The organism is Streptomyces sp. CB01635, from assembly GCF_002803065.1.
Classification (GTDB): domain Bacteria; phylum Actinomycetota; class Actinomycetes; order Streptomycetales; family Streptomycetaceae; genus Streptomyces.
In genome coordinates this window covers 1-55,349 of the sequence record NZ_NNBL01000022.1, presented here as the reverse complement: position 1 = coordinate 55,349, position 55,349 = coordinate 1, and the positions used below count along the sequence as shown (strand labels likewise).

Genomic DNA, 55,349 nt, shown 5'->3' with positions numbered 1-55,349 from the left:
CACCCCGGAGCAGACGATGATCCGCTCCGGATCGGCGACCACGCCCCGCCGCCGCGCGAGGAGTTCCGCCAGCGCGGTACGCAGCCGGGGGATGCCCCGCGGATCCGGGTAGCCCAGCATGTGGTGCGGCAGTTCGGCCAGCACCCCGCGCTGCGCCGCCGCCCACGCGGCCCGCGGGAACAACGACAGATCGGGGCTGCCCGCCACGAAGTCGGCGCGCGTGCCCGGCGGACGGGGCGCCAGGTCCCGCACTCCGGCCGCCGCCGCGGCGCGCACCGCCCCGCCCACCCAGGTCCCCGCGCCGCGCCCGCTGCGCAGATACCCCTCGGCGGTCAACTGCTCGTACGCCTCGGTGATCAGCCCGCGCGAGACGCCCAGATCCGCCGCGAGATCGCGGCTCGACGGCATCCGTGTCCCGGGCGCGAGCCGCCCCGACCTGACGGCGTCCCGCAGTGCGGCCTGGAGACCGCGGCCACGCGCGCGTGCGGGCGCCGATACCGCGGGAAGCAGTAACTCCCAGGCGGCGGACGATGCTTGGCCGCCACCGTCCGCCGCACGCGGATTGGTCCCCGATGACGTCATGAACGTGGACCTTAATCCGGGCCGCCGCCCTCCCTAGCGTCAGGGCCATGAACGCGCACTCGATCCGAGGGGCCCTGCCGGCCGCCCTCGCCTGCGTCCTCGTCGGCGCCTCCTTCACCGCCAACAGCGTCCTCGGGGACTACCCCTACGCAGGCGGCCAGTTCCTCCGGTACGCCCTCGCCTGCCTGCTTCTGCTGCCGCTCCTCGGCCGGGGCGGCGCGGCGCCGCTGCGCCACCTCACCGGGCGCCGATGGGGGCGTCTCGCCCTGCTTGCGGCCGTCGGGATGGTCGGCTTCAACCTCGCGGTGCTCGCCGCCGAGCGCAGCGCCGAACCAGCCGTACCCGGGGTCTTCGTCGGATGCGCCCCGGTCGTCGTGGCAGTGCTCGTACCCCTGCTCGCGGGCCGGCGGCCCCAACGGGCCGTCCTCTACGGGGCGTTGCTGGTCGCCGTCGGCGCGTTCACCGTCCAGGGCTGGGGGCGCACGGACACGGCCGGTCTCCTGTTCTCCGTAGGAGCACTCATCGGGGAGGTCGGTTTCGCCGTCCTCGCGGTGCCGGTGCTGCGGCCCCTCGGCCCGAAGCTGCTGTCCTGCACGGTCTGCGGCGTCGCCGCCCTGGAGTCGGCCCTCGTCGGCGCGGTGTTCGACGGCACGCACATGCTCCGCGTACCCGACGCCACCGAGGCGACGGCCCTGCTGTGGCAGGCCGCCGTCGTCACGGTGATCGGCTTCGTGTGCTGGTACATCGGCATGCAGCGCATCGGCGCCGAGCGCGCCACCCTGTTCTCCGGGCTCATCCCTGTGGCGGCGGCGTGCACCGCGCCGGTCGTCGGCACCGGGACGTACGGCGCCGCGCAGGCCGTCGGCAGCGCGCTCGTCGGCGCCGGAGTGGCGCTGGGCTCCGGCGTGTTCGGCGCGCGGTCAGCGGCTGGTGTCCAGGATGACGCGGGAGACGAGCGCCGGGTCGTCGCTCATGGGGACGTGACCGCAGCCGGGCAGCCGCACGAGGCGGGCTCCGGGAACGGCGTGCTTGGCCCTGATGCCCTGGCGGCGCAGGAGCAGCCGGTCGCGGGTGCCCCAGGCGACGGTCACCGGGATGTCCGGCACGTCGTCCGTGAACTGCACGTCCAGGCCCGCGGCGAGGGTCTGCGCGAACCCGGGGGCGTGGCGCAGGGCGAGGGTCTCCGCGACGACCGCATCGGGTGAACGGCGGCCGGGGCGGGCGTAGATGGTGCTCGTCAGGGCCGCTCGGCCCGCGGCCGACCGGGACAGCCGCTCGATCGCGGGAACGGGCAGCGTCCGCGCCCCCTGTCGCATCGCGCGCAGCGTGCCGAACGCGTAACGGCGCTCGGCCTGCGACCAGAACCCGCCGGGCGACAGCGCGGTGACCGACCGTACGAGCTTCTCGCGGCCGAGCTCCAGGGCCAGCAGACCGCCCAGGGAGTTGCCCGCCACGTGCGGCCGCTCGATGCCGAGGGCCGCGCAGAGCGAGCCGAGCGTCGCCGCCACCGTCGGCAGGTCGTAGGGGACGCCGTCGGGCAGCGCGGGAGAGGCGCCGAAGCCCGGCAGGTCGATGGCGATCACGTCGCGTTCGGCGGCCAGGACCGGGATCACGGGGGCCCAGGCCTGCCAGTGGTGGCCGATCCCGTGCAGGAGAAGCAGGGGCTCCCCGGTGCCCACGCGTTCGTACGCGACGGTCACCTCGCGGGGGCCATCGGGGGTTTCGATGCTGAAGGACACCTCTGTGGCCATGTCGCTCCCTGTCCCCGACGCCGGCGCGACGGTTCCTTAGACTGCTTGTCAGCAACAATTACCGCTCAGTAGCTCCCAGTTCAAGGGGGACGGGGAGCGAAGCCCGGCGCGTAGCCGTTTGTGGTCACCGACGCACCGATTCCACCTGGACACGTGCCGCCGCGTCCGTTGGGATGGAGGGGTGGCAACCGACACCGTGATTGAGGTCTTCGAAGAACACCGGCCGGTCCTGATGGGGGTCGCCTATCGCATGCTGGGCCGCGTGGCCGACGCCGAGGACGTCGTCCAGGACGCCTGGCTGCGCTGGGCGCAGGCCGACCGCGACGAGGTGCGCGAACCACGCGCCTATCTCGTCCGCGTCGCCACCCGCCTGGCCATCGACCGGCTGCGGCAGGCGCAGACCCGGCGCGAGGCATACGTGGGTCCCTGGCTGCCGGAGCCGCTGGTCACCGACTTCGGGCCGACCGCGCCCGACACTGCGGAGGCGGCCGTACTCGCCGAGTCGGTGTCGCTCGCCGTCCTCGTCGTCCTGGAGTCCCTCTCGCCGCTGGAGCGCGCCGTGTTCGTGCTCCGCGAGGCGTTCGGGTTCCCGTTCGCCGAGATCGCCACCACGCTCGAACGCAGCGAGTCCGCCGTGCGCCAGCTCGCGGGACGTGCCCGCAAGCACGTGGACGAGCGCCGGCCGCGCTTCGACGTCGACCCCGTCGAGCAGCGCGACCTCACCGAGCGCTTCCTCGCTGCCGCGACGGGCGGGGACCTGGAGGGCCTGATGACGCTCCTCGCGCCCGACGCCCGCCTCGTCGGCGACAGCGGCGGCAAGTCCAAGGCGCCGCTGCGCGTCATCGAGTCCGCCGACAAGGTGGGCCGCTTCCTGCTCGGCGTCGCCAAGGGCGGCGGCACCGGATTCACCTTCCGGACCGTGGAGGTCAACGGAGGGCCGGCCGTGCTCGTCCTCGTCGACGGCAAGCCGGACAGTGTCTTCCAGGTCGATGTCGCCGACGGCCAGGTGCAGTGCGTCTACATCGTGCGCAACCCGGACAAGCTCGTGTCGCTCGCCTGACGTCCGCTCCGCGGCGCCCGCCGTCACCGAGAGCCCCCGCCCCGACCGGGCGGGGGCTCTCGTCGTTTCGCGAACGTGGTGTGAACGCTCTGCGGACCGCCATGAACGCTCTGTGGCGGAGCCCCCGCGGATCCCGGAGCGGACCGAGGATTGGTCTTGACCAAGTCGGAGGGCGGGCCTACCCTCGCAGAGATAGTGCAGGAACCTTTAATAAACAAAGGCGCTAAACGCAGCGGGGACACGGCGATTGCGGAGGACAGGGTGGGGACCACGCAGTTGGAAACGGCGCCGGAGCCGAAGTACTGGCACCTCAAGACCGTGCTGACCGAGGCACTCGACTCCGAGTTCGTCGTGGGAGAGATCCTGCCGAACGAGCGGGACCTCGCGGCCCGCTTCGGAGTCGCCCGTGCCACGCTCCGGCAGGCGCTCGAACAGCTCGAACTCGAAGGCAGGCTCCAGCGCCGCCGTGGCGTGGGCACCACCGTCGCGCCGCCCCGTGTGGGCGTGGCGGTCGACTCGTCCGACGACCAGGAGTGGCCCGGCGACGCCGACGGCGATGCCTGGCAGGCTGTCGACAGTGAGCTCGCGGTGCCGCCGGCGGCCGTGGCCCGCATCCTCGGCACCGCGCCCGACGAGCGCGTCCACCGGGTGCGCCGTACGCGCGTGTCGCACGGCCAGCCCGTTGCCGCCGAGCTGCTGTACGTACCGTCGTCGTCCGTGCCCGAACTCTCCGCCATAGACGCCCCGTCGGGGCCCTCACGCGCGCGTTCCGTGCTGCGTGAGCTGCGGCGGCTCGGGCTCGAAGGCCAGGACCGCGCCGTCGAGCTGGGCTCGGCCCGTGCCGACGACGCGAAGGAGCTCGACCGGCTGCCGGGCGCGCCCGTCCTCGTCGTCACGACCCGCTTCTTCAGCGAGGGCGAGACGGCCGCGGTCTCCGTGGCCACCTACCGCGCCGACACCTGCCGCCTCACCTTCGGCGACTCGGGCGGTGTCGAGATCCACCACGGCCCGGACCGCCGCGCCTCCTGACTCGCGCACGCCGCAATCCGGGCGCGGCACTCCGCGCACGCCGAGCGCGCCACAATCCGTAAAGGCCCACCGTGATCCTTCACGGTGGGCCTTCGGTGTCTGGTGCGTTTCCGGCTAGCGGCGCGCCGTGACCGTTCCCTCGACGGCGAACAGCTGCTCCTCGACATGATCCAGCGCGAGCCGCAGCGCCCCGGTCGCGACCGCCGCCTCGCCCAGAACGGACAGGGCCACGCGCGGCGGCCGAAGGCAGTAGCGGGCCAACTCCCGGCGCAGCGGCTCCAGTACGCCGTCCAGGCCGGCCGCCCAGCCGCCCACGACGACCAGTTCCGGATCGAGGGCGAGCACCAGCGCCGCCACGTCGTGCACCAGCCGCTGGAGGAACCGGTCGACGGCCGCGCCCGCCCGCTCGTCGCCCTGGCGCGCGAGAGCGAAGACCTGCGCCACGGCCTGCTCGTCGAGCGGGTGCAGAGGCTCGTCCGTCGTCGAGAGCAACGTCTCGGGACGCACCTCGCGCCCCAGGAGATGCAGCGCCCCGATCTCCCCGGCCGCGCCGCCGTACCCGCGGTGCAGCCGGCCGCCGATCAGTGCGCCCGCGCCCGGGCTGAGCCCCGCCAGCACGAACACGATGTCGTCGGACTCGGTCGCCGCGCCCTTCCAGTGCTCGGCCACCGCCGCCGCGTTCGCGTCGTTCTCCACCAGGACCGGGCACTTGAAGGAGCGCCGCAGCCGCTCGCCCAGCTGAAGCCCCGTCCACTCCGGCAGGGCGGTGCCGAGGCGCACGGTGCCGTCGGCCTCCACGATGCCGGGGCTGCCCACGCCGACCGCCCGCAGCGAGTTCCGGGCGACCCCCGCGCGGCGCAGCAGGTCCGCCACCGCGGTCCGCAGCCGCTCGATGCGCTCGTCGGCCGGAGCGGTCTCGTCGACGTCCTTCGCGGCCGTGCCGAGCACCTTGCCGTCCAGGTCCGACAGGACCGCGGCCACGCGGTGCGGGCCGATCTCCAGACCGAGCAGATGCCCCGCCTCGGCCCGGAAGCGGAACCGGCGCGCGGGCCGCCCCTGGCGCCGCGTCCCGCTGTCGTCGACGGCCGTCTCCACGACGAGCCCCGCCGCGATGAGCCCCTCGACGACGCCCTCGACCGTGGGCCGGGACAGCCCGGTGACCCGGGTGATCTCGGTGAGCGTCGCGAGATCCGTGGCGCGCAGGGCATGCAGCACCACCGCGGAGTTGATCCGCCGTAGCAGAGAGGGGTCCCCGCCGGTCAGCCGCCCCAACGTCCGTCCTCCCAGCTCGCGCGCGTGTTGGGCGGATCGTACTCGCCGCGGCGGACACCGGCGAGCGCGGGTGCACTTCTGTGTCCCGGGACGCTCAGCCGGGCGAGACGAAACCGGATTCGTAGGCGGCGATGACGGCCTGCGTCCGGTCCCGCGCCCCGAGCTTGGCGAGGACGGCGCTCACATGCGACTTGACCGTCTCCGTGCCCACGACGAGGTGGCCGGCGATCTCTGAGTTGGACAGGCCCCGAGTCATGAGGCGCAGTACGTCCGCCTCCCGCTCCGTGAGCGCCGCGCGGTCCATCGCTTCCCGCGCCGACGTGTTGCCGTACTCGGCCGCGAGGCGCCGCACGGCCGCGGGGAACAGCAGCGAATCGCCCTCGGCCACGAGTCGGACCGCGTTCACGATCTCGGCCGGCCGCGAACGCTTCAACAGGAACCCGTCGGCGCCCGCCCGCAGCGCCCCGTACACGTACTCGTCGTTCTCGAACGTCGTGATCACCAGGATTTTGGGCGGCTCGGTCACACTGCGCAGCACTGCGCGCGTGGCCTCGATGCCGTCCAGGAGAGGCATGCGCACATCCATGGCGACCACGTCCGGACGCAGCTGCCGGACGAGCGGGATCACGGCGGCGCCGTCGGCCGCCTCACCCACGACCTCGATGTCCGGCTGCGCCGAAAGCACGGCGCGCAACCCCGCGCGGACCAGCGGTTCATCGTCGACAAGGAGCACGGTGAGCGGCATCCGGACAGCCTAGGGGAGCGGTCGGGGCGTACGTGGGGACGGGTTCAGCCGAGCGGTAGCTCGACGTGCACCCGCCACTGCCCCTCGTCGGGACCCGTCCGCGCCCGTCCGCCGAGAAGCGCCGCCCTCTCGCGGATCCCCCGCAAACCGCTGCCGGTCCCGCTGCTCTGACCGTTCACCGGCGCGCCCACGGGAAGCGGATTGCGTACGTCGAGCCACAGGCGGGCATCGTCGACCGTGACGGCGACCCGGATCGGGACGGTCCCCGAGTGGCGCAGCACGTTCGTCAGCGCCTCCTGAAGGATGCGGTAGCCCTCTCTGGAGACGGGACCGGGCACCGTGTCCAGCGCGCCGAGCACCTCCGCGTCGACCTCGGCTCCCGAGGCGCGCGCCGAGTCCAGAAGACGGTCCGCCTCCGTGAGCGTGGGACGGCGGCTCGCGGGCTGCTCCGACTCGCGCAGCACCAACAGGACCCGCTCCAGGTCCTCCAGGGCCGCCCTGCCCGTCTCCTCGATGGCGTCCAGGGCGCGGTCGGTGAACGCCGGATCGGCGGCCGCCCGCGCCGCGCCGGCCTGCACGACGGCGACGGTCAGCGCGTGCCCGATGGAGTCGTGGAGTTCGCGGGCGATGCGATTGCGTTCGAGCAACTGCTCGGTGCGCTCCTCCAAGGCGGCCAGGCGCTCCGCCGCGGACGGCCCGAGCAGACCGAGGGCGGCCGAGGCCATCAGGCGCCCGGCGAGCGCGACCACCCCCACAAGCACCAGCGGCGGCACCGGCACGAGCAGCGCGTACGCCCAGCCGTGCCCCGGTACGGGGATGAGGGACTCTGCCTCGGCGGGGCCGCCCGACGTGGCGTCGACCAGTTCCAGGGCGAGAGCCATGAACTGGCCGGTCACGAACGCGACCGCGCAGCCGGCCCACAGACGCAGCACCAACCACACTGCGGTCCTGCCCCGGTCGCGCCACGACGCCGACGGCGCCACGGACACCCCCGCATCCCGTGGACCCGAACCGTCCTCCACGCGCGCGTGCGCACCGGGAAACAGCATCAGGCGGGCCTGAAGACCCTCGGCCCTGCGCACCACGGGGATCACGGCGGCCGCCATGAGGAGCGGGACCGGAATCAACAGCATCAGGGCCCACTGCCCGTACCCCGGCCGGGTGAGCCCCGGGTACACCGACCCGCACACAAGGGCGATGATCGCGCCGACGAGCAGATGCAGCCAGCGGGTGTACGTGACCGCGCGGGTCAGCGGCGCGAGGAAGCGGGACATGCCGCCATCGTGCCAGCGGTGCGGGCGCGAACGGCTCCCCCTCATGGGGGAGACGCTCTCCACGCCCGGGGGAGGACCCGGCGGGGGCGAGGCCGCAAGGCTGGAGCCATGACCAGCATCGACGTCCAAGAGCTCACCAAGGAGTACGGCACGACCCGGGCGGTGGACCGCCTGACGTTCAGCGTCGGGCCCGGCCGGGTGACCGGATTCCTCGGCCCGAACGGCGCCGGGAAGTCCACCACCATGCGCCTTGTCCTCGGCCTCGACCGGCCGACCTCAGGCACCGCCACCGTCGGCGGCCGCCCCTACAGGGCGCTCGACGAACCCCTGCGAGAGGTCGGCGCCCTCCTCGACGCACAGGCCGCACACGGCTCACGTACCGCCCTCGATCACCTCCGCGTCCTTGCCGCCGCCAACCGCATCCCGGTGCGCCGGGTCGACGAGGTCATGGAGCTCGCCGGGATCGCGGCCGTCGCCGGGCGCCGGATCAGGACGTTCTCGCTGGGCATGCGCCAGCGCCTCGGCATCGCAGCCGCACTCCTCGGCGACCCGCAGGTCGTGATGCTCGACGAACCGTCCAACGGCCTGGACCCCGAAGGCATCATCTGGATCCGCGAACTGATGCGCGGCCTCGCCCGCGAGGGCCGCACGGTCCTCGTCTCCAGCCACCTCATGAACGAGACCGCCACGTTCGCCGACCACCTCGTCGTCCTCGGGCGGGGCAGGCTGCTCGCCGACACCCCGATGCAGGACTTCATCGACGCGCACAGCGAACGGCGCGCCCGTGTCCGCACCACCGACCCCGCGAGCCTGCACGCCGCACTGCGCAGCAAGGGACTCGAAGCCGTGGCCACCGGCGACGGCCGCTGGACCGTCGCAGGGGCGCGCGCAGAGGAGATCGGCGCGCTCGCCGCCACCGACGGCATCCCCGTCCTCGAACTCGCCGACGAATCAGCCTCCTTGGAGCAGGCCTACCTCGCCCTCACCGCGGACGCCACCGAGTTCGCGTCCGCCACAACCCCCCTCCAGGAGGCCTGACGATGTCGACCACCGCCGTACTGCGTTCCGAATGGATCAAGGTGAGGTCGGTGCGCGCCAGCGCCGGCTCACTCCTCGCGGTCTTCGTCGTGACCGTATCCATCAACGTCCTGGCCACCGCGGCGGTCGGCCAGGCGGAGGCGGACAACGAAGGAGCCGACCTCCTCCTCGGGGCCTTCTACGCGCTCAACTTCGGCCAGATCGCGGCCATCGCCTTCGGCACCACCGCCGTGTCCTCGGAGTACCTCAACGGCGCCCTGCGCGTCTCCCTCGCCGCGGTCCCCAACAGGAATCTGCTCTACGCGGCGAAGATGACGGTCGTCGGTGTCCTCGCCGTCGTCGCGGGCCAGCTCACCTCGTTCGTCACGTTCCTCTCCGGGCAGGCGTTCATGGGGTCCTACGCCCTCGGGCTCGGCGATCCGGGCGCGCTGCGCGCCTGCGTCGGAGGCGGCCTCTATCTTGCGCTGATGGCCCTGTTCGCGGCCGGTCTCACCGTCGTCCTGCGCAGCGCGGTCGCGGTCCTGAGCCTGCTCATCCCCTTCATCCTGATCGTGTCCTTCGTCGTGGGAGACATGGCCGGCTCCGTCGCCGATTTCCTGCCGGACCACGCCGGACAACAGGTCCTGCACCAGGACCCGGCCGGCACGCTCGGGCCGTGGACGGGGCTCGCCGTCACCGCCGCGTGGGCGGCGGCCACGCTCCTCGCCGGCTGGTGGGCGCTGCGCCGCAGGGACGCGTAACGGCAGGGACTCGTAACCGCCGTACGCCCCGCCAAATGTCAGTGGTGGCCGCTTTACTGGACGTCATGAGCACCGCACAGCATCTCGCGACGATCGACCTGCTGCGCTCCCGTGAGTTCCCCGCGGAGCACGGCAGATCGGTCGCGGGCTCCGGCGGACCGGGTTACCACATCGCGGAGTTGGCGACGTGCGACGAACTCCGGGAGCAGGCTCCCGAGGGCGCCGCTCAGGACCAGTGGGTCGCCGACCGGGACGGGCTCTCCTCGGTGCTCACCGAGCGCTGGGGGGAGCCGCAGTGGTTCAGCCTGTGGAGCGTCAGCCTGCGCGCGGTCGAGGGCGGGGAGGACATACCGGAGCCCTGGGCCGCGCTCAGCGCGTATGTTCCGGACGTCCAGTTGTGGCAGGCCGACGGGCGGTGGATCGTGCTGGGCATCCCGCTCGGGGCGGAGGACCTGCCCTTCCGGCTCGTCGCCGCCGTCACGGACGTGGACCCGCCCTGACGACGCGCCTGGTCCCCGTGCGCGGGAACTCCCGTGCCACCATGGGATCTTGGCAGCGGATCATGGCACGACCGAGGCGAGGGAGAGCACGTGAGCGAGCAGAGCGGGCAGGAGCCGGGGGAGCGGACCACGAGCCACATCGCGCACAACGCCCGCGTGTGGAACTACTGGCTCGGCGGCAAGGACCACTACGAGGTGGACCAGCAGGTCGGCGACCAGGTCACCTCCATGTACCCCAGCATCGGCGAAGTGGCGCGCGCCGACCGGGCCTTCCTCGGCCGCGCCGTGACCTACCTCGCCGGCCGGGCAGGCATCCGCCAGTACCTCGACATCGGCACGGGCCTGCCCACCGCCGAGAACACCCACGAGGTCGCCCAGCGCATCGCCCCCGACTCCCGCGTCGTCTACGTCGACAACGACCCGATCGTGCTCACGCACGCCCGCGCGCTCCTCACCAGCACGGACGAGGGCGCCACCAGCTATGTGGACGCGGACGCGCATGACCCCGCGGCCATCCTCCGCGCCGCGTCCGGCACCCTCGACCTGGGCCGGCCGGTCGCGGTCATGATGCTCGGCATCCTGAACTTCATCCTCGACACCGCCGAGGCCACGTCCATCGTGCGCCACCTCGTGGACGCGGTCCCCTCCGGCAGTTATCTCGTGGTCACGCACCCCACGCTGGAACTGGGCGGGGAGGGGAACGAGGAGGCGATGCGCTTCTGGAACGAGAACGCGACGCCGCCGATCACCGCCCGCGGCCGGGCCGAGGTCGAGGGCTTCCTCGACGGACTCGACGTCCTGGAGCCAGGCCTCGTCTCCTGCGCGCGCTGGCGGACGGACGGCGCCGACGAGGGGCCGATCGTCGCCCAGTTCGGCGTCTTGGCCCGCAAGCCCTGACGCACGCCACCGCGCAACCCGTCACGCGCCGCGTCAGCCGCCGAGCCCCGCGCCGTCGTCCCCCGAGGCGGCGGCGCGCAGCCGCCCGTACTCCTCGGCCATCGTCGCCGCCGTCCAATGCGCGTTCAGACCACTGGGGTTGGGCAGCGCCCACACCCGGGTCCCGCCGATCATCCGCTCCTGCGGGCCGATCCTCGCCTTCGGCTCCCCGAAGGCGGACCGGTACGCCGTCACGCCCACGACCGCGAGCCAGCGCGGCCGCAGCCGCTCCACCTTGGCGGTGAGCAGACGGCCGCCGTCGCGGTACTCCTGACCGCTCAGCTCGTCCGCCCGCGCCGTGGCCCGCGCGACGACGTTCGTGATCCCGAGCCCGTACGACAGGAGTTCCTCCTGCTCGGCGGGGGCCAGCTGCCGGGGCGTGAACCCGGACAGGTGGAGGACCGGCCAGAAGCGGTTGCCCGGGCGCGCGAAGTGGTGGCCCGTCGCAGCCGTCATCAGGCCCGGGTTGATCCCGCAGAAAAGCACGGAGAGGCCGCTCGCGATCACATCGGGGACGATGCGGTCGCGAGCGGCCTCCAGGTCCGCGGGGGTCAGCCGGGTCAGAGGATCGCTCCGGGCGCGTAACCGGCGGCCTCCGGGTGCTGCTTGACGATCTCCTCGATGCGCGCGACGACGGTCGCCACCTGGTCGCTCGCCGCGCCCGTGAACGACAGCTTGTCGGCCATCAGCTCGTCGAGCCCGGCGCGGTCCAGCGGGATCCGCGAGTCCGCGGCGAGCTTGTCGAGCAGCTCGTTGCGCTCGGCGCCCTGCTCGCGCATGGCCAGCGCCGACGCGACGGCGTTCTCCTTGATGGCCTCGTGGGCCTCCTCGCGGCCGACGCCCGCGCGCACCGACGCCATCAGGACCTTCGTCGTGGCGAGGAACGGCAGGTAGCGGTCCAGCTCGCGGGCGACGACGGCCGGGAACGCGCCGAACTCGTCGAGCACCGTCAGGAACGTCTCCAGGAGACCGTCGAGCGCGAAGAACGCGTCCGGCAGCGCGACGCGGCGCACCACGGAACAGGACACGTCGCCCTCGTTCCACTGGTCGCCCGCCAGCTCACCGGTCATCGACGCGTAGCCGCGCAGGATGACCATGAGGCCGTTGACGCGCTCGCAGGAGCGGGTGTTCATCTTGTGCGGCATCGCGGACGAGCCGACCTGGCCCGGCTTGAAGCCCTCGGTGACGAGCTCGTGCCCGGCCATCAGACGGATCGTCTTGGCGGTCGAGGACGGCGCGGCCGCGAGCTGCACGAGCGCGGTGACGACCTCGTAGTCGAGGGAGCGCGGGTAGACCTGGCCGACCGAGGTGAACGCCTGCGAGAAGCCCAGGTGGCCCGCGATGCGCTGCTCCAGCTCGTCGAGCTTCGCCGCGTCGCCGCCGAGCAGGTCCAGCATGTCCTGCGCGGTGCCGACGGGGCCCTTGATGCCGCGCAGCGGGTAGCGGGCGAGCAGCTCCTCGACCCGGGCGTACGCGACGAGCAGCTCGTCGGCGGCGGTCGCGAAACGCTTGCCGAGGGTCGTGGCCTGCGCCGCGACGTTGTGCGAGCGGCCGGCGATCACCAGCTCGCCGTACTCACCGGCCAGCTTGCCGAGGCGCGCGAGGACGGCGACGGCGCGGTCGCGGACCAGTTCGAGGGAGAGCCGGATCTGGAGCTGCTCGACGTTCTCCGTCAGGTCGCGGGACGTCATGCCCTTGTGGACCTGCTCGTGGCCGGCGAGGGCGTTGAACTCCTCGATGCGGGCCTTCACGTCGTGGCGCGTGACCTTCTCGCGCTCGGCGATGGAGGCCAGGTCGACCTGGTCGAGGACGCGCTCGTAGTCGGCGAGAGCGGCGTCCGGCACCTCGATCCCGAGGTCCTTCTGCGCGCGCAGCACGGCGAGCCAGAGCTGACGCTCCAGCTTCACCTTCTGCTCGGGGGACCAGAGAGTGGCGAGCTCGGCGGAGGCGTAGCGTCCGGCGAGAACATTCGGGATACGGGGCTTTGCAGGCGCAGCAGTCACGTGTACGGATTCTACTGGCGATTCGTGCAGGCCAGCGCCAGGGTCCCGTTCGTCGGAAGCTACGAGGGCGGGGCGCCCGGCGCGCGCCGCCCCCGTCTCGGCAGGTCAGCCCCGCGGAGCCTCGTACGGCACCAGCTCAGGCCGCTTCGCCGGGCGGCCGTCGCCGGAGGAGCGGCCCGTCAGGCGGCGGCCGATCCAGGGGACCAGGTGCTGCTTGGCGAAGCGGGCGTCGGCGACGCGGCGTGCGCCCCAGCCCGGCGGTGCGGTCGGCCCGAGCACGGCCTGCCAGTCGTCCTCGGGCTCGTGGCCGAGCGCCTGCCAGACGGCCTCGGCGACCCGGCGGTGCCCTTCGGGTGTCAGGTGCAGCCGGTCCACGTCCCACATGCGGGGGTCACCGAGGACGGGCGGCCCGTACAGGTCGACGACCACCGCGCCGTGGCGCGCCGCGAGGTCGTCGATGCAGGCGAACAGCTCCTCCATGCGGGGTCGGAAGCGCTCCATCACGGGCCCGTTGCGGCCGGGGCTGCGCATCAGGACGAGCCGCTCGCAGGCCGGCGCCAGCTTCTCGACGGCCTCTTCGAGGAGCCCGCGCACCCGGCCCATGTCGACCTTGGGGCGCAGGGTGTCGTTGAGCCCGCCGACCAGCGTGATGACGTCGGCGCCCATCGCGGCCGCGACGTCCACCTGCTCGTCGACGATCTGGCCGATGAGCTTGCCGCGCACGGCGAGGTTCGCGTAGCGGAAGCCGGGGGTGCGGGCCGCCATCCGGCCGGCCAGTACGTCGGCCCAGCCTCGGTAGGAGCCGTCGGGCAGCAGGTCGGACATGCCCTCGGTGAACGAGTCACCGACCGTGACGAGGCTGCTGTAACTGATGTGGTTGGCATTTTTCTGCATGGCGGAAGCGATGGTAACCCGGGCCAGGGAACGCCCGACGAGGCGCCGTGTGCCCGACGTCGGGCACACGGCGCCGAGATCACGCGGGCTGGCCGAACAGCTCCCGCAGGACGTCCTCCATCGTCACCAGACCCGCGAGCCGCCCGTCCGAGCCGAGGACCGCCGCCACATGTGTACGGCTGCTGCGCATCGCCGAAAGGACGTCGTCGAGCGGCGTCGTCTCGCGGACGCGCGCGATCGACCGCATGTCCGGAATCCGGAACGGCAGATCACGCGGCGACGCGTCCAGGGCGTCCTTCACATGCAGATAGGCGACGATGCGGCGGTTGTCGTCGACCACCGGGAAGCGCGAGAACCCTGACTGGGCCGACAGCTGCTCGAGCTGCTCGGGCGTGACGCCCACATGCGCGTAGACCACCCGCTCCAGCGGCAGGACGACGTCCCTGACCGGGCGGCGGCCCAGTTCGAGCGCGTCGCGCAGGCGCTCCTGGGCGCGGTCGTCGATCAGTCCCGCGTCGCCCGAGTCCTTGACGAGACGGGCCAGCTCGTCGTCCGAGAACGTCGCGGACACCTCGTCCTTGACGTCGACACGCAACAGCTTGAGCAGCCCGTTCGCGAAGGCGTTGACCGTGAAGATCACCGGACGCAGCGCCCTCGCGAGGGTCACGAGCGGCGGGCCGAGCAGCAGCGCGCTGCGCACCGGCTCGGCGAGCGCGACGTTCTTCGGGATCATCTCGCCGAGCAGCATGTGCAGATACGTGGCTACCGTCAGCGCGATCACGAACGAGATCGGGTGGACCAGGCCGTGCGGCACGCCGACCGCGTCGAACAGCGGCTCAAGGAGATGGGCGATGGCGGGTTCGGCGACGATGCCGAGCACCAGGGTGCACAGCGTGATGCCGAGCTGCGCCGCGGCCAGCAGCGCCGACACGTGCTGAAGGCCCCACATGACGCTCTTCGCCCGCCGGTCGCCCTCGTCGGCGTGCGGTTCGATCTGGCTGCGGCGCACGGAGATCAGGGCGAACTCGGCGCCCACGAAGAAGGCGTTGACGACCAGCGTCGCCAGACCGATCAGGAGCTGGATCGCGGTCATCGGTCCCCCTCCGGGGCGTCGTCGGACTGCCCGGTCATGGGCGCGTGCAGCAGGACGCGGGCCGCGCGGTGACCCGCGGCGTCCACGACGTCGAGCCGCCATCCGGCCACCTCGACGCTGTCGCCGACGGCCGGGATGCGGCCGAGCTCGGTCGCGACCAGGCCGGCGAGCGTCTCGTAGGGGCCGTGGGGAACGCGCAGTCCGACCCGCTGGAGCTGGTCGGTGCGGGCGGCGCCGTCGGCCGAGTAGAGGCCGCGGCCCTCGCCGTCGTTGCCGGCCGGCGCGAGGTCCGGCGTTTCGTGCGGATCGTGCTCGTCCCGCACCTCGCCGACGACCTCCTCGACGATGTCCTCGACGGTCGCGACGCCCGCGGTGCCGCCGTACTCGTCGATGACGACGGCCATCGTGCGCTTCCCGGAGAGCCGGTCGAGGAGCCGGTCGACGGTCAGCGTCTCGGGTACGAGGAGCGGCTCGCGCATGAGATCGGACACGGAACGGCGGCCGCGGAGTTCGGCGGGCACGGCCAGGACGTCCTTGATGTGTGCGACGCCGACGACCGAGTCGAGATTGCCGCGGTAGACGGGGAACCGGGACAGGCCCGTGGCCCGCGTCGCGTTCGCCACGTCCTCGCAGGTGGCCTGCGCGTCGAGCGCCACGACCTGGACGCGCGGCGTCATCACGTTCTCGGCGGTCAGGTCCGCGAGGTTCAGGGTCCGCATGAACAGCTCGGCGGTGTCCGCCTCGAGGGCGCCCTCCTTGGCGGAGTGGCGGGCCAGGGCCACCAGTTCCTGCGGTCCGCGCGCGGAGGCCAGCTCCTCGGCGGGCTCGATGCCGAAGCGGCGCACAGCCCGGTTCGCGGTGTTGTTCAGGTGCGTGATGAAGGGGCGGAACGCGGCGCTGAACAAGCGCTGCGGCGTCGCGACGCGCTTGGCGACGGCCAGCGGCGACGAGATCGCCCAGTTCTTCGGGACGAGTTCGCCGACGACCATCAGGAAGACCGTGGACAGTGCCGTGCCGATGACCAGGGCCAGGGAGGATGCGGTGGAGCGGGAGAGCCCCAGACTCTCCAGGGGGCCCGCGATCAGCTTGGCGACGGACGGCTGGGCGAGCATGCCGACGACCAGATTGGTCACGGTGATGCCGAGCTGGGCGCCGGAGAGCTGGAAGGTGAGGTTCCGTACGGCCTTGAGGGCGCCGGCGGCGCCGCGCTCGCCGCGCTCGACCGCGCGCTCGAGGCCGGAACGCTCGACCGTGGTGAGGGAGAACTCGGCCGCGACGAACGCACCGCAGGCCAGCGAGAGCAGCACCGCCACGGCGAGCAGAAGCACTTCGGTCATCGGGTCACCTCCGTCCCATGATCGGGCAGGGCGGTGGGTATCGCGCGATGTCGCAGGCGCCGGGTACTGGGAGGCTCGCCCATGGGCGGACGCTCACACCTTTCAGGAGAGGAAGCAGAACAACAAGCAGGACAAGTGGAGCAACCATGGTAAAGGATCGGCAAAGCCGATGCGGCCGGGACGCCGTCGCCCCGGCCGCGGACGGTGTCCGTCCGGAGTGTGAGCCCGGTATGGATCAGTCCGTGAGGTGCTTGACCCAGCGGGTCCACTGCGGCTCCGGCGCGTAACCCCCGGCACGCCACGCGTGCTGCGCGCGCTCGTTGCGGTCCAGGACCATCGCGTCGCCCCGCCGCCCACCGAGCCGTACGAACCTCTCCTCCGCGGCCGCCAGCAGCGCCGACCCCACGCCCTGCCGCCGCGCGTCCGGATGCACCGCGAGGCGGTACAGATGGCAGCGCCACCCGTCGAAGCCGGCGATGACGGTACCCACCAGCTCCCCGTCACGCTCGGCGAGCAGCAGCGACTCGGGGTCGCGGACGACGAGCCGCTCCACGCCCGCGCGGTCGTCACTGATGCTCGTGCCCTCGGCGGCCACCTTCCAGAAGATGAGGGCGGCATCGAGGTCGTCGGGCGTCGCGGCCCGTATCCGAAGATCACTCATGAGTCCGATCCCACCACCGAGCGGCCGGGCCCGTGCGCCATTTCAGGATGCGGACCGCCTCATCCCTTTCGCAGCTCCTCGATGACCGGACCGAACGCCTCCATGTACGGCTCCAGGACCGTGAGGTACGTGAACCCGTAGCGGTCGCGCTGCGCGCGCACCTGGTCGGCGATCTCGCGGACCGTGCCGACGAGCAGCAGCGGAAGTTCCAGCGCCTCGTCCTGCGTGAACTGCGGGATGTGTTCGAGGACCGGTCGGATCGCGGCCCGCCGGTCGTCGGTCACCGTGACCATCTGGATCAGCAGATTGAGCTCGGCGGGCTCCGCGCGACCCGCGGCGAAACGGTGGTAGGCGGCGACGCGCTCGTCCAGTTCCCCGGGGGCGAGGTGCTGGAGCTTCCCGCTCGGGTCGCCGGGGACGGAGCGCGCCCCGGTGAACGCCGCGATCTCCGCGTGCTCGGCCGTCAGCTTCAGGAGCCGGTCGCCGTTGCCGCCGATCAGCAGCGGCGGGCGGGGGCGCTGCGCGGGCCGCGGCTGATGCTCGTCCGACCCGAGCAACCGGTCCAGCTCCTCGACGACGCGCCGCAGCCGGTCCACGCGCTCACCGGGCGAACCCCACGGCAGCCCGGCGGCCTCGTGCTCCGCCTGTACGTAGCCTGCGCCCAGGCCGAGTTCGAGCCTGCCGCCGGTGAGCGCGTCCGTGGTCGCCACCTCCCGGGCGAGGAGCACCGGGTTCCAGAAGCCGGCGTTGAGGACGAACGTGCCCACACGCGGGCGCTCGGTCGCCTCGGCGGCGGCGACCAGGGAGGGGAACGGCGAGGGCACGCCCAGATGGTCGGCGACGAGGATCACGTCGTAGCCGAGTTCCTCGGCTCTGCGGCAGCGCTTGCGCCACTCGTCGCCGGTCGCGGGCGTGACCATGTTGACGCCGAACCTGAACGCGCGACTCATGAACTCTCCTCACTCTCGGGCGAGTTGAACCAGCGGGAGTCGAACTCGGGCGAGATGGCGACGGACGAGGTGAACGGCCGGGAGACCGCATGGCGAGTACATCATTCGTGCGCGATGGCCGCCAGCACGTTCATGCGCGAGGCGCGCAGCGCGGGAAGGAGCGCCGCCGCGAGTCCCACGACGACCGAGCCGACCACGACCGCGACGATCGTCCCCCACGGGATGGCGAGCGCCTCCATGCCCTGGAGAGCCAGGACCTCGTGGATCGCGAGGCCCCACACGACGCCGAGCGTGAGCCCGAGCACCGCGCCGAACACGGCGATCACCACGGACTCCAGGCGGATCATCCTCCGCAGCTGGCGCCGGGACAGCCCGATGGCGCGGAGCAGACCGATCTCCCGTGTCCGCTCCACGACCGACAGGGCAAGGGTGTTGACGACGCCCAGGACGGCGATCACGATCGCGAGCCCGACCAGCGCGTACACCAGGTACAGCAGCACCGCGATCTGGTCGTGCACGAGCTTCTTGTAGTCGGCCAGGTCGCGCACCTGTACCTGTGGGTACGGATCGAGGACCTTCTCCAGACGGGCGCGCAGCACGTCCGCGCCCGTGCCGGGGGAGGCGTTCACGTACACCGCCGAGTCCTGGCCGTCGGGCAGGAACTTCTCCAGCGTCCCCATCCCCATGAACAGGCCGCCGGACATGCCGAATCCGTCCCCGCTGCCTTGGTCGGTGAGGGCCGCGACGGTGAGCCGGTCCGTGCGCCCGCCGGGCAGGTCCACCGGCACCACCGTGCCCACGCGCGCGTGGTGCTCCTTCGCGAACTCCGCGTCCATCGCGACCTTCCCGGGTGCGAGCGCGGCCGCCGAGTCGCCCTGGGAGTACGTGACGTGCGCGACGTCGTCGAGCTGTGCCTCGTAGCCGGCTGCGGTCGTCTTCACGCGTGTGCCGTCCGGCAGGCGCACCGCGAGCGGCACGAACCGCTGGCGCACCACGAGCCCCGCACCTTCCGTTGCGCGGATTCTGTCGGTCACTTCATTGGGGAAGGGCATGAAGTTGGAATTCTGGACTGTGAAGTCGGCGCCGAGAGTCTTGTCGATCTGCTCGTCGAACGACTTGCTCATCGACGCGCTCGCCACGGACATGCTCGCCACGAGGGCGAGCCCCACCATCAGTGCGGCAGCCGTGGCCCCGGTGCGCCGCGGGTTGCGCAGCGCGTTGCGCTGGCTCAGCCGTCCCACCGAGCCGAACACGGCGGGGAAGGCGCCTCCCAGGACGCGGATCACGGGACGTACGAGCAAAGGGCCCGCGATCACGGTTGCCAGCAGCGTCAGGACGATGCCGACGACGAGGAGCAGCGAGGCGCTCGCCGTCTTCGTGGCCGCGGCGCACCCCACGAGAGCGGCCGCCCCCGCCACACCGACCACGGTCCCCGCCACGGCGCGCACCCGCAGCGGCCGCCCCGCACCCGCGATCTCGGCGTCCGCGAGCGCCGCCATGGGGGAGACCCGGGACGCCCGCTGCGACGGCAGATACGCGGCCACGAACGTGACCCCGACCCCGACCGCGAAGGCCGCGACGGGTGTCCCCCAGCCGATCACCATCTCGGTCGACTTCAGGTTCATCCCGAACGCGCTCATGAGTTTGATGAGGCCGAGCGCCAGCCCGATGCCCGCCGCCAGGCCGAGCACCGAGCCCACCAGGCCGAGCAGCACCGCCTCCGTCAGGACGGAGCGGCGCACCTGCCGCCGGTCGGCGCCGAGCGCACGAAGGAGTCCCAGCTCGCGGGTGCGCTGCGCGATCAGCATCGAGAACGTGTTCACGATCAGGAAGATCCCGACCAGGACCGCGATCCCGGCGAAGCCGAGCATCACGTACTTGATCACGTCGAGGAACGAGCCGAGGTCCGCCGCGTCCGACGTGGCCTGTTCGCCGGCGGTCTTCAAGTCGTAGCCGGAGCCGAGCTGTTGGGCGATCCGTTGCTTCAGGGCGGCGTCGCTCACCCCGGGGGCCGCGTCCACGGAGATGCTCGTCGCGCGGTCCGTACTGCCGAGCAGCTTCACCTGCGCCGCCGCCGTGTCGAGGAAGACGAGCGCGGCGCCGGGGTTGGTGGTGCGGAAGGTCGCGATGCCGACGATCCGCACGGTGAAGGAGCCCGGCTGTGCGAGGACGGTGAGCGAGTCGCCGATGCGGATGCGCTTCTTGTCGGCGGTGTCGGCGTCGAGCAGCGCCTCGCCACTGCCGCGCGGGGCGTGCCCCGAGGTCAGGCGTACCGGACTGCGGTCCGTCACATACCAGTTGGTGGCGATGGTGGGCGCGCCGCTGGTCGGGCCGACCGATTTGTTCTTGTCGTCCACGACGGTGATGTTCTCGGCTGCGGCGTCGATCCTCGCCGCGGCGACGCCGTCGATGGACCTGATCTGCCGGGCGAGGCGGGCCGGGACGGTCTCGACCGCCCCGGTCGGCACCGACTCGCCGAGGGAGTCCTGCTTCGGATTCACCTGGACGTCGGCAGACGTGGACGCGAACAGCCGGTCGAAGGTGCGGGTCACCGTGTCCGAGAAGACCAGACTGCCCGCCACGAACGCCACCGAGAGGACGATGGCAAGCCCCGACAGGACCAGTCGGCCCTTGTGCGCGAGGAAACTCCTGAGCGTCGCCTTCAGCACAACGGCCTCTCTACGGCTGGGAGTTGTGGGGGTTTCCCCCGGTGAACAGGCGCATGCGCTCCAGGACCGCCTCCGCCGTGGGCTGCGGCATCTCGTCCACGAGGCGGCCGTCACCGAGGAAGAGCACCAGGTCGGAGTGGCCCGCCGCGCCGGGGTCGTGCGTCACCATCACGACGGTCTGCCCGAGGTCGTCCACCGCCTCGCGCAGGAACCCGAGGACCTCCAGGCCCGCGCGCGAGTCCAGGTTCCCCGTCGGCTCGTCCGCGAAGATCAGTTCCGGCCGCGACGCGAGGGCCCTGGCGCAGGCCACCCGCTGCTGCTGCCCTCCGGAGAGCTGCGCGGGACGGTGCTTGAGCCGGTCGCCGAGGCCCAGCGTGTCGATGACCTGTTTCAGCCACTCCGCGTCCGGGGTGCGGCCCGCGATGTCCATCGGCAGCGTGATGTTCTCCGCCGCGTTCAGCGTCGGAATGAGGTTGAACGACTGGAACATGAAGCCGATCCGGTCGCGCCGCAGCTGCGTCAGCTCCTTGTCGCGCAGGCCCGTGATCTCGGTGCCCCCGAGCCACACCTGACCCGCGGAGACCGAGTCGAGCCCGGCCAGGCAGTGCATCAGCGTGGACTTGCCCGACCCCGAGGGGCCCATGACCGCGGTGAACCGGCCGCGCGCGATGTCCACGTCGACCGAGTCGAGCGCGAGGACCGCGGTCTCTCCGGACCCGTACGCCTTGGTCAGGCCGCGGGCGCGCGCGGCGACGTCGCCCGCCTCCGCCAGGCCGTAGGGCTGTTCTGCTGCCGCTGTGGACAAGGCCGCCTCCTGGATCCCGCCGTCGTCCTGGCCGTCACGACTCCCGTGTCGCGTACGAGGGTAGTGGGGTGCGTCACACCCGCGGTATCCCTCCGAGGTCGGGCTCCCGATACGCGTGTAAGGGGCACCTTCGCCGTCTCCTTGCCGGTGCTAGCACGTCGGCGCTAGCGTGAAGTCATGGCGAAGACTCAGCTGAACGTACGGGTGGACGAGGACACCGCCCGAGCCGCGCGTGAGCGTGCGCTCGCACGCGGCGTGAGTGTGAACAGGTACATCGAGGAGCTGGTCAGACAGGACGCGGGCGAGCTCGGCCGGACGTTCGTCGAGGCAGCCGCCGACTTCATGAAGCAGTACGAATCCGTGTTTGCCGAGGAATTCGGCGCGGAGCGCGAAGGCCGACGCTGAGCCCTTGAGCGAATCGAAGAACGTGCGTATCGACCTGGCCTGGCTTCTCATGATCGCCGAACAGAAGACCCCCGGAGACCCTCAGGTGACCGACTGGGGCGCGCTCGTCGCCGCCGTCAGCCGGCACGAGGCGGAGATCTTCGGGACCGCCGTCTACGACAGCCCGCACGCGCGGGCCGCGTCACTGCTCCAGCTGCTTCTCCACGTCCCGGCCCTCGAACGCTCGAACGCCATGTTCGCGTCGGCCGTCGCGTACGCCTATCTCGTCGCCAGCGGCCTCAAGGTCGCCACGTCGCCCGACCAGGTCAGGGAACTGGCCCGCCTGGTCAAGGACGGCGGGGCGACCGTGCACGACATCGCGGAGGAACTCCGCAGATGGACCCTGTGAGCCGCTAGGGCTACCCGGCGACGCTCGCGGCGAAGGCCGTCGCGTCCCACGTTCCGCCCAGCTCCGGTGCCAGCCAACTCGGCGCGGATGTACGGAAGCTGGGGTGTGTGCCTGCCCCTTCTGGAATCGCGCCGAGGAGCTTCGTCCCCGAGACCTCAGGGAAGTCCGCGAGATTGCAGCGGGCCGCGAGGTCGGGGTGCTCCGGCCAGCTGCCGACGACGACGCCGAGCGGCGTCAGGTCACGGGCGCGCAGTGCCTCCGTCGTCAGGGCCGTCGAGTTGAGCGTGCCGAGCCCCGCCGCCGCGACGACGAGAACCGGCGCTCCGAGCTGCCTGGCGGCGTCGGCGAGGGTGCCCCCGTCCGCGTCGAAGCGCACGAGCAGACCGCCCGCGCCCTCGACCAGGACGAGGTCGTGCTCCGTGGCCAGCTTCGCCGCCGCCTCGGCCACCTCGTGCGGGCGGACCGGGGGGAGGCCGGCGCGCAGCGCGGCCGTCGCCGGCGCCAACGGCTCGGGGTACCGCGCCAGTTCGACGGCCGTCACTCCGCCGCCCACCAGGCGCTTCACCTCGTCCGCGTCCCCGCACTCGCCGGGACCGACCCCGGTCTGAGCCGGCTTCAGGACGGCTACCGACCGCCCCGCGGCCAGCGCGGCGGCCGCCACGGCCGCCGTCGTGACCGTCTTGCCGATCTCGGTTCCGGTCCCCGTGACCACCAGTACCGTCATGCTGTTCAGCCCTCCCGTGCCGCCGCGCACACCGCGCGGCCGATCCGTGCCAGATCCTCGTCCCCCGTGATGTACGGGGGCATCGTGTACACGAGGTCGCGGAACGGCCGCAGCCACACGCCCTCGCGCACCGCCGCCCGAGTGGCGGCCGCCATGTCGATCTCGTGGTCCAGCTGTACGACACCGATCGCGCCGAGCACGCGCACGTCGCGCACCCCGGGCAGCTCCGAGGCCGCGGCGAGCGACTCCCGCAGACCCGACTCGATCCGCTTGACCTCCGTGGCCCAGTCCTGCCCGAGCAGGAGGTCGATCGAGGCACAGGCCACCGCGGCGGCGAGGGGGTTCCCCATGAACGTGGGCCCGTGCGCGAGCACCGGCACCTCGCCGCGCGAGATCCCGTCCGCCACGCGCGCCGTGCACAGCGTCGCCGCCATTGTCATATAGCCGCCGGTCAGCGCCTTGCCGACACACATCACATCGGGCGTCACCGACGCGTGCTCCGCGGCGAACAGCGTCCCGGTCCGCCCGAACCCGGTGGCGATCTCGTCGAACACGAGGAGCACGTCGTGCGCGTCGCAGGCCTCGCGCAGGACCCGCAGATAAGCGGGGGAGTGGAACCGCATCCCGCCCGCGCCCTGCACCACGGGTTCCACGATCACGGCCGCCAGCTCATGGGCGTGACGCGCGATCAGCTCGTGCAGATGATCCGCGTAGGCCTCCTCGTACGCGGCCGGCGGGGCGTCGGCGAACACGTGCTGCGGCAGCGCGCCCGACCACAGCTCGTGCATGCCGCCCTCGGGGTCGCAGACCGCCATCGGCTGCCAGGTGTCGCCGTGGTAGCCACCGCGCCAGGTCAGCAGGCGGCGCTTCTCCGGCTTCCCGAGGGAACGCCAGTGCTGGAGGCACATCTTGATCGCGACCTCGACGGACACGGAGCCCGAGTCGGCGAGGAACACATGCTCCAGACCTTCGGGTGACATGTCGACAAGGCGCTTCGCGAGTCCGACGGCGGGCTCGTGCGTGAGCCCGCCGAACATGACGTGGCTCATCCTGCCGAGCTGGTCGCGCACCGCCTCGTTGAGCACGGGGTGGTTGTAGCCGTGGACAGCCGACCACCAGGACGACATCCCGTCGACCAGCTCGGCACCTTCACCGACCCCACCGCCCCGGCCGGCGAGCCGGAGTCGCACCCCGGCCGCCGACTCGACGACGAGCGGCTCCTGCCGCCCCGGCATCGGACCGTACGGATGCCAGACGTGCCGCCGGTCGAGGTCGAGCAGCTCCGCCACGGGCAGCCCCGACACCGGCAGCCCCGACACCTCAGGCATTGGGCGCGAGATCCGTACCGGCACCCCGGCGGCGTACGGCGACGAGGTCCGTACGCGCCTCGGGGACCTCGGCGACCGGGGACTCCGCAGCGTCTTCGTGCGAGCCGCAGCCCCCTTCCTCATGGGAGCCGCAGCCCCCGCCGGAACCGCAGGCCGAACCCGCGCCGGAACCGCGGGTCGCCGCAGCCTCGGAACCGCACGGTCCGCCCCGGTGCTCGGGCAGCGTCACCTGATCGGTGCCCTCGACCTCGAACCCGGCGTCCGTGATCATGTCCAGGTCCGCCTTGCCCGCCTGGCCCTCACTCGTCAAGTAGTCGCCGAGGAAGATGGAGTTGGCGAGGTGGAGCGCCAGCGGCTGCATCGAGCGCAGGTGCACCTCGCGCCCGCCCGCGATCCGCACCTCGACGTCGGGGCAGACGAAGCGGACCATCGCGAGGATCCGCAGGCAGCGCTGCGGCGTCAGGTTCCACTCCTTGGCGAGGGGCGTGCCCTCGAAGGGGATGAGGAAGTTGACCGGCACCGAGTCCGGGTCGAGTTCGCGCAGGGAGTAGACGACGTCGACCAGGTCCTCGTCGCTCTCGCCCATGCCGGCGATGAGACCGGAGCAGGCGGACAGACCGGCCGCGTGGGCCTTCTGCACCGTGTCGACGCGGTCCGCATAGGTGTGCGTCGTCGTGATGTCGCCGTACGTGCCCTCGGAGGTGTTGAGGTTGTGGTTGTACGCGTCGGCCCCCGCGCCGCGCAGCCGCTCGGCCTGGCCCTCGGACAGCAGACCGAGGCAGGCGCACACCTCGACGCCCTCGTTCTGCTCCTTGATCGCGCCGATGGTCTCCGACACGCGGTCGACGTCCCGGTCCGTCGGGCCGCGCCCGGACGCCACCAGGCAGACCCGCTTCGCGCCGCCCGCGACACCTGCGGCCGCGGCCTTCGACGCCTCGTCGGGCTTCAGCCACGTGTACTTGAGGATCTCCGCCTTGGACCCGAGCCGCTGCGAGCAGTACGAGCAGTCCTCGGGGCACAGGCCCGACTTGAGGTTGACCAGATAGTTGAGTTTCACCCGCCGGCCGAACCACTGCCGCCGCACCTTGCCGGCCGCGGCCACCACATCGAGCAGTTCGTCGTCGGAAGTCGCCAGAACGGCGAGCGCTTCTTCGCGGCTCGGCAGCTCGCGCCGCAGCCCCTTGTCCACCAGCGTGTTCAGCAGGTCCATGGCCCGATCCTGACCTACGTCCCCTGCTCAGGCCAAGGAGGCTTCGGACAACTCTGCCGGTTCGGCGTGTGGGTATTGCCACATCCTGGGTGGCTGGATGTCCCGCTAGTGTCTGTGCACTGCCTACAAAGACGCAGCGGGCACGGGACAGCACACCCCGCTCGAGAACCGGCCGCGACACGGCCGTCGGAGGGACTCATATGGCGGGATCGCCGTTCGGCTGGATCGACGAGCAGGAGCGCGTGCGCCGCAGCGCCGGACTCGTCCGCACGCTGCGTCCCCGGCCCGCCGAGAACCCGCTCCTCGATCTCGCGAGCAACGACTACCTCGGCCTCACCCGCCACCCCGAGATCACCAGGGGAGCGGCGGACGCGGCGCTGCGCTGGGGCGGCGGCGCCACCGGCTCCCGGCTCGTCACGGGCACCACGGAGCTGCACACCGAACTCGAGCGCGAACTGGCCGCGTTCTGCGGCTTCGAGGCGGCACTCGTCCTGTCGTCCGGCTACGCGGCCAACCTCGCCGCCGTGACCGGGCTCGCCCCGCACGGCTCCCTGATCGTCTCGGACGCGAGCAATCACGCCTCCCTCATCGACGGATGCCGGCTCGCCCGTGGCGCTACGCAGGTCGTCCCGCACGCCGACCCGGACGCCGTCCGTAAGGCCCTCGACACGCATCAGGGGCAGGCGGTCGTCGTCTCCGACTCCGTCTTCTCGGTGGACGGCGACGCGGCTCCCCTGGCTGAACTGGCAGGAGTGGCAAGGGAGTTCGAGGCCGGCCTGATCGTCGACGACGCACACGGACTCGGCGTGCTCGGCGACGGCGGCAGGGGCGCGCCGCAGGCGGCGGGGCTCTCGGGCGCCGACGACACCGTCGTCACCGTCACCCTCTCCAAGTCGTTCGGCAGCCAGGGCGGCGCCGTCCTCGGTCCCGCCCGGGTGATCGACCATCTCGTCAACACCGCACGGACGTTCATCTTCGACACGGGCCTCGCGCCCGCGGCGGCCGGCGCCGCACTCGCGGCCCTGCGCCTGCTGCGCCGCGAGCCCGAGCGCGCCGACCGGGCGCGCGCCGTGGCCTCCTCGCTGCACGAACTCCTCACTGCCGAGGGGCTCCAGGCCGTTCGGCCGGACGCCGCCGTCGTCTCCGTGCGCGCGCCGTCCCCCGAAGAGGCCGTGCGCTGGGCGGCCGACTGCCGCGAAGCCGGCCTCGTCGTCGGCTGCTTCCGACCGCCGTCCGTGCCGGACGGCATTTCACGGCTGCGGCTGACCGCCCGCGCCGACCTGACGGACGATCAAATCGCCCAGGCCGTACGGGTGATCAGCCGCAACGCTCCCGACTCGGCGTTCACCGCAAGGAGCTGAGGAACCCCTCCCAGGCGGAGGGCGAGAACAGCAGAGCGGGTCCGGCCGTGCGCTTGGAATCGCGCACCGCGAGGAGTCCGGCCGAAGGGCCGCGGTGCAGCGGAGCCGTCTCGACGCAGTTGTTCATTCCGGTGCTTCGGCTGCTTCGCCGCCATGGCGCGCCGTGCAGAGAGGTGCTGGGAACGGCGGCGGATGGTACGTACCGAGGCAGAGCTGACATGGTGCCTCCTTACGTGCGTTCACTGTCCGGTGGGGGGTGCGCTCCGGCGATCCCGGCGATGAAATCCAGTGAGTCCCCGGGCGAAAGGGCGTGGATCCGAAGGGCGTCAAAGGCGTCCGTGTACGCCTTGAGGTCTTCTTTCCGCTCGAGGTAGAGGCTACTCGTCAAATGGTCGAGAACTACTACGTCCAGATCAGAAGTGTTCGGAAATGAGAACACAACGAAAGGGCCGGTCAGTCCGACATGCTCCCCCGCGGTGAACGGCAATACCTGTAGCCGCACATGGGGAAGCTTCGCCACGGCGGCGAGATGACGCAGCTGCTCCGCCATCACCCGGGGACCGCCCACCGGCCGCCGCAGCACCGCCTCGTCGAGTACCGCGCTGAGCCGCAGCGGCGACGCCGAACGCAGCACGTCCTGTCGGGCGATCCGCACCTCGACCAGGGCGTCGACCTGCCCGTCCGGCAGCCCGTCGAGCGCGGCCCTGGTTACCGCACGCGCGTAGTCGGGCGTCTGGAGAAGGCCCGGCACGACGGACGTCTCGACCGTCCTGACCCGGCACGCCTGCGACTCCAGGCTGATGAAGTCCCGGTAGGCGGGCGGCAGAAGACCCCGGTAGGCGTGCCACCAGTGCTGGCCGCCGTCGTCCCCCGACCCGGCCAGCGCGACCAGCAGGTCCCGTATGCCGGGGTCCGTGACCTCGAACGCGTCGAGCAGGAGGCGTACGTCCGACGCTTTCACGCCGCTGCGGCCGGTCTCGATACGGCTCACTTTCGACTGGTGCCAGCCGACGAGCCGGGCCGTCTCGCCACTGGTGAACCCCGCGCGGGCGCGCAGCGCGCGCAGCTCCGCGCCGAGCCTGCGGCGGCGCACCGCCGGACCGTGTTTCATTCTGTCTCCTCGGACCTGTGGCCCGGCTCCTTCCGGCCCGGCGGATCGTGTTCCGAGCCGACGGTAGAGGAAGCCGGCGGCATACGCCCAAATGCGGTCCACCGACGCAGAGTTCACCGCTTCGAGCGACAGATATATGCATATCTCGGGGGATCGGCTCCACTGGCGGAGCGGGAGTGGCAGTCTGGCGCGAAGCACCAGTCCGGGGGTCGCCTCGAGTCATCCGCCATGTGTCGGATTCAGGCCCCGGCGAAAAAAGGGACGACGTCGCCATGGCAGATCACCAGGAAGCATCCGTCACTCTGCCGAGCGATCCTGCCTCGGTCTCGTCGGCCCGCACATATGTCGGCGACGTACTCGCCGAATGGGGCATGCCGCGCGACGCGGAAACAGCCGACACCGTCCGGCTCATCGTCTCCGAACTCGCCACGAACGCCGTGATGCACACCCGCGGGCAGTCGCCGGTCTTCACCGTCGACGTGCAGCTGGAGCGCGACGAACACCTGCGCATCGGCGTCACGGACAGCCACCCGCGCTACCCGAAGCGGCTCCCGGCCGCCGTCCAGCAGGACAACGGGCGGGGCATGGTGATCATCCGCTGTCTGACCTCCGAGTGCGGCGGAAGCCTGTCGGTCAGGCCCACCCCCGAGGGTGGCAAGACCGTGTGGATCGCCCTGCCGTGGACGGTCCCCGTCCAGTCGGTGTGAAGGCCGGCTGCGGTGGCGCGGCTACGGGGACGGGGTGCCCGTCTTCTCCTGCGCCCGCGTGAGTGAGCGCCGCACCAGACGCGGCAGCACGCCCCACAGGCCCGCACAGACCGCGAACGTGCCCGCCCCGGCCGCGATGCCCGCCGCCCGCCCCGTGGTGACGTCCACGACGAGCAGCACGGACCCGGCCAGGGCGAGCATCAGAACGCCCAGGCCGGCCGCGGCGAGCCGCGAGGACATCTGCACGATCTCCGGCTTGGCACCCCGCCCGAACAGCGCGCGGTGCAGCGCCGCGGGCGCCGTGAACAGCGCGGCGGCGAGCACCGCGAGCAGCAGCGTCGCGATGTACGTCGCGCGCTGCACGCCGTCCAGCGCCGGGAACCTTGGAGTGAACGCCAGCGTCAGCAGGAACGCGAAGAGGATCTGCACGCCCGTCTGGGTGACTCTCAGCTCCTGGAGCAGCTCGCCGAAGTTCCGGTCCGCGCGCTCCAGCGGCGTCTCGTGCCGGTCCCGCCCCACGCTCCTTGGACCTGAGTCGCGTGGGGCATCCTCGTCGCCGGCCGGTCGGTCCTCGTCCATACGACCACGAGTACCCCATCGCGCGGTTCCGAGACGGCCTCGGCGGGGCGCGCGCAACCCGGTGACGCCTGACGGGCCGCCAGGGCCCCAGGGGCCCGTCAGGTGGCGCTACCGCACGCGCCCGTACCAGACGCTCCTCGTCCAGATCCGCTGGAGCCGCACCACGTCACCGGTCTTCGGCGAGTGCCAGATCCTTCCCTTCCCGGCGTAGATGCCGACGTGGTAGACGCCGCGGCCCGAATGGAAGAAGACCAGGTCACCGCGTTTGCGATGGGACGCGGAGACATGGCGGGTCTTGTTGTACTGCTGGGCGGCGGTACGGGGCAGCTTCTTGCCCACTCGCTTGAACGAGTAGACCGTCAGGCCCGAGCAGTCGAACCTGTGCGGTCCTGAGGCGCCCCACTGGTAGGGGCTTCCCTTCCTTGAGGCCGCGATCTGGAGGGCCTTCGTCGCAGGTGGCGAGGCCTCCGCTTCGGGCGTGGCTCCTGGGACCAGCAGGCTGCCGCCCGCTACGGCGAGCGTGAGGGCCGAGGCGGTGCCGGCCCGGGTCAGCAGCGACGGGACACGATTGAGCGCAGTCATGCGCAACCCTTCGTCAGCCGCCTGTGAAGGATGACCTGTCGGATTCGGGCTGGCGAAGTTGCCCGGCCGCGAAGTGCGGCTTCACCCCAAGGGCCGGTCCGGAAAACAGCTCCGGCGGCCCGTCGTGCCTGGGTCCTCCACTCCTGCCGATCCACTTCTGTCGACCTGGCATCCGTGCGGCGGCAGGACTCGGCGTCCGCACGGACCGCCCCGCCGCGGCGGCGGGGGCTTGTCGTCGGAAGGGATCTTCACGCACAAACGCCGCGAACGCAGAGCGGAATCGGTGTTGTGTGAGTGTCCTCACGAGTGATCCATTCAGGTGGACAGCACACTTCTCCACCCCGGTGCGGGGGTCCCAACGAGCCCCGCACCAGCAGCGGAAGGCAAAAATCCCGACTTCGCGTAGGTGTTCCGCGCAACTTTTCCGGTTCGCATGTGCGAGTACCGGCTACGCCGTATGTGGGTACCTCTTCTGGTCCGTTTCGACCCCGGCCCGGACGGTTCGGATCGATCGCTTCGGTCTTGAACGGGTCGTCAATTGACCGACTCCGGCGGCACTGTGACCCGTTGTGTCCTCCTTTCTCCGTCCAGGACCCGCAAAGCCCGAGCCAGCGTCGTCGCGTGGAGCTCGGTCTCGCCCCGCTGATGCATGAGCGTCAGGGCGTCCCTGAGCGCCGTCGCCCCGCCGACGAGCGCTTGCGCGGCCCGGAGTCCGCCATACGTGTGGTCGCTCCTGGCCGGGTTGATCCTTCCGAGCAGGTCGACCACTTCCAGATAGCGGTCGAGGAGTTCGCACTCGGCGCGCGTCAGCGCGGGCAGCGGGGGCAGCTCGGGCGGCAGCATCGCCGGGTCACCCGGCGCCGTTGCCCGAGCCGGACGGCTTGCGGTTCTCGATGACCCGGTCCACGAGCCCGTACTCCACGGCGTCCTGGGCCTGAAGGATCTTGTCCCGCTCGATGTCGGCGGCGATGCGCACTCGGCTCTGCCCGGTGTGCCGCGCGAGCAGTTCCTCCAGCTGGGCGCGCATGCGCACCAGTTCACGGGCCTGGATCTCCAGGTCGGTCGGCTGGCCCTGTGCGGGCTCGGTCAGCCCCGGCTGTTGGATCACCACACGCGCGCCGGGCAGCATGGCCCGCTTCCCCGGCGTCCCGGCGGCCAGGAGTACGGCGGCGGCGGAGGCGGCCTGCCCGAGGCACACGGTCTCGACCTCGCAGCTGACGAACTTGATCGTGTCGTAGATCGCCGTCATCGCGCTGAACGAGCCGCCGGGGGAGTTGATGTACAGCGAGATGTCCCGGTCCGGCGCGGCGTACTCGAGGTGCATGAACTGCGCCATCACATCGTTCGCGGAGGTGTCGTCGATCGGTGTCCCCAGGAAGACGATCCGCTCCTCCAAAAGCTTGGAGTACGGATCGAGCGTGCGGTGCCCGGCCGAGGTGCGCTCGGTGAACTCGGGCAGGACGTAGCGGGCGGAAGGTCGGTTCATGGCACATGCCTCCGTGAGCGCGGAACTCTGTCGCTGCTTCCGTAAAAAATGTACAGGACGTACGGATGGCGGAGTAGGGCCAAGGCTCCTAGAAACGCGAAGAAGGGGGCCGGCCCGCGCCCGATGCGCGTGGCCGACCCCCTCTCCGTGCTTCTGGGGCGTGGCTACCGGTCGCCGTCGTCCGTCCTGGACAGGCGCAGCGCGAGGTGTTGCAGGAGGTCGGCGCTCTTGATGTCGGTCCTGCCCGAGTCATGCACCTCGGCGAGCTCGGAGAAGAGGAACGCGAACGCGCCCACCAGGGAGATCGTCACCGGCATCAGCGCCGCGATGGTCGCCTCCGCGGCCTCCTCCACGCTCGATTCCGCCGGGATCTCGATGGAGGGGAACGCCTCTGTCACCAGGCGCCCGAGCTGGGCGTCCTCGGTCTCGATGTCGGGCTCGGCATCCTCGCTGAGCCTGCGCACCATTTCCTGGGTCTCGGTCAGGACGCCGATTGCGCGCAGGATGATCTCGCTCTGTTCCATGCGCGGAGCCTAGGCGGACGGTGCCCCGCCGCGGGCGCTGTTCCGGGCGGGGCTTCGTCGGATCCGCGCAAGCAGCCATGCGGCACGAACAGTTGACACGTCGACGTTACGCGCAGCCACTGACAACGGCGGCGCCCCGAACCGTCCCGCTCGAGCCGCCGCCCCACCTGCGGGTTGCCGTGCCGTCACGGACCGTGTCCGCGCAGGGGGGCCGGTCTAAGCTGGAGGACATGGCCTACGAGATTCCGGTGACGCAAGCCCGCGCTGAGCTCGCCGATCTGATCAACCGCGTCGTGTACGGCGGTGAACGCGTCGTCGTGACCCGGCACGGCAAGCCGCTCGTCGCGCTGGTCTCCGCCGCCGATCTCGAGCGCCTCGAGGCCCTGGGGGAATCGGGGGACGAGCGGGTGATCAGCTCCGTCTCCGGCATCGGCTCGACCTCGTCCGCCGGCGGCGACCGTCACCGCTTCGGCATCGCCGCGGAGCGCCGGGGGCCGGAGGTCAGGTAAGTCGGCAGCTCCGGCAGCTCCGCCACGTCCAGTACGTCTCGCTGGCATCAAGTGGCGCCCGGATCAAGTGACTTGGGTGACTGTCCCGGGCAGAAAAGGGCCGTGCGCCCCCGTCCGCTACAGCGGGGACGCACGGCTGTCATGAGGGCGCGTGGCGTCAGCCGACCGCCACCGCCTCCCGCGCCGTGGGCTCCCCCGCCACTTCGCCGGCGCCCCGTTTCTTGCGCAGCCCGCCCAGCAGTACGCAGACGAGCCCGAGCCCTGCCCAGGCCGCCAGCGTGATCGCGGGCGTCATGGCACGCGCCCCGTCGAAGTACGAGACCGAGCGCAGCAGCGTTCCACCCGCGCCCGGCGGCAGGAGCTGGCCGATGCGGCCGACCGGTTCGGGCAGCAGCTGCGGCGCCGACGACACCCCCGAGAACGGGTTGCCGAGCAGCACCATCAGGAGTGAGCCCACCCCGATCCCCGACGGGCCGAACAGCGCGGAGAGCCCGGCAACGGTGCCGCCCACGGCCAGCGCCGACAGGCCCAACACCCCTGCTTCCGCCCACCAGTTGCCGGTGAGCACCCCGAGCCAGCTGTGCGTGAGCGCCGCCGCCACGACGCCTACGAGCGAGGACGCCACCACGAGCGCACCCGCCGCCCGCCACCCGCGCAGCCCGAGCAGCGTCACCACGGCGCCGCCGGCCACACCCGCGATCGCCAGCGGCAGCACGCTGGAACTCAGCACCGCCCCGCGTGGATCCCCGGCCGGCGCGGCGACCACGTCGACCGTCGGCACCTGCGTGTCCTTCGGCGCCTCGGCGGTCACGGCCTGCTGAAGCAGCTGCGCGACGACGGGGCTCGCCGCCGTCGCGGTGAGGAGCTTCGGGCCCTGGGGCGTCGCCACCACCGCTCCGTAGACGGTCCGGTCCGTGATCGCCGCGCGCGCCGCCGCCTCGTCGGCGTACCGGTGAATCTCGAACGCGCCTTTGTGGGACCGCAGTTGCTGCTCGACGGGTGCTGCGGCGGCCGCCGGTCCCGCGACGCCGAGCGGGAGGTCCCGGGGCGCGGTTCTGGCCCCGGGCCAGGCGAACGCCCACAGCGCGAGGGCGACGAGCATCGGCACGAGCAGGGCGACCGCGGCCATCCTGCGCGCCGGAGACGGCGGGGCCGGGGTGGCGGTCGGGCTGGACATGGCTTCCTCCGGGAGGAGCGGGAGCTTATAGCGAAGGATCGTTCGTTTTACTGGCGGCCACTGTCCCGGCGTGGCCGTCTCTTGTCACGAATGAATGTTCGTTTTACTTTGTGACCATGGCTCGTGTATCCCAGGAACATCTGGACGCCCGTCGTCGGCAGATCCTCGACGGCGCGACCCTCTGCTTCGCGCTCAACGGCTTCCACGCCACGTCCATGCAGGACGTGCTGAAGTCGGTCAATCTCTCCGCGGGCGCGGTGTACCGCTACTTCAGCGGCAAGGAGGAGCTGATCGGGGCCATCGTCACCGAGGTGCTCGACGAGATACGGGGTGTCTTCGAGTCGGCCGGCGCCGAGAGTCCGCCCGCGCCGCCGGACGTGCTGGTGGGGAGGGTTCTGGGCAGGATCCTCGGGATGCGGCCGGGGCTCACGCATGAGGGCGTGTCCGTCTTCCCGCGGCTGATGGTCCAGGTGTGGACGGAGACGCTGCGCAACGACGAGCTCTCCCGGGTGATGCGCGAGGCGTACGTCGGCGTGCGCGCGGCCTGGGTGAAGATCGTCGAGGGGTATCAGGCCGCGGGGATGATGCGCGCCGACATCCCCGCCGACGACGTCGCCCGGGTCATGATCGCCACGGCGCAGGGATTCGCCGCGCAGCAGGCCCTGTTCGGGGAAGTTCACGTCCCTGTCGAAACTTTGCAGAACGGCCTGCGGGCCCTGATGAGTATGGGCGCGGCCAGCTGACAGTCATGGGCGGGTCAAAGGGTGGTTAACCTCGTTGAAACTCCCCCCGATTAGCCTGCACCGCACGTCACCAGGGGCTTTTGTAACCGGGATGCACAAGATCGTGTGCATTCTTTGTATGTTACATCTATACCCGCCGCGGTGGCCGCGGCAGCCGGATCCCGCACGGTCCGGAGTGAAGGACTGTGAGGTGAGCTGTGCAACTGACCCCGCACGAGCAGGAACGACTGCTCATTCATGTGGCAGCCGACGTGGCCGAGAAGCGTCGGAGCCGGGGTCTGAAACTCAATCATCCCGAGGCGATCGCTCTCCTCACGTCGCACATTCTCGAAGGTGCGCGTGACGGCCGGACCGTAGCCGAACTCATGTCGTCCGGTCGCAAGGTGCTCACGCGCGACGACGTGATGGAGGGCATTCCCGAGATGATCCACGACGTGCAGGTCGAGGCGACCTTCCCCGACGGCACCAAGCTCGTCACCGTCCACGATCCCATCGTCTGACGGGGGGGGGGGAGCGCTTCCATGATTCCCGGAGAGATCCTCTTCGCGGACGAGCCCGTCGTGTTCAACGAGGGCCGCGAGGTCACCCGTCTGACCGTGCTCAACGCCGCCGACCGGCCCGTCCAGGTCGGCTCCCACTACCACTTCGCCGAGGCCAATCCCGGTCTGGAGTTCGACCGTGCCGCAGCGCACGGTCTGCGACTCAACGTCGCCGCAGGGACCGCCGTGCGCTTCGAGCCCGGAATCCCTGTCGACGTCGAACTCGTGCCTCTGGCCGGCCGGCGCATCGTGCCGGGCCTGCGGGGCCAGACCGGAGGTGCCCTCGATGGCTGAACTCTCCCGCGCCGCCTACGCCGACCTGTTCGGCCCCACCACCGGCGACCGCATCCGCCTCGCGGACACCGACCTGCTGATCGAGATCGAGGAGGACCGCTCCGGCGGCCCCGGACTCTCCGGTGACGAGTCCGTGTTCGGCGGCGGCAAGGTGATCCGCGAGTCCATGGGCCAGTCACGCGCTACGCGCGCAGACGGCGCCCCCGACACCGTCATCACCGGCGCCGTGATCGTCGACCACTGGGGCATCGTCAAGGCCGACATCGGCATCCGGGACGGCCGGATCACCGCGATCGGCAAGTCCGGCAACCCCGACACGATGGACGGCGTCCACCCCGACCTCGTCATCGGCCCCGAGACCGAGATCCTCGCCGGCAACGGCAAGATCGTCACCGCGGGTGCCATCGACACCCACATCCACTTCATCTCGCCGACCATCGTCGACGAGGCGCTCGCCTCCGGTGTCACCACGCTGATCGGCGGCGGTACCGGCCCGGCGGAGGGCTCCAAGGCGACCACGATCACCCCTGGTTCGTGGCACCTTGCCCGCATGTTCGAGGCGATGGAGTCGAGCCCGGTCAACATCGGCTTCCTCGGCAAGGGCAACACCACGTCCGCCGAGTCCATGTACGCCCAACTGCGCGGCGGCGCCGTCAGCTTCAAGATCCACGAGGACTGGGGCGCGACCCCCGCCGTCATCGACGCCTGCCTGAACGTCTGTGAGGACACCGGCGCGCAGCTCGCCGTCCACACGGACACCCTGAACGAGGCGGGCTTCGTGGACGCCACCTTCGACGCCGTGGCCGGCCGCACCCTGCACGCCTTCCACGTCGAGGGCGCCGGCGGCGGGCACGCGCCCGACATGATCACGGCCGTCTCGCTGCCCAACATGCTGCCGAGCTCGACCAACCCGACGCGGCCGCACACCGTCAACACCGTCGAGGAACACCTCGACATGCTGATGGTCTGCCACCACCTGAACCCGGCCGTCCCCGAGGACCTGGCCTTCGCCGAGTCCCGGATCCGGCCCACCACCATCGCGGCCGAGGACATCCTCCACGACATCGGCGCCATCTCGATCATGTCCTCGGACTCCCAGGCGATGGGCCGCATCGGCGAGGTCGTCCTGCGGACCTGGCAGACCGCGCACGTCATGAAGCGCCGCCGCGGCCTCCTGCCCGGCGACACCCGCGCCGACAACCTGCGCGCCCGTCGGTATGTCGCCAAGTACACGATCAACGCGGCCGTCGCACAGGGCATCGACCACGAGATCGGCTCCGTCGAGACCGGCAAGCTCGCCGACCTGGTGCTGTGGGACCCCCGGTTCTTCGGCGTCAAGCCGCAGCTCGTCATCAAGGGCGGCCAGATCGCGTACGCTCAAATGGGTGACGCCAACGCGTCCATCCCCACGCCGCAGCCCGTCCTGCCCCGCCCCATGTTCGGCGCCCACGGCAGGGCCCCCGCCTCGAACTCGTTCTTCTACGTGACGCAGACCGCCCTCGACGACGGGCTGCCCGAACGCCTCCGCCTGGACAGGAAGTTCGTGCCGATCCGCTCGACGCGGGGACGCACGAAGGCCGACATGCGGGAGAACGACGCGCTGCCGCGGGTCGAGGTCGCCCCCGACAGCTTCGCCGTCACCATCGACGGCGAACTCGTCGAACCCGCGCCCGCCGCCGAACTGCCGCTCGCCCAGCGGTACTTCCTGTTCTGACGGGCCGAGAAGAGATATGACACGAGCCGCACTACTCGTCCTGGCCGACGGCCGCTTCCCCGCCGGTGGGCATGCCCACTCCGGCGGGGCGGAGGCCGCCGTCAAGGCGGGACGCATCACGGGCGCGGCGAGCCTGGAGGACTTCTGCCGGGGCCGACTGCACACCACGGGACTGGTGTCGGCGTCCCTGGCGGCGGCCGCCGCGCTCGGCCTCGATCCGGTCACCCTGGATGAGGCCGCCGACGCCCGTACTCCGTCACCCGCCCTGCGCACCGCGGCGCGCAGGCTCGGCAGACAGCTCATGCGCGCCGCGCGCGCGGCCTGGCCGCATCCCGAACTCGACGCGCTCGCCCGTCGATTCCCCAAGGGGGCCCATCAGCCGGTGGTCCTCGGCCTCACCGCCCGGGCCGCGGGCCTCGGAGCCGCCGACGCCGCCTACTGCTCCGCGTACGAGAGCGTCAGCGGGCCCGCCACCGCGACGGTCCGGCTGCTCAGCCTCGACCCCTTCGACGCGACGGCGGGGCTCGCGCGCCTCGCGGACGACATCGACCGTGTCGCGACGGAGGCCGCCGAGGCTGCGGCACGAGCCGTCACCGAAGGGACGGATTCATTGCCCGCGGCGTCCGCGCCGCTGCTGGAGGTGGGGGCCGAGGCCCACGCGGCCTGGGCTGTGCGCCTGTTCGCGTCCTAGGACGCGACGCGGCGGACGCGCCTCAGGGCGCCCTGCCTCCCCACTGAACGATCGGAGTAACACCATGCACCTCGACCACTCACACGACGGCCCCGCCGCTGTCAGCGCCGACGCCCGCCGTCCCGACGGCACCCGCCGCGCTGTTCGTATCGGCCTCGGCGGCCCCGTCGGATCCGGCAAGACCGCCACCGTCGCGGCGCTCTGCCGCGCGCTGCGCGACGAGCTGTCCCTCGCCGTCGTGACGAACGACATCTACACGCGCGAGGACGCCGAGTTCCTGCTCCGCGAGGCCGTGCTGCCGCCCGAGCGCATCACCGCCGTGGAGACGGGCGCCTGCCCGCACACCGCCATCCGCGACGACATCTCCGCCAACCTGGAGGCCGTGGAGGACCTGGAGGACGAGGTCGGGCCGCTCGACCTGATCCTCGTCGAGTCCGGCGGCGACAACCTCACGGCCACGTTCTCGCGCGGCCTCGTCGACGCGCAGATCTTCGTCATCGACGTCGCCGGCGGCGACGACATCCCGCGCAAGGGCGGCCCGGGCGTCACCACCGCCGACCTGCTCGTCATCAACAAGACGGACCTCGCCCCGTACGTCGGCTCCGACCTCGCCAGGATGTCCGCCGACGCCAAGGCGCAGCGCGCCGAACTCCCTGTCGTCCTCCAGTCCCTGCGCTCCGACGACGGTGTGCGCGAGGTCGCCGACTGGGTGCGCGGACAGTTCGCCGCGTGGACGGCATGACCGCAGGCGTACGCTCCACGGCCCGCATCACGGCGAGTGACGACGGCCGGGGCGGCACCTGTCTGCCCGTCCTCGACGCAGAGGGCTCCCTGGCTCTGCGCCGCATCCGCTCGACCGGTCCCGACGCACGCGTCATGCTCGTCGGCGCCATGAGCGGGCCGCTCGGCGGCGACCACATGAGTGTCGAGGCGCACGTGACGGCAGGTGCCCGCCTGCGCATCGGGTCCGTCGCCGCGACGATCGCCCTGCCCGGCCAGGCCAAGGGCGAGGCGCGCTACGACGTCCGCCTCACGGTCGACGACGGGGCCGAACTGCACTGGCTGCCCGAGCAGTTGATCTCCGCGTGCGAGAGTGACCTGCGGGTCGCCACGCGGGCCGAACTCGCTCCGGGCGCCCGGCTCGTGCTGCGTGAGGAACAGGTGCTCGGCCGCACTGGCGAGGAGCCCGGCCGGCTCGCCAGCCGGCTCACAGTCCACCGCGCGGGCCGCCCCCTGCTCGACCAGGAGCTGGCCTGCGGCCCCGGCGCGCCCGGCGGCTGGGACGGCCCCGCCGTGCTCGCGGGACACCGGGCGCTCGGTCAACTCGTGGTCGTAAGGCCCGAGTTCGAGAAGGACAGGCCGTCGCCCGCGCTGCTCGGCGAGAATGCCGCGCTGACGCCGCTCGCCGGGCCCGCCGTCCTGGTCACGGCCCTCGCGTCCGACGCGCTGCGGCTGCGTGGAACGCTCGACGACGCCCTGCGCCGCCTGTCCTGAGCGACGGCCCAAGGGGCCCGGCCGGTCCGAACCAAACGACCGTACGGGCCCATTCCGCTCACCGGGACGAGTTATACCGTTTATCGGATTGGTAAAGAACGTCAACTGTCCCTGTTGTCAGGGGCGGTGCAGGCGCAAGGATCCCCGTACTGATCGAGAACCCGATCGAAGTAATGATCGAATCGATGTACGGAGGACTCAGTTGAGACGGACTCGACTTACCAGTCGAAGCAGCCGGACGGCGGTGATCGGCTCCGCCGGAACCCTGGTGGCGGCGACCCTGATTGCGGGAGCCATGGCGGCGCCCGTCGCCAGCGCTGACTCCCGGAGCGGCCAGGACCGTGAAGCCCGCGGTGCGGCCGTCGCGGCGGCCCGTGCCGCCAAGGCCGGCGTCGACTGGAAGGACTGCCCCGCCGACTGGGGCATAGCCAAGCCCATCCAGTGCGGCTGGGTGACGGTGCCGCTCGACTACGCGAAGCCGTACGGCAAGCAGATCAAGCTCGCCGTCGACCGCATAGGCTCCACCGGCACCAAGGACGAGCGCCAGGGCGCCCTCGTCTACAACCCGGGCGGCCCCGGCGGCTCCGGCATGCGCTTCCCGACGCGCGTGACCACCAAGAACCCGCTCTGGACGAAGACTTCGAAGGCGTACGACTTCGTCGGCTTCGACCCGCGCGGCGTCGGCCACTCCGCGCCGATCTCCTGCATCGACCCGCAGGAGTTCGTGAAGGCCCCCAAGGCCGACCCGGTCCCCGACTCCGAGGCCGACAAGCTCGGCCAGCGCAAGCTCGCCAAGGAGTACGCGGACGGCTGCGCCGAGCGCAGCGGCGACATGCTGCCGCAGATGACCACGCCGAACACCGCGCGCGACCTCGACGTCATCCGCGCCGCCCTCGGCGAGAAGAAGCTCAACTACCTGGGCGTCTCCTACGGCACGTACCTGGGCGCCGTCTACGGCACGCTCTTCCCGGGCCACGTCCGCCGCATGGTCGTCGACAGCGTCGTCGACCCGTCGCGCGACAACATCTGGTACGAGGCCAACCTCGGCCAGGACGTCGCCTTCCAGGGCCGCTGGAACGACTGGACCTCGTGGGTGGCCAAGAACGACGCCTCCTTCCACCTCGGTGACACGCAGGCCAAGGTCGAGGCCCAGTGGCTGAAGCTGCGTGCCGCCGCCAAGAAGAACCCCATCGGTGGCGTCGTCGGCCCCGCCGAGCTGATCGCCTTCTTCCAGAGCGCCCCGTACTACGACTCGTCGTGGGTGCCGGTCGCGCAGGTGTGGAGCAAGTACGTCGCCGGCGACACCCAGGCGCTCGTCGACGCCGCGGCCCCCGACATGTCGGACACCGCGGGCAACGCCGCGTCGGAGAACGGCAACGCGGTCTACACCGCCGTCGAGTGCGCCGACGCCAAGTGGCCCACCAGCTGGAAGAAGTGGGACCGCGACAACACGCGTCTGAACAAGGACTACCCGTTCATGACGTGGGCGAACGCGTGGATGAACCTGCCGTGCGCCACCTGGCCCACCAAGCAGCAGACCCCCGTGAACGTGAAGACCGGCAAGGGCCTGCCCGCCGTTCTGATCGTCCAGTCCACCCGTGACGCGGCCACCCCCTACAAGGGCGCCGTCGAGCTGCACCAGCGCTTCAAGGGCTCGCGCCTGATCACCGAGAAGGACGCGGGCTCCCACGGTGTCACCGGCCTGACCAACCCGTGCATCAACGACCGGGTCGACACCTACCTGCTCACCGGCAAGACGGACAGCAAGGATGTGACGTGCGCTCCGCACGCCACGCCCAAGCCGTAACCACCGTCACGCGGTGAACCTGTGATGGCCCGGCCTCCCCAAGAGGCCGGGCCATCGTCGTGCCGTCGCTGCCGGGCGCTCGATCCGGCCCGGGCTCAGCTCAGCGGCATCCGCGGGAACTTGCGGGCCTTGTCCTTGGCCGCTTCGGCCTCGGCCTTGACGTCGGCCGCGTACTTGTCGACGTACTCCTGGCCGGACAGGCCGAGGATCGCGTAGATGATCTCGTCGGTGACCGCGCGGAGGATCGCCTTCTCGCCGTCCATGCCCGCGTAGCGCGAGAAGTCCAGGGGCTCGCCGAAGCGGATCGTCACGCGGTGGAGGTTCGGGATGACCTGGCCGGGCGGCTGCGCCTCGAACGTGCCGATCATCGCGCAGGGGATCACCGGGACCTGCCCTTTGAGTGCCATCGCGGCCACGCCGACCTTGCCCTTGTAGAGCCGCCCGTCGTGCGAGCGCGTGCCCTCCGGGTAGATGCCGAGCAGCTCGCCCTTGCTCAGCACGCCGAGGCCCTCGCGGATCGCGGCCTGGCCCGCCGCTCTGCCGGAGCGGTCCACGGGGATCTGTCCGGCGCTGCGGAAGAACGCGGCGGTCAGCCGGCCCCTGATGCCGGGACCCGTGAAGTACTCGGCCTTCGCCAGGAACGTGATCCGCCGCTTCAGGATGGCCGGCATCAGGAAGTGGTCCGAGAACGACAGATGATTGCCCGCGACGATCGCCGCGCCCGACTCCGGCACATGGTCGAGCCCTTCGATCCGGGGCCGGAACACCAGCCGCAGCAGTGGGCCCAGAATCACGTACTTGAGCAGTCGGTAGAACATGCTGGGCCGCCTTCCCCGTGAATCCAGATGCGTGCGCACAGTAACCAATCGTCGGCCCGCGCGCGAGAGCCCGTTCGGACCTCGCCGCGCCTCCGACCGGGGGACCGCACGGCGCGTCCGCTTGGCGGCCGCCCGGGACAGGGAGTGCCCTGGCCTCCGTTCGTCCCGCACCTTCACCGGAGGTCCCGTGATGCGTCCGCTCGTTCTCGCCGCCGCAGCCCTCACCGCCCTCGCAGCGGCCGGCCCGGCCCGCGCCACCGCTACCGACCCGCCGGCGCCCCAGGGGGTCTTTCTCACCGTCTCCGGGGATCAGGGCTCGTGGATGCGAGGTGAGCTGCTGCGCTGCGAGCCGGGGGCGTCCGGGCACCATCCCCACGCGTCAGAGGCGTGCGCCGCACTCGACGGGGCGCAGGGGAATCTGGACGCGCTGCACCCGGCCCCGGAGATGTGCACCCAGGTCTACGCCCCGGTCACCGTGAGCGCGAGCGGCACATACCGCGGCAAGAAGATCACCTGGGAGAAGACGTTCGCCAACGCCTGCACGATGAACGCCTCGACCGGGTCCGTCTTCCGCTTCTGACGCGTGGGTCCGCTCTCGCGCGGCACCGGGCATGCGTCAGGTGCTGCGCGACGCGGCCATCCCGAGGGTGAGCAGACCGAGCACGACCCAGCCGAACCACAGCCACCCGTTGCTCCCGAGCGCCACCGTGTAGGCCGTCACCGCGACGAGGGCGCCGACGGTGAGCACCCCCATCGTCTTCATCGATCCGGGCATGGCCCGCCTCCTCCCGGTAACCCGGACGGCGCAGCGCCCGGACCACGGCTGAACACCATGGTCACCCCTCAGGGGCACCGGGCGCTACCGGCCGCGCGTGTTCAGTGAGGCGAGATACGCGTTGTACGCGACAAGCTCCTGGTCACCGTCGCGGTCCGCGGCCCGGTCCTTGCGGCGCGCCTGCCGGTCCTCGGACTTCTTCCACTGGAAGAGCAGCGCGAGCAGCACGAGCACCGAGGGCACCTCGCTGAACGCCCAGGCGATGCCGCCGGCCGCCGTCTGGTCCGCCAGCGCGTCGATCCCGAGCGAGGCCGGCGGGTGCTCGTACGTGCCGATCATCGGCCCGGACGCCATCATCAGCGCGATGCCGAAGAACGCGTGGAAGGGCATGCCCGCGAAGAGCTCCAGCATCCGCATCACATAGCCGGGGCGGTGCGGGCCCGGGTCCACGCCCATGATCGGCCAGAAGAAGACCAGGCCGACGGCGAGGAAGTGCACCATCATGCCGATGTGCCCGACCTTCGAACCCATCAAGGTGTCGAAGATCGGCGTGAAGTAGAGCGCGTACAGGCTCGCGATGAACAGCGGGATCGTGAACGCGGCATGCGTGATGATCCGCATGTACCGGCTGTGCAGCAGCATCAGGAGCAGCTCGCGCGGCCCCTTCGAGCCGCGCCGCGCCACCGGCATCGCCCGCAGGGCGAGCGTGATCGGCGCGCCCATCAGGAGCAGGATCGGCGACAGCATGCTGATCACCATGTGCTGCACCATGTGCACGGAGAACATGACCATGCCGTAGTCGTTCAGCTTGGTGCACATCACCAGCATCACGGTCAGCACGCCGATGACGAACGACAGCGTGCGGCCCACCTGCCAGCTGTCACCGCGCCGCGCGAGCCGCACGACACCCCAGCCGTACAGGCCGAGCGCCACCAGGCACCCGATCAGGAAGAAGGGGTCCGCCGACCATGCGAGGCCTCGCCCCAGCGTGAACGGCGGCAGATCCATGTTCATGCCGTGCCCGCTGTGATCCATCCGCCGGCTCCTGATTGGTACTGGTTATGGGCTGTCTGTCCGCACCAGAGTAGAACTGCCCCCGGTCGCGGTCGCGACCGGGGGCAGACTCTTCAGGAGCGAACTACAGAACGCACTCCGCCTCGGCGTACCGCTCCTGCGGAACCGTCTTCAGCGTCTCGACGGCCTCGGCGAGCGACACCATCACGATGTCCGTGCCGCGCAGCGCCGTCATCATGCCGAACTCGCCGCGGTGCACGGCCTCGACGGCGTGCCAGCCGAAGCGCGTGGCGAGCACACGGTCGTACGCGGTGGGGGTGCCGCCGCGCTGCACGTGACCGAGGATCACCGGGCGGGCCTCCTTGCCGAGGCGCTGCTCCAGCTCGCCGGAGAGCCGCGTGGCGATGCCCGCGAAGCGCTCGTGGCCGTACATGTCCTTGACGCCCTCGTCGAACTCCATGGAGCCGGGGGCGGGCTTGGCGCCCTCGGCGGCCACGACGATGGCGAACTTCTTGCCCGCGGAGAACCGCTCGCCGACCTTCGCGGCCAGCTCCTCGATGTCGAAGGGGCGCTCCGGCACGACGATGGCGTGGGCGCCCGCGGCCATGCCCGAGTGCAGCGCGATCCAGCCGGTGTGACGGCCCATGACCTCGACGATCAGGACGCGCTGGTGGGACTCGGCGGTCGTCTTGAGGCGGTCGAGCGCCTCGGTCGCGACGCCGACGGCCGTGTCGAAGCCGAAGGTGACGTCCGTGACGGCGATGTCGTTGTCGATCGTCTTCGGTACGCCGACGATCGGGAGGCCGCTGTCGGACAGGAGGCGGGCCGCCTTCAGCGTGCCCTCTCCGCCGATCGGGATGATCGCGTCAAGACCCAGATCCGCGACATGGCCCTTGGCCCGCTCCACGCCGTCGCGCAGATGCGCGGGCTGGACCCGCGACGAGCCGAGGATCGTGCCGCCGCGGGCGAGGATGCCGCCCACCGCGTCCAGGTCGAGCTTGCGGTAGTCGCACTCCAGCAGGCCCTTCCAGCCGTCGTGGAAGCCGATGACCTCGTCGCCGTGGTCGACGACGGCACGGTGCACGACCGAACGAATCACGGCGTTCAGGCCGGGGCAGTCTCCGCCGGAGGTGAGGACACCAATACGCATAGCCCGAGAACCTTTGCAAAGTGGGCCGATGACCGGACCACTTTGTCCGGCTGGATCCCCGCCACCCTACCGGCGGGAGGGGGCGGGGCCGCACCTGACGTCCGCCTGCTGGACTGACCCGCTCACTTGTGCGGGACAGCGATCAGGCGGGCTGCTGAGCCGACGCGATCCGCTCGTTGCGCAGCGCCTCGTACCAGCGGTCGTCGACCGGCGGCAGCGCGTTGACATCGAGGGCCAGCTTCAGGAGCAGGTCCGCGATCAGCGGGTTGCGGGCGAGGACGGGGCCGTGCATGTACGTGCCGAACACGGTGTCGTTGAACGCGCCCTCCGTGCCGTCACCCGTGCCGTTGCCCTTGCCGATCTGCACGCGCGCGAAGGGCCGCGCCGACGGGCCGAGGTGCGTGATGCCCTGGTGGTTCTCGAAGCCCGTCAGCGGGGGGAGCCCCAACTGCGGGTCGATGTCGCCCAGTACGTCGCCGACGCACCGCTCGCCCTCACCGCGCGTGGACACCACGTCGAGCAGGCCGAGGCCCTGCTCGCGCTCGCCCAGGTCGTTGATGAACTCGTGGCCGAGGATCTGGTAACCGGCGCAGACCGAGAAGACGATCGCGCCGTTGGCCACGGCGCGCTGGAGACCGCCGTCACGCCGAAGCCGCTCCGCGGCGAGACGCTGCGGCCGGTCCTCACCGCCGCCGATCAGATAGATGTCGCCGGAGGTGGGCACCGGCTGGTCGCTGCGCACGTCGAGCCGGTGCACGTCGAGGCGGCGCTGGCGGGCGCGGCGCTCCACGACGAGGGCGTTGCCCTGGTCGCCGTACGTGCTCAGGAGGTCGGGGTAGACCCAGACCAGACGAAGGCCGTTGTCGCTCATGCTCATGAATCCTCTGCGGGGTCTCAGTTGCCGACGCGGCGGCGGACGTCCTGGAACGCGGTGTAGTTGGCGATCAGTTCGATCCGCCCTGGCGGGGCGGACTGCACCGCCTCGTCGACGCTCTCGCAGACCCGGAAGTCCAGGCCGGCGACCTCGAGCCGCACGGCGAGGTCGAGCCTGCGGTCGCCGATCACGAAGATCGGGTGACCGGCCAGACGTGTGTAGTCGACGTCCCACAGCCAGGAGGTGTCGGTGCCGTCGGCGCCGCGCGCGTTGACCGACAGGATCACCGGGGTCGGCGGCGGGTCGATCAGGGAAAACGTTTCGAGCCAGCCCGCCGGGTTCTTCGCGAGCAGCAGACGCAGGTCGCGGCCGAGGAACTGCACGACGTCGTAGCGTCCCGCGACCGCCTGCACCTGGTACATGCGCTCGAGGGCCACCTGGGGCGGCACGCCGAAGCACGCGGCGACGGCGGCCGACGAGGTCGCGTTCGCCTTGTTGGCGCGGCCGGGGAGCTGGAGGTGGATCGGCCAGGCCGAGCCGTGCGGGTCGAGGACGTAGTCGCCCTGGAGCGCCCAGCTGGGCGTCGGACGGCGGAAGCCGCACTCGCCGCAGTACCAGTCGTCGCCGGGGCGCTGCATCACGCCGCCGCACGACGGGCAGGACCACGCGTCGTCCTTCCACTCCTGGCCGGCGGCGACCCACACCACGTTCGGCGAGGAGGACGCGGCCCAGACGACCAGCGGGTCGTCCGCGTTAGCGATCACGATCGCCTTCGAACCGGCCAGGCCCTCACGCCACTTCTCGGCGAGCATGCGGGTCTCGGCGGCGCGGTCGAGCTGGTCGCGCGAGAGGTTGAGCAGCGCGATCGCCTTGGGAGCGGTGTCGCGGGCGACACCCGCCAGATACTTCTCGTCGACCTCGATCACGCCGAACTTCGCGTCCGAGCCGCCGGCGAGTGCCGAGGTGATGCCCGCGGGCATGTTCGCGCCGAGCGCGTTCGACACGACGGGGCCGGCGGCGCGCAGGGCCTCCGCGATCAGCCGCGTGGTGGTGGTCTTGCCGTTCGTCGCCGAGACGAGCACCACATCCAGATGCTGCGCAAGCCGCCCGAGCAGCTCGGGGTCGAGCCTGAGCGCGACCTTGCCGCCGATCACCGATCCGCTGCCGCGGCCCGCCGCGCGGGACACCGCCGCGGCCGCCTTGCCCGCCGTGACGGCCAGCTTGGCCCGCGGAGTCAGCGGCTCCGAGTTGCCTGACATCGTTCTGGATCCTCCTTGCGTACGGCGCCGCGCCTGCCCCCGGCATCGCTTGGTGGAGTCAGCCTATCGAGATCCACCTTTGAGCCCGAACCGCGGCACCACCCCGGATCCGGGGCTCGCCCTGACCGTACCCTTACGGCCATGCGACACGGCTCGATCCCGGGCGCCTCCGGGCGCGTACGACCCCTGACCCTGCTCGGTGATCCCGTGCTGCACACGCCCTGCGAGGAGGTGACAGATTTCGGGCCCTCGCTCGGCCGCCTAGTGGAGGACCTGTTCGCGACGATGTACGCCGCCCAGGGCGTGGGCCTCGCGGCGAATCAGATCGGCGAGTCCGCGCGGGTGTTCGTGTACGACTGCCCCGACGACGAGGACGTCCGTCACCTCGGGCACATCGTGAACCCGCGCCTCGTCGACGCGGACGGGGTGGTCGTGCGCGGCCCGGAGGGCTGTCTGTCACTGCCGGGCCTGGAGGCGGGCACGCCCCGCTTCGACCATGCCCGCGTCGAGGGCGTGGACCTGCGGGGCGAACCTCTGGTCGTGCACGGCACGGGCTGGTTCGCCCGCTGCCTCCAGCACGAGTGCGACCACCTGGACGGGCGGGTCTACACGGACCACGTCACGGGGTGGCGCCGCCGCAGGGTGCTGCGCCAGGCGGCGCGGGCCCCCTGGGCGACCGGCGCAGCGTCCTGAGGCCCCTTGGGTCAGAAGCCCGGCCCGCCCACCTTGTCGCCAGCCGCGGCGAGCCTGCCCCACAGCAGGTCGGCGAGGCTGCGCACCAACTCGCTTCGCGAGCAGGGCCTTTCGCCGAGCCACCAGTCACCCGCGGCGTGCATCATGCCGACGATTCCGTGGCCCCAGACGCGCGCGAGCTGCTGGCTGCCGGGGCCGAGATCGATGCGTTCCTCGATGACCTCGGCGAGCTCCTCGCCCATGCGGCGCAGCAGGGGAGCGGAGTGCATGCCGACGTAGAAGCCCTGCTCGCCCGGTGCTGCACTCTCGGACACGCTCTCCGAGGGGTGCATGAGAAAGCGGTACACCTGAGGCCGTGCCTCGATCGCCGCGAGATAGGTGTCGAGCGTCGACTCGACCCGCTCACGGCGCTCGGCCGGGGCGTCGAGCGCGGCCCGCAGCGAGGCGAGGAGCGCGTCGGTGTGGCGCTTGGCGAGCGCGGCGTAGAGGCCGCCCTTGTCGCCGAAGTGCCGGTAGAGGATCGGCTTGGTGATGCCCGCCTCGGCCGCGATGGCGTTCATGGACGCACCGGGCCCGTCGCGGAGCACCACGCGGTCCGCGGCCTCCAGCAGCTCTCGCCGCCGGCGCTCGGCAGACGTCTGCTGTTCCGTCCGCTGTGTGGTCTCCATGAGGTTTCTCCCCGCCCGTGCGATGGCCTGACGCACGCGAAACGTAACACTCGACGGCCTCGGGGCATCGAACGGGCTGCCGGGAGTTGACAGGGGCTACTGGCGAGTAACAGACTGCCGTTACCGCAAGTAACGTGTGAAGTGTACGCAGTGCTGGAGGGGACATGGCCGAGTTCACGATGGATCTGAACGACGAGCAGAAGGAAGTCAGGGACTGGCTCCACGGGTTCGCCGCCGATGTGATCCGTCCCGCGGCCGCCGAGTGGGACGAGCGCGAAGAGACGCCGTGGCCGGTCATCCAGGAAGCCGCCAAGATCGGAATCTACTCCCTGGACTTCTATGCGCAGCAGTTCTTCGACCCGACGGGTCTCGGCATCCCGATGGCCATGGAGGAGCTGTTCTGGGGCGACGCGGGCATAGCCCTGTCGATCGTCGGCACCGGGCTCGCCGCGGTCGGCGTCCTCGCCAACGGCACCGAGGAGCAGATCGGCACCTGGATCCCCCAGATGTACGGCGACGCCAACGATGTCAAGGTCGCCGCCTTCTGCTCGTCCGAGCCGGACGCCGGATCCGACGTCGCCTCCATGCGCACCCGCGCCGTCTACGACGCGGCCAAGGACGAGTGGGTCCTCAACGGCACCAAGACCTGGGCGACCAACGGCGGCATCGCCAACGTCCACGTCGTCGTCGCCGTCGTCGACCCCGAGCTCGGCTCCAAGGGCCACGCCTCCTTCATCGTCCCGCCGAACACGCCTGGCCTGTCCCAGGGCCAGAAGTTCAAGAAGCACGGCATCCGCGCCTCGCACACCGCCGAGGTCGTCCTCGAGGACGTACGCGTCCCCGGCTCCTGCCTGCTCGGAGGCAAGGACAAGCTCGACGAGCGCATGGCGCGCGCTCGTGAGCGCGCCAAGGCCGGTGGCGGCGAGCGCGTGAAGAATGCCGCCATGGCCACGTTCGAGGCGTCCCGCCCCGCCGTCGGCGCGATGGCGGTGGGCACGGCCCGCGCCGCCTACGAGGAGGCCCTGGAGTACGCCAAGACGCGTACACAGTTCGGCCGCCCGATCATCGACAACCAGGGCGTCGCCTTCCAGCTCGCCGACATGCGCACGCAGATCGACGCGGCGCGACTCCTGGTGTGGCGCGCCTCCTGGATGGCGAGCACGGGCAAGAAGTTCGAGTCGGCCGAGGGCTCCATGTCGAAGCTCTTCGCGAGCGAGACCGCCAAGAAGGTCACCGGCCAGGCCATTCAGATCCTCGGCGGCAACGGCTTCACCCGCGAGTACCCCGTCGAGCGCATGCACCGCGACGCCGCGATCTACACGATCTTCGAGGGCACCAGTGAGATCCAGCGCCTGGTGATCGCCCGCACGCTCTCGGGCCTGCCGGTCCGCTAGCCGAGTCGGCCGGTGCCCCTCGCGCGGCGCGGGGCACCGGCTTCAGTGGCCGTGTCGCAGTGGTTCAGAGCCGGGCGGCGACCTTGCGGGCGATGCGGACGATGTCGCCGGAGGGCCGCGCGGTGTACGCCGGGTGGTCGCGGACCCAGCCGTCCTCCAGGGCGTACCAGTCGACCTGTCGAGGGGCGGTGCCGTCGGCGAGGGCGGCCGCGAGCCCGTCGAAGTAGGTCCGCCAGCGCAGCGTGTAGAGGCCGCCGATGAGCCCGGCCCACTCACGGTTCGCGTAGTCGTGCAGCCCGCCGTCGTCGGCACCCGAACGCGGACCCCACACCGTCACCAGGGACACGGCGTCGTACTCGAGACGGTCCCGCTCCTCCTCGTCGGCGCCCCAGGCGCGAGCGTCGGCGATCCAGCGCCCGAGCAGATGGCGCGGCTGCGTGGCGACGGTCTCCTCCAGCAGCGCGAGCCAGGTGAACCACTCACTCGTCAACTCCTCGAACGCCGCGCGGTCCTCGGCGTCGTACGCGGTCTTGATCCGCGGCAGCAGGATGCGGCTGCGGTGCGAGACCGTCTGCCGGGTGACGTCCATCAGGTCGAAGGCGTACGCGGAGCTGCGGCGCAAGCCCGGTGCCACCGCGAGCAGTTCGGGCAGGGCCCGCGCGAACTCCTCGGGGTCGTATCGAAGCGCGCCCGGCGACCAGGACGCGCCGCTGGACACGTCCAGGCCGGGCCGGGCGCCGAACAGGCCGTCGTGGCCCTCGCTCCAGCTGTCGGCGCGCGTGGTGCCGTACGAGGTGCGGCGCAGGACGTCCCAGGCGGCCACCGCGTGCGCGTCGTGGCCGCCGTAGCGCTGCGCCGGCCACTGCTCGAACCAGCTCTTCAGCTCGACGGGTCCGTCCGTCCACGGCAGGTCGCTGAAGAGGGCGAACGCGGCCGGATTGTTGTCGGCGCCCTCGGGCATGAGCGCGATGCCGTCCAGGGCGCTGTTCTCCCTGGTGCGCCAACTCTCGTACAGAGAAGCCCAGTCAGGGGTGTTGGCGCCCATCGTCGTGTGGCCGCCGAAGTTCCATATCGAGCCGAACGCGTAGGGCGTGCCCGCCCAGTCCTTGTCGCGGTCGGTCACCGAGGGGAAGCGGTCGGAGAGGCCGTCGACGATGAACATCTTCGAGCGGTCGACGGCGTCGAGGATGTCGCGGCGCGGGTTGGTCTGCCAGCCGAGGACGTTCCAGATCGCGCCGGGGTGGGCGGTGCGCAGCGCCTTCTCGACCGCCTTCGCGGCCTCGCCGACCGGCACGTCACCCGGCTTGCCGCCCTCGTGCAGCAGGTCGAGTTTGTACATGGTGGTGTCGCCGAGCAGTTCGCTCTGCACGCGGTAGAACCTCTCGGCGATCCTGGCGAAGTGCGGGTCGCGGGGGTCGAGCCAGTCGGGGCGCGTGAAGCCGACCCAATCGCCCTGGGGGACGATGTGCGCGCCCGGGTTCCGGTCGGCGAAGCCGGGCGGGACGGTGCCGAAGTAGCCGGGGAACACCGGGGTCATGCCGAGCTCGCGGATCCGGCGGACGACTCTGCGGGCGAGCGCCGCGCGCCGGTCGAGGAGGTGCCGCGACACGGGGCCGCCGAAGCCGGACATGTTCTGGAGCAGCCACCACGGCTGATGGGCCGGGCCCGTGATCCACCCGCGCATCTCGGCGTCGTCGTAACCGAATTCCTGGAATGTGCGGTGGTAGACGGTGTCGGCGCCGAGGTACACGAGGACCTCGTTGAAGCCGTGCAGTGCGAGGACGTCGAGCTCGCGCTCCCAGTAGTCCCAGCCGTGATACGGGCCTGTGTAGCCGTCGTTGGTGTCGTTGAAGGCGAACCGGTGGGCGACGTTCGCGGCGCGCGACAGGGGTGTGGCGAGACCGGGCAGTCGCGTCGGCAGGGACTCGGTCTGCTCGCCGCTCCACGAGAAGTGCGCGTGGGCGTGGTGACGGAGGTAGTGGTGGAAGCCGGTCAACTGCACGGCGGGCGTGCTGCCTTCGACGAGTATGCGGCCGCTGGACCCCGACACTCTGAACGCGTCGCCGGTGTCGGCGGTGTGGGAGGCGGCGCGGAAGGTGACCTGGTCGTGGTGGCGCGGCAGCAGCCGGGCCAGGGCGTCGGCGGCCGGGGTACGGGAGGCCGTACGGCTCTCGGCGGAGGCACAGGAGGCGGACGCGGTGAGCGCGGCGGCGGAGCCGAGGGCGGTGAGCACGGTACGGCGACCGATGTTCATGAACACTCCAAGCGCGTGAGTGGACTGGACCACTTGCGCCGGGGATCTTACGGAGGGCGGGGGTGGGTTCGGTAGGGAGCGGGGGCAAGCGCTTGCGGGCGCTGTGTGCCCACCCCGGCCGGAGGCCACTCGTCCGTGACGGCGGCCGAGAGCGCGGTGGCCGGGTCGTGTGGCGCGGGCCCCACGGGGGCCTGCGGCCGGCAGGTGTTCGCCGGACGGGATGGCCGGCGGGGGTGGGCGCAGGTGAGCGCCCACCCTCGACATGCCGTCCTTTGTCCTTGTCTGTACGGATGGCCGGCCGGGGCAGGTGCACGTGTGCGCCCGCCCCGGCCGGCCGTCACTCGTCCCCGGCGGCAGCCGACAGTGCCGCGGCCGGGTCGTGGGCCGCGGGCCCCGCCGGGAGCCATCGGTCGTGGTTCTTGCGGTACGGCCACCAGCGGCCGTCGCGGCCCAGGCGCGCCTGCGCACCCGTGCCGGTGGCCGTCCACCGGTTGCGGGTTGCCCGCAACGGCGGGCGCTCCCCGGCGTCCCAGGCCGCTTCGACGGCGGTACGCGCGCGTGCCGCCGTCTCCGCGTCCGGCGTCCACTCGTCCTCCAGGACGGACAGGGCGGCAGTGCCTCCGTGTTCCCACGCCAGCACCGCCGCCGCCAGGCCCCCGCGGTCCCGGCCCGAACCATCCGCGAGCCGGGCCCCGATCCACGCCTCGGGCGCGCCCGCAGCCAGCCGGACAGCATCTTGATCAATCGTCAACTCATCGTCCGGAGCACGAAGTTCGTGCCCCGGAGCCAGCGCATCCGTCAGCATCCGGCGCGCCTCCGCCGCCGCCCGCGCCCCGAGGAACTCCAGCGCCGCCACATCCGTCCCGGCGGGCGGCTCCGTCTCCGTGTCCAGCGACGGCACGACCGCCGCCTCGGGCGGCACCGGGGGTGCGGCGGGCAGTGGCGGCAGTATGCTCCCGGCCGCGAACGCCTCAGTGGCGTCGACGCCGTCCGCGTCCACCGGCCCCTCGTCGGTCTCCTCGTCCACGGACCCGGCCGAGGCGGACGCGACGCTGCGCACCTGGAGTTCGTCGAGCAGCACCCGCTCGCCACGCCCGCGCATCAGCAGCAGTACGAACGGATCCTGGTCGAGGAGACGGGCCAGCTGGTAGCAGAGCGCCGCCGTGTGGGCACAGTGGTCCCACGCGTCACACCCGCAGCGCGGCTCCAAGTCGCCGATACCGGGCAGCAGTTCCACGCCGGCCGCCGCCGCGTCCTCGACCAGGTGCGGTGGCATCTCACGGTCGAGCAGCGCCGCGATGTGCCCGGCCCGCTCGACCGCCATCCCGAGGAACCGGTCCCACTCCTCCTCGCTCAGCCGTTGCAGCAGCACGTCGGCGCGGTACACGGCGCCACCCCTGTCTTCGACGAGCGAGGTGACCCGCCCCGGCCGCACCGAGACGGCCCCCACAGACCCGCCGCGCGCCAGTGCGCGCCCCGCCTTCAGCTGCTGAAGGTCGAGTGCCGTGTCCTCCAGCGCCTTGAGCCAGGTCTGCCCCCACCACGACTGCGCGAAGCCACGCCCCTGGACGGCCGCCAGCGCCGCGAAGACACGCTCCTCATCCGATGCGTCGGCCCCGTCACTGTCGCCGTCGGTGTCGGCGTCGAACAGGTCGTCCTCGTACTCGTGACGGTCCGTCACCGTGCGCCCCCTCGCAGCTCGACCAGATCGGCCAGTTCGGAATCGGTCAGTTCGGTCAGGGCGGCCTCGCCGGAGCCGAGCACCGCGTCGGCCAGCTCCCGCTTGCGTACCAGCATGTCTGCGATCCGGTCCTCGATCGTCCCCTCCGCGATCAGCCGGTGGACCTGTACCGGCCTGTTCTGCCCGATCCGGTACGCGCGGTCCGTCGCCTGCGCCTCGACCGCGGGGTTCCACCAGCGGTCGTAGTGCACGACGTGTTCGGCGCGGGTGAGGTTGAGACCCGTACCCGCGGCCTTGAGGGAGAGCAGGAAGACCGGCACCTCGCCCTCCTGGAAGCGCCCCACCATCGCCTCGCGCGCGGTGATGGGCGTGCCGCCGTGGAGGAACTGCGAGGCCACGCCGCGAGCAGCCAGATGCTGCTCGATCAGGCGGCCCATCTGCACGTACTGGGTGAAGACCAGCACGCTCGCGTCCTCCGAGAGGATCGTGTCGAGCAGTTCGTCGAGCAGTTCCAGCTTGCCGGAGCGGCCGGGGATGCGCGGCGCGTCCTCCTTGAGGAACTGGGCCGGGTGGTTGCAGATCTGCTTGAGCTCGGTGAGGAGTTTGACGATCAGCCCGCGCCGGGCGATGCCGTCCGCTCCGGAGATCTCGGCGAGGGTCTCGCGCACCACGGCCTCGTAGAGCCCGGTCTGTTCGGTGGTGAGCGACACGGCGCGGTCGGTCTCGGTCTTCGGCGGAAGCTCGGGCGCGATGCCGGGGTCCGACTTGCGGCGTCTGAGCAGGAAGGGGCGCACGAGTTGGGAGAGGCGCTGGGCGGCGCCGGGGTCCTTGCCCTCCTCGACCGCGCGGGCGTAACGCGTGCGGAACGTGCCGAGCTTTCCGAGCAGCCCCGGGGTCGTCCAGTCGAGGATCGCCCACAGCTCGGACAGGTTGTTCTCCACGGGGGTGCCGGTGAGCGCCACGCGCGCGCGTGCACCGATGGTCCGCAGCTCCTTCGCGGTCGCCGAGTGCGGGTTCTTGACGTGCTGCGCCTCGTCGGTGACGACCATGCCCCAGTCGACGCCCGCGAGCTGCGCGGCGTCGAGCCGCATCGTGCCGTACGTCGTGAGCACGAATTCACCGGGATCGAGGTCCTCCAGGCTGCGGCGCCCGCCGTGGAAGCGGCGTACGGGGGTGCCGGGCGCGAACCTCTCGATCTCGCGCTGCCAGTTGCCCATGAGGGACGTGGGGCAGACGACGAGGGTCGGGGCGGCGGTCTCCGGGGCGGTCTGCCGGTGCAGGTGGAGGGCGATCAGCGTGATCGTCTTGCCGAGGCCCATGTCGTCGGCGAGGCAGGCGCCGAGCCCGAGGGAGGTCATCCGGGCCAGCCAGTTCAGGCCGCGCAGCTGGTAGTCGCGCAGGTCGGCGGCCAGCGCGGCGGGCTGTCCGACCGGCGCCATGCCCTCCGGGTCGGCGAGCCGCTCCCGCAACTCCGCCAGCCAGCCCGTCGGGTGGACGTCGACGCGGCGGCCGTCGACCTCCGTGGAGCCCGTCAGGACCGCGCCGAGCGCGTCGATCGGCGTGACCTTGCGGTCCTGGTGCTCGCGGGCGCGCCGGGCCTGCTCGGGGTCGATGAGGACCCACTGGTCGCGCAGCCGCACGACGGGCCGGTTGGCCTCGGCGAGCCGGTCGAGCTCCTCCCGGCTCAGCTCCTGGTCGCCCAGCGCGAAGCGCCAGTTGAAGGCGAGGAGGGCGTCCGCGGAGAGGAACGACGGGGTGGTCGTCCGGAATCGGTCAGGGCTCTCCCCTCCGGGGGACCCCTCGCCCGGAGGGCCGATGACCGCGCGTGCGCTCAGCCGGCGCGCCAGCTGCCGGGGCCAGTGCACGTCGACACCCGCCGCCGCGAGGGCCCGCGCGCCGGTGCCCAGGAGGTCGGTGATCTCCTCGTCCGCCAGGTCGAGGGCGTCCGGGACGGCCGCCGAGAGCAGCGGCGCGAGGGGCGTCCAGGCGCGGGCGGCACGCCGCAGCGCGAGCAGGGCGTCCATGCGGGCCCGCGGCCCGAAGGCCTTGGCCGAAGC

At 71.6% G+C, this 55,349-nt stretch carries 57 protein-coding genes, 1 pseudogene and 1 riboswitch (1 of these 59 running past the window's edge); of the genes and pseudogenes, 23 read left to right on the top strand and 35 right to left on the bottom strand.

Features of this window, described 5'->3' with window-relative positions:
* A protein-coding gene (pdxR, locus tag CG723_RS35120) for a MocR-like pyridoxine biosynthesis transcription factor PdxR (protein WP_100597572.1) crosses the window boundary here: on the bottom strand, positions 1-582 show its 5' portion. Its footprint begins 882 nt before the window's first position; the window shows 582 of its 1,464 coding nt (coding positions 1-582); the start codon lies at positions 580-582; its stop codon lies off the left edge, out of view.
* Positions 583-629: 47 nt separating this feature from the next.
* Here pdxR and CG723_RS49365 point away from each other — a divergent pair.
* Positions 630-1,034, top strand: a pseudogene (locus tag CG723_RS49365) (EamA family transporter); the annotation flags it as partial.
* 468 nt (positions 1,035-1,502) lie between these two features.
* Here CG723_RS49365 and CG723_RS35110 read toward each other — a convergent pair.
* On the bottom strand, positions 1,503-2,333 hold the full coding sequence (locus CG723_RS35110; RefSeq protein WP_100597571.1) for an alpha/beta fold hydrolase: 831 nt from the start codon (positions 2,331-2,333) through the stop codon (positions 1,503-1,505).
* 181 nt (positions 2,334-2,514) lie between these two features.
* On the opposite strand from CG723_RS35110, the gene CG723_RS35105 reads away from it, so the two are divergent.
* Positions 2,515-3,393 (top strand): RNA polymerase sigma-70 factor, encoded by an 879-nt coding sequence (locus CG723_RS35105; RefSeq protein ID WP_100597570.1) that lies wholly within the window; start codon positions 2,515-2,517, stop codon positions 3,391-3,393.
* A 261-nt stretch (positions 3,394-3,654) separates the two neighbouring features.
* The gene (locus tag CG723_RS35100; RefSeq protein ID WP_100597569.1) at positions 3,655-4,422 is read left to right on the top strand and encodes a GntR family transcriptional regulator; all 768 of its coding nucleotides are present in this window, start codon (positions 3,655-3,657) and stop codon (positions 4,420-4,422) included.
* Positions 4,423-4,536: 114 nt separating this feature from the next.
* Here the strand turns inward: CG723_RS35100 and CG723_RS35095 are convergent, their stop codons facing one another.
* From CG723_RS35095 to CG723_RS35085, 3 genes are all read right to left on the bottom strand, one after another.
* Complete coding sequence (locus CG723_RS35095; RefSeq protein ID WP_100597568.1) at positions 4,537-5,694, bottom strand: ROK family transcriptional regulator; 1,158 nt, start codon at positions 5,692-5,694, stop codon at positions 4,537-4,539.
* A gap of 94 nt (positions 5,695-5,788) precedes the next feature.
* Positions 5,789-6,439 (bottom strand): response regulator transcription factor, encoded by a 651-nt coding sequence (locus tag CG723_RS35090; RefSeq protein WP_100597567.1) that lies wholly within the window; start codon positions 6,437-6,439, stop codon positions 5,789-5,791.
* Positions 6,440-6,483: 44 nt separating this feature from the next.
* A complete protein-coding gene (locus tag CG723_RS35085; RefSeq protein WP_100597566.1) occupies positions 6,484-7,713 on the bottom strand; it encodes a sensor histidine kinase in 1,230 nt (409 codons plus the stop codon).
* Positions 7,714-7,821: 108 nt separating this feature from the next.
* Here CG723_RS35085 and CG723_RS35080 point away from each other — a divergent pair, with 108 nt between their 5' ends.
* The 4 genes from CG723_RS35080 (at position 7,822) to CG723_RS35065 (ending at position 10,888) form a co-directional block, all read left to right on the top strand.
* On the top strand, positions 7,822-8,751 hold the full coding sequence (locus CG723_RS35080) for an ABC transporter ATP-binding protein (RefSeq protein ID WP_100597565.1): 930 nt from the start codon (positions 7,822-7,824) through the stop codon (positions 8,749-8,751).
* A 2-nt stretch (positions 8,752-8,753) separates the two neighbouring features.
* Positions 8,754-9,491 carry an ABC transporter permease gene (locus CG723_RS35075; RefSeq protein WP_199842011.1) on the top strand — a complete coding sequence of 246 codons (738 nt, stop codon included), beginning with the start codon at positions 8,754-8,756 and terminating at the stop codon, positions 9,489-9,491.
* Between the two features lie 65 nt (positions 9,492-9,556).
* On the top strand, positions 9,557-9,991 hold the full coding sequence (locus tag CG723_RS35070; protein WP_100597654.1) for a hypothetical protein: 435 nt from the start codon (positions 9,557-9,559) through the stop codon (positions 9,989-9,991).
* Between the two features lie 90 nt (positions 9,992-10,081).
* Positions 10,082-10,888 carry an SAM-dependent methyltransferase gene (locus tag CG723_RS35065; RefSeq protein WP_100597563.1) on the top strand — a complete coding sequence of 269 codons (807 nt, stop codon included), beginning with the start codon at positions 10,082-10,084 and terminating at the stop codon, positions 10,886-10,888.
* 33 nt (positions 10,889-10,921) lie between these two features.
* Here CG723_RS35065 and mug read toward each other — a convergent pair whose 3' ends face one another.
* From mug to CG723_RS35020, 9 genes are all read right to left on the bottom strand, one after another.
* Entirely contained in the window at positions 10,922-11,491 is a 570-nt protein-coding gene (gene mug / locus CG723_RS35060; protein ID WP_100597653.1) for a G/U mismatch-specific DNA glycosylase, read from the bottom strand.
* Positions 11,488-12,930 carry an adenylosuccinate lyase gene (purB, locus tag CG723_RS35055; RefSeq protein ID WP_100597562.1) on the bottom strand — a complete coding sequence of 481 codons (1,443 nt, stop codon included), beginning with the start codon at positions 12,928-12,930 and terminating at the stop codon, positions 11,488-11,490. Before purB ends, mug begins: the two co-directional genes overlap by 4 nt.
* Before the next feature lie 105 nt (positions 12,931-13,035).
* Complete coding sequence (locus CG723_RS35050) at positions 13,036-13,824, bottom strand: SGNH/GDSL hydrolase family protein (RefSeq protein ID WP_100597652.1); 789 nt, start codon at positions 13,822-13,824, stop codon at positions 13,036-13,038.
* 79 nt (positions 13,825-13,903) lie between these two features.
* Positions 13,904-14,917 (bottom strand): hemolysin family protein, encoded by a 1,014-nt coding sequence (locus tag CG723_RS35045; protein ID WP_100597561.1) that lies wholly within the window; start codon positions 14,915-14,917, stop codon positions 13,904-13,906.
* The gene (locus CG723_RS35040) at positions 14,914-16,254 is read right to left on the bottom strand and encodes a hemolysin family protein (RefSeq protein WP_100597560.1); all 1,341 of its coding nucleotides are present in this window, start codon (positions 16,252-16,254) and stop codon (positions 14,914-14,916) included. The genes CG723_RS35045 and CG723_RS35040 overlap by 4 nt, the downstream gene beginning before the upstream one ends.
* 235 nt (positions 16,255-16,489) lie before the next feature.
* Positions 16,490-16,915, bottom strand: a complete 426-nt coding sequence (locus CG723_RS35035) for a GNAT family N-acetyltransferase (protein ID WP_100597559.1) — start codon at positions 16,913-16,915, stop codon at positions 16,490-16,492.
* A 59-nt stretch (positions 16,916-16,974) separates the two neighbouring features.
* Positions 16,975-17,865 carry an LLM class F420-dependent oxidoreductase gene (locus CG723_RS35030; protein ID WP_100597558.1) on the bottom strand — a complete coding sequence of 297 codons (891 nt, stop codon included), beginning with the start codon at positions 17,863-17,865 and terminating at the stop codon, positions 16,975-16,977.
* A gap of 101 nt (positions 17,866-17,966) precedes the next feature.
* Positions 17,967-20,534 (bottom strand): ABC transporter permease, encoded by a 2,568-nt coding sequence (locus CG723_RS35025; RefSeq protein WP_100597557.1) that lies wholly within the window; start codon positions 20,532-20,534, stop codon positions 17,967-17,969.
* A 10-nt stretch (positions 20,535-20,544) separates the two neighbouring features.
* Complete coding sequence (locus tag CG723_RS35020) at positions 20,545-21,339, bottom strand: ABC transporter ATP-binding protein (RefSeq protein ID WP_100597556.1); 795 nt, start codon at positions 21,337-21,339, stop codon at positions 20,545-20,547.
* Positions 21,340-21,516: 177 nt separating this feature from the next.
* Between CG723_RS35020 and CG723_RS35015 the strand changes: the two genes are divergently transcribed.
* Together CG723_RS35015 and CG723_RS35010 are read left to right on the top strand one after the other, a co-directional pair.
* Entirely contained in the window at positions 21,517-21,744 is a 228-nt protein-coding gene (locus tag CG723_RS35015) for a toxin-antitoxin system HicB family antitoxin (RefSeq protein WP_100597555.1), read from the top strand.
* Between the two features lie 49 nt (positions 21,745-21,793).
* Entirely contained in the window at positions 21,794-22,132 is a 339-nt protein-coding gene (locus CG723_RS35010; protein WP_100597651.1) for a fic family toxin-antitoxin system, toxin component, read from the top strand.
* A gap of 10 nt (positions 22,133-22,142) precedes the next feature.
* Here CG723_RS35010 and bioD read toward each other — a convergent pair whose 3' ends face one another.
* From bioD to bioB, 3 genes are read right to left on the bottom strand one after another with little or no spacing between them, the layout of a single operon-like run.
* Entirely contained in the window at positions 22,143-22,856 is a 714-nt protein-coding gene (gene bioD / locus CG723_RS35005; RefSeq protein ID WP_100597650.1) for a dethiobiotin synthase, read from the bottom strand.
* Between the two features lie 5 nt (positions 22,857-22,861).
* Entirely contained in the window at positions 22,862-24,184 is a 1,323-nt protein-coding gene (locus tag CG723_RS35000; RefSeq protein ID WP_100597554.1) for an adenosylmethionine--8-amino-7-oxononanoate transaminase, read from the bottom strand.
* Positions 24,177-25,394 (bottom strand): biotin synthase BioB, encoded by a 1,218-nt coding sequence (gene bioB, locus CG723_RS34995; protein ID WP_100597553.1) that lies wholly within the window; start codon positions 25,392-25,394, stop codon positions 24,177-24,179. Before bioB ends, CG723_RS35000 begins: the two co-directional genes overlap by 8 nt.
* 200 nt (positions 25,395-25,594) lie before the next feature.
* On the opposite strand from bioB, the gene CG723_RS34990 reads away from it, so the two are divergent.
* Positions 25,595-26,755, top strand: coding sequence for an 8-amino-7-oxononanoate synthase (locus CG723_RS34990; protein ID WP_100597552.1), 1,161 nt, complete (start codon positions 25,595-25,597; stop codon positions 26,753-26,755).
* Here CG723_RS34990 and CG723_RS34985 read toward each other — a convergent pair.
* Entirely contained in the window at positions 26,739-26,975 is a 237-nt protein-coding gene (locus tag CG723_RS34985) for a DUF397 domain-containing protein (protein WP_100597551.1), read from the bottom strand. The genes CG723_RS34990 and CG723_RS34985 overlap by 17 nt on opposite strands.
* A 9-nt stretch (positions 26,976-26,984) precedes the next feature.
* Positions 26,985-27,866: a helix-turn-helix domain-containing protein gene (locus CG723_RS34980; protein WP_100597550.1), complete on the bottom strand. Its 882-nt coding sequence runs from the start codon at positions 27,864-27,866 to the stop codon at positions 26,985-26,987.
* Between the two features lie 272 nt (positions 27,867-28,138).
* On the opposite strand from CG723_RS34980, the gene CG723_RS34975 reads away from it, so the two are divergent.
* Complete coding sequence (locus CG723_RS34975) at positions 28,139-28,573, top strand: ATP-binding protein (protein ID WP_100597549.1); 435 nt, start codon at positions 28,139-28,141, stop codon at positions 28,571-28,573.
* Positions 28,574-28,594: 21 nt separating this feature from the next.
* Here the strand turns inward: CG723_RS34975 and CG723_RS34970 are convergent, their stop codons facing one another.
* The 5 genes from CG723_RS34970 to CG723_RS34950 all read right to left on the bottom strand — a co-directional run bounded on the left by CG723_RS34970 (position 28,595) and on the right by CG723_RS34950 (position 31,744).
* Positions 28,595-29,152 (bottom strand): DUF6328 family protein, encoded by a 558-nt coding sequence (locus CG723_RS34970; RefSeq protein ID WP_234374678.1) that lies wholly within the window; start codon positions 29,150-29,152, stop codon positions 28,595-28,597.
* Positions 29,153-29,260: 108 nt separating this feature from the next.
* Positions 29,261-29,734: a C40 family peptidase gene (locus CG723_RS34965; RefSeq protein ID WP_100597547.1), complete on the bottom strand. Its 474-nt coding sequence runs from the start codon at positions 29,732-29,734 to the stop codon at positions 29,261-29,263.
* Between the two features lie 3 nt (positions 29,735-29,737).
* A riboswitch (cyclic di-AMP (ydaO/yuaA leader) is annotated at positions 29,738-29,915 on the bottom strand.
* Between the two features lie 353 nt (positions 29,916-30,268).
* A complete protein-coding gene (locus CG723_RS34960) occupies positions 30,269-30,577 on the bottom strand; it encodes a hypothetical protein (protein ID WP_100597546.1) in 309 nt (102 codons plus the stop codon).
* A gap of 7 nt (positions 30,578-30,584) precedes the next feature.
* A complete protein-coding gene (locus tag CG723_RS34955) occupies positions 30,585-31,220 on the bottom strand; it encodes an ATP-dependent Clp protease proteolytic subunit (protein WP_100597545.1) in 636 nt (211 codons plus the stop codon).
* Positions 31,221-31,384: 164 nt separating this feature from the next.
* Positions 31,385-31,744, bottom strand: coding sequence for a hypothetical protein (locus CG723_RS34950; protein ID WP_100597544.1), 360 nt, complete (start codon positions 31,742-31,744; stop codon positions 31,385-31,387).
* A gap of 230 nt (positions 31,745-31,974) precedes the next feature.
* On the opposite strand from CG723_RS34950, the gene CG723_RS34945 reads away from it, so the two are divergent.
* The gene (locus tag CG723_RS34945) at positions 31,975-32,253 is read left to right on the top strand and encodes a type II toxin-antitoxin system Phd/YefM family antitoxin (RefSeq protein WP_100597543.1); all 279 of its coding nucleotides are present in this window, start codon (positions 31,975-31,977) and stop codon (positions 32,251-32,253) included.
* Between the two features lie 157 nt (positions 32,254-32,410).
* On the opposite strand, the gene CG723_RS34940 is transcribed toward CG723_RS34945, so the two are convergent.
* Complete coding sequence (locus tag CG723_RS34940) at positions 32,411-33,430, bottom strand: ABC transporter permease (RefSeq protein ID WP_100597542.1); 1,020 nt, start codon at positions 33,428-33,430, stop codon at positions 32,411-32,413.
* A 116-nt stretch (positions 33,431-33,546) separates the two neighbouring features.
* Between CG723_RS34940 and CG723_RS34935 the strand changes: the two genes are divergently transcribed.
* The 8 genes from CG723_RS34935 to CG723_RS34900 all read left to right on the top strand — a co-directional run bounded on the left by CG723_RS34935 (position 33,547) and on the right by CG723_RS34900 (position 40,712).
* Positions 33,547-34,173, top strand: coding sequence for a TetR/AcrR family transcriptional regulator (locus tag CG723_RS34935; protein WP_100597541.1), 627 nt, complete (start codon positions 33,547-33,549; stop codon positions 34,171-34,173).
* Positions 34,174-34,370: 197 nt separating this feature from the next.
* Positions 34,371-34,673: an urease subunit gamma gene (locus CG723_RS34930; RefSeq protein WP_100597540.1), complete on the top strand. Its 303-nt coding sequence runs from the start codon at positions 34,371-34,373 to the stop codon at positions 34,671-34,673.
* 21 nt (positions 34,674-34,694) lie between these two features.
* A complete protein-coding gene (locus tag CG723_RS34925; protein WP_100597539.1) occupies positions 34,695-35,006 on the top strand; it encodes an urease subunit beta in 312 nt (103 codons plus the stop codon).
* Positions 34,999-36,720 (top strand): urease subunit alpha, encoded by a 1,722-nt coding sequence (locus tag CG723_RS34920; protein WP_100597538.1) that lies wholly within the window; start codon positions 34,999-35,001, stop codon positions 36,718-36,720. Before CG723_RS34925 ends, CG723_RS34920 begins: the two co-directional genes overlap by 8 nt.
* Before the next feature lie 16 nt (positions 36,721-36,736).
* The gene (locus tag CG723_RS34915) at positions 36,737-37,411 is read left to right on the top strand and encodes an urease accessory protein UreF (protein ID WP_100597537.1); all 675 of its coding nucleotides are present in this window, start codon (positions 36,737-36,739) and stop codon (positions 37,409-37,411) included.
* Between the two features lie 64 nt (positions 37,412-37,475).
* Complete coding sequence (gene ureG, locus CG723_RS34910) at positions 37,476-38,153, top strand: urease accessory protein UreG (protein WP_100597536.1); 678 nt, start codon at positions 37,476-37,478, stop codon at positions 38,151-38,153.
* Complete coding sequence (locus CG723_RS34905) at positions 38,150-38,905, top strand: urease accessory protein UreD (protein ID WP_100597649.1); 756 nt, start codon at positions 38,150-38,152, stop codon at positions 38,903-38,905. The genes ureG and CG723_RS34905 overlap by 4 nt, the downstream gene beginning before the upstream one ends.
* 295 nt (positions 38,906-39,200) lie before the next feature.
* On the top strand, positions 39,201-40,712 hold the full coding sequence (locus CG723_RS34900) for an alpha/beta hydrolase (RefSeq protein ID WP_234374686.1): 1,512 nt from the start codon (positions 39,201-39,203) through the stop codon (positions 40,710-40,712).
* 95 nt (positions 40,713-40,807) lie between these two features.
* Here the strand turns inward: CG723_RS34900 and CG723_RS34895 are convergent, their stop codons facing one another.
* Complete coding sequence (locus CG723_RS34895) at positions 40,808-41,530, bottom strand: lysophospholipid acyltransferase family protein (RefSeq protein ID WP_100597534.1); 723 nt, start codon at positions 41,528-41,530, stop codon at positions 40,808-40,810.
* 190 nt (positions 41,531-41,720) lie between these two features.
* Here CG723_RS34895 and CG723_RS34890 point away from each other — a divergent pair, with 190 nt between their 5' ends.
* Complete coding sequence (locus tag CG723_RS34890) at positions 41,721-42,110, top strand: SSI family serine proteinase inhibitor (RefSeq protein WP_100597533.1); 390 nt, start codon at positions 41,721-41,723, stop codon at positions 42,108-42,110.
* Positions 42,111-42,146: 36 nt separating this feature from the next.
* Here CG723_RS34890 and CG723_RS34885 read toward each other — a convergent pair whose 3' ends face one another.
* The 5 genes from CG723_RS34885 to CG723_RS34865 all read right to left on the bottom strand — a co-directional run bounded on the left by CG723_RS34885 (position 42,147) and on the right by CG723_RS34865 (position 46,602).
* On the bottom strand, positions 42,147-42,305 hold the full coding sequence (locus CG723_RS34885) for a hypothetical protein (RefSeq protein ID WP_100597532.1): 159 nt from the start codon (positions 42,303-42,305) through the stop codon (positions 42,147-42,149).
* A gap of 84 nt (positions 42,306-42,389) precedes the next feature.
* The gene (locus tag CG723_RS34880; protein WP_100597531.1) at positions 42,390-43,340 is read right to left on the bottom strand and encodes a cytochrome c oxidase assembly protein; all 951 of its coding nucleotides are present in this window, start codon (positions 43,338-43,340) and stop codon (positions 42,390-42,392) included.
* A 103-nt stretch (positions 43,341-43,443) separates the two neighbouring features.
* Positions 43,444-44,469, bottom strand: a complete 1,026-nt coding sequence (locus CG723_RS34875; protein WP_100597530.1) for a 6-phosphofructokinase — start codon at positions 44,467-44,469, stop codon at positions 43,444-43,446.
* Between the two features lie 142 nt (positions 44,470-44,611).
* Positions 44,612-45,340, bottom strand: coding sequence for a type 1 glutamine amidotransferase (locus tag CG723_RS34870; RefSeq protein WP_100597529.1), 729 nt, complete (start codon positions 45,338-45,340; stop codon positions 44,612-44,614).
* A 23-nt stretch (positions 45,341-45,363) separates the two neighbouring features.
* Entirely contained in the window at positions 45,364-46,602 is a 1,239-nt protein-coding gene (locus CG723_RS34865; RefSeq protein WP_100597528.1) for a Mur ligase family protein, read from the bottom strand.
* A 141-nt stretch (positions 46,603-46,743) separates the two neighbouring features.
* Here CG723_RS34865 and def point away from each other — a divergent pair, with 141 nt between their 5' ends.
* Complete coding sequence (gene def / locus CG723_RS34860) at positions 46,744-47,295, top strand: peptide deformylase (protein ID WP_100597527.1); 552 nt, start codon at positions 46,744-46,746, stop codon at positions 47,293-47,295.
* 11 nt (positions 47,296-47,306) lie between these two features.
* Here the strand turns inward: def and CG723_RS34855 are convergent, their stop codons facing one another.
* Positions 47,307-47,963 carry a TetR family transcriptional regulator gene (locus CG723_RS34855; RefSeq protein ID WP_100597526.1) on the bottom strand — a complete coding sequence of 219 codons (657 nt, stop codon included), beginning with the start codon at positions 47,961-47,963 and terminating at the stop codon, positions 47,307-47,309.
* Positions 47,964-48,127: 164 nt separating this feature from the next.
* Between CG723_RS34855 and CG723_RS34850 the strand changes: the two genes are divergently transcribed.
* Complete coding sequence (locus CG723_RS34850) at positions 48,128-49,357, top strand: acyl-CoA dehydrogenase family protein (protein ID WP_100597525.1); 1,230 nt, start codon at positions 48,128-48,130, stop codon at positions 49,355-49,357.
* Between the two features lie 64 nt (positions 49,358-49,421).
* Here the strand turns inward: CG723_RS34850 and CG723_RS34845 are convergent, their stop codons facing one another.
* From CG723_RS34845 to CG723_RS34835, 3 genes are all read right to left on the bottom strand, one after another.
* Positions 49,422-51,611, bottom strand: a complete 2,190-nt coding sequence (locus tag CG723_RS34845) for an alpha-N-acetylglucosaminidase (protein ID WP_100597524.1) — start codon at positions 51,609-51,611, stop codon at positions 49,422-49,424.
* Positions 51,612-51,948: 337 nt separating this feature from the next.
* Positions 51,949-53,292, bottom strand: coding sequence for an SWIM zinc finger family protein (locus tag CG723_RS34840; protein WP_442802617.1), 1,344 nt, complete (start codon positions 53,290-53,292; stop codon positions 51,949-51,951).
* Positions 53,289-55,349 (bottom strand): DEAD/DEAH box helicase (locus CG723_RS34835; RefSeq protein ID WP_100597523.1); only part of this gene is annotated, 2,061 nt, incomplete at its 5' end. The genes CG723_RS34840 and CG723_RS34835, both read right to left, overlap by 4 nt.

Coding starts and splice junctions, on each gene's coding strand:
- CG723_RS34885 (WP_100597532.1), bottom strand. CDS start 42,305: ATGCCCGGATCGATGAAGACGATGGGGGTGCTCACCGTCGGCGCCCTC.
- CG723_RS34875 (WP_100597530.1), bottom strand. CDS start 44,469: ATGCGTATTGGTGTCCTCACCTCCGGCGGAGACTGCCCCGGCCTGAAC.
- CG723_RS34980 (WP_100597550.1), bottom strand. CDS start 27,866: ATGAAACACGGTCCGGCGGTGCGCCGCCGCAGGCTCGGCGCGGAGCTG.
- CG723_RS34960 (WP_100597546.1), bottom strand. CDS start 30,577: ATGCTGCCGCCCGAGCTGCCCCCGCTGCCCGCGCTGACGCGCGCCGAG.
- CG723_RS34955 (WP_100597545.1), bottom strand. CDS start 31,220: ATGAACCGACCTTCCGCCCGCTACGTCCTGCCCGAGTTCACCGAGCGC.
- CG723_RS35010 (WP_100597651.1), top strand. CDS start 21,794: ATGATCGCCGAACAGAAGACCCCCGGAGACCCTCAGGTGACCGACTGG.
- CG723_RS34915 (WP_100597537.1), top strand. CDS start 36,737: ATGACACGAGCCGCACTACTCGTCCTGGCCGACGGCCGCTTCCCCGCC.
- CG723_RS34925 (WP_100597539.1), top strand. CDS start 34,695: ATGATTCCCGGAGAGATCCTCTTCGCGGACGAGCCCGTCGTGTTCAAC.
- CG723_RS34850 (WP_100597525.1), top strand. CDS start 48,128: ATGGCCGAGTTCACGATGGATCTGAACGACGAGCAGAAGGAAGTCAGG.
- CG723_RS35015 (WP_100597555.1), top strand. CDS start 21,517: ATGGCGAAGACTCAGCTGAACGTACGGGTGGACGAGGACACCGCCCGA.
- CG723_RS35000 (WP_100597554.1), bottom strand. CDS start 24,184: ATGCCTGAGGTGTCGGGGCTGCCGGTGTCGGGGCTGCCCGTGGCGGAG.
- CG723_RS35090 (WP_100597567.1), bottom strand. CDS start 6,439: ATGCCGCTCACCGTGCTCCTTGTCGACGATGAACCGCTGGTCCGCGCG.
- CG723_RS34935 (WP_100597541.1), top strand. CDS start 33,547: ATGGCTCGTGTATCCCAGGAACATCTGGACGCCCGTCGTCGGCAGATC.
- CG723_RS34895 (WP_100597534.1), bottom strand. CDS start 41,530: ATGTTCTACCGACTGCTCAAGTACGTGATTCTGGGCCCACTGCTGCGG.
- CG723_RS34845 (WP_100597524.1), bottom strand. CDS start 51,611: ATGAACATCGGTCGCCGTACCGTGCTCACCGCCCTCGGCTCCGCCGCC.
- bioD (WP_100597650.1), bottom strand. CDS start 22,856: ATGACGGTACTGGTGGTCACGGGGACCGGAACCGAGATCGGCAAGACG.
- CG723_RS34985 (WP_100597551.1), bottom strand. CDS start 26,975: ATGTCAGCTCTGCCTCGGTACGTACCATCCGCCGCCGTTCCCAGCACC.
- CG723_RS34890 (WP_100597533.1), top strand. CDS start 41,721: ATGCGTCCGCTCGTTCTCGCCGCCGCAGCCCTCACCGCCCTCGCAGCG.
- CG723_RS34920 (WP_100597538.1), top strand. CDS start 34,999: ATGGCTGAACTCTCCCGCGCCGCCTACGCCGACCTGTTCGGCCCCACC.
- CG723_RS35085 (WP_100597566.1), bottom strand. CDS start 7,713: ATGTCCCGCTTCCTCGCGCCGCTGACCCGCGCGGTCACGTACACCCGC.
- CG723_RS34905 (WP_100597649.1), top strand. CDS start 38,150: ATGACCGCAGGCGTACGCTCCACGGCCCGCATCACGGCGAGTGACGAC.
- CG723_RS34965 (WP_100597547.1), bottom strand. CDS start 29,734: ATGACTGCGCTCAATCGTGTCCCGTCGCTGCTGACCCGGGCCGGCACC.
- CG723_RS34975 (WP_100597549.1), top strand. CDS start 28,139: ATGGCAGATCACCAGGAAGCATCCGTCACTCTGCCGAGCGATCCTGCC.
- CG723_RS35035 (WP_100597559.1), bottom strand. CDS start 16,915: ATGAGTGATCTTCGGATACGGGCCGCGACGCCCGACGACCTCGATGCC.
- CG723_RS34865 (WP_100597528.1), bottom strand. CDS start 46,602: ATGTCAGGCAACTCGGAGCCGCTGACTCCGCGGGCCAAGCTGGCCGTC.
- CG723_RS35030 (WP_100597558.1), bottom strand. CDS start 17,865: ATGAGTCGCGCGTTCAGGTTCGGCGTCAACATGGTCACGCCCGCGACC.
- CG723_RS34970 (WP_234374678.1), bottom strand. CDS start 29,152: ATGGACGAGGACCGACCGGCCGGCGACGAGGATGCCCCACGCGACTCA.
- def (WP_100597527.1), top strand. CDS start 46,744: ATGCGACACGGCTCGATCCCGGGCGCCTCCGGGCGCGTACGACCCCTG.
- CG723_RS35110 (WP_100597571.1), bottom strand. CDS start 2,333: ATGGCCACAGAGGTGTCCTTCAGCATCGAAACCCCCGATGGCCCCCGC.
- CG723_RS34940 (WP_100597542.1), bottom strand. CDS start 33,430: ATGTCCAGCCCGACCGCCACCCCGGCCCCGCCGTCTCCGGCGCGCAGG.
- ureG (WP_100597536.1), top strand. CDS start 37,476: ATGCACCTCGACCACTCACACGACGGCCCCGCCGCTGTCAGCGCCGAC.
- CG723_RS34900 (WP_234374686.1), top strand. CDS start 39,201: ATGGCGGCGCCCGTCGCCAGCGCTGACTCCCGGAGCGGCCAGGACCGT.
- CG723_RS35040 (WP_100597560.1), bottom strand. CDS start 16,254: ATGACCGAAGTGCTTCTGCTCGCCGTGGCGGTGCTGCTCTCGCTGGCC.
- CG723_RS35045 (WP_100597561.1), bottom strand. CDS start 14,917: ATGACCGCGATCCAGCTCCTGATCGGTCTGGCGACGCTGGTCGTCAAC.
- CG723_RS34855 (WP_100597526.1), bottom strand. CDS start 47,963: ATGGAGACCACACAGCGGACGGAACAGCAGACGTCTGCCGAGCGCCGG.
- CG723_RS35070 (WP_100597654.1), top strand. CDS start 9,557: ATGAGCACCGCACAGCATCTCGCGACGATCGACCTGCTGCGCTCCCGT.
- CG723_RS34950 (WP_100597544.1), bottom strand. CDS start 31,744: ATGGAACAGAGCGAGATCATCCTGCGCGCAATCGGCGTCCTGACCGAG.
- CG723_RS34945 (WP_100597543.1), top strand. CDS start 31,975: ATGGCCTACGAGATTCCGGTGACGCAAGCCCGCGCTGAGCTCGCCGAT.
- CG723_RS34870 (WP_100597529.1), bottom strand. CDS start 45,340: ATGAGCGACAACGGCCTTCGTCTGGTCTGGGTCTACCCCGACCTCCTG.
- CG723_RS35080 (WP_100597565.1), top strand. CDS start 7,822: ATGACCAGCATCGACGTCCAAGAGCTCACCAAGGAGTACGGCACGACC.
- CG723_RS35075 (WP_199842011.1), top strand. CDS start 8,754: ATGTCGACCACCGCCGTACTGCGTTCCGAATGGATCAAGGTGAGGTCG.
- CG723_RS34990 (WP_100597552.1), top strand. CDS start 25,595: ATGGCGGGATCGCCGTTCGGCTGGATCGACGAGCAGGAGCGCGTGCGC.
- CG723_RS35050 (WP_100597652.1), bottom strand. CDS start 13,824: ATGCAGAAAAATGCCAACCACATCAGTTACAGCAGCCTCGTCACGGTC.
- bioB (WP_100597553.1), bottom strand. CDS start 25,394: ATGGACCTGCTGAACACGCTGGTGGACAAGGGGCTGCGGCGCGAGCTG.
- CG723_RS34880 (WP_100597531.1), bottom strand. CDS start 43,340: ATGGATCACAGCGGGCACGGCATGAACATGGATCTGCCGCCGTTCACG.